This is a genomic window from Dyella terrae (assembly GCF_022394535.1).
Taxonomy (GTDB): domain Bacteria; phylum Pseudomonadota; class Gammaproteobacteria; order Xanthomonadales; family Rhodanobacteraceae; genus Dyella.
On the sequence record NZ_CP089414.1, the window covers coordinates 344,116 to 401,786 of the forward strand.

Consider the following 57,671-nt stretch of genomic DNA (forward strand, 5'->3'; position numbering starts at 1 on the left):
CAGTGTTCGACGCCAAGTGCGCGTAGCGGCCGGCGCCAGTGTGCAGGTTACATTCCTAACTGCGCTGGCCAACTCGCGTGCTGACGTGCTCGCTTTGATCCGCTCGTTGGGCGATCGCGTGACGGATGACGACATACTCGCCGGTGCGGCGGCATATGCAAGAAATGAGCAGGTTCGCCTGGGAATCGACGCATACCTGGCCGAGCGTTTCGATGGCATCACAGCAGCATTGCTGCATGCCACCTCTGCGTTCAGATCGACCACAGCGTTGCTTGAACGAGGCGTTGGTGGAGCGCCGGTGCTGTGGAGTTGCGGCATCTCCGGTGACCGGCCGATCATCCTGCTGCGGATCACCCACAGCTCCGATATGACATGTGTCGAGGAGCTGCTTCTCGCTCAGCGCTATTGGCACGCGAAGCAGCTGGGTATTGACCTTGTGGTGCTGGAGGCTGGTGATAGGGATGGCGCCGCATTGCATGTGATGTTGAGCGAACGGGTTGGTGCGCAGAACGATTGGCTCAAGGGTCACAGTGCGCACATCAGGGCGCAGGCATTTGTGCTTCGTCATGATGACACTTCCGAAGCGGTACGGAACGGCCTCGCTACTGCGGCACGTATCGTGGTGGACGCCGCGACCGGTCTCCCGGATTCGGTTACGCAGCGGCGCTCTACTATCGGTGAGATGCCCGCGCGGTTCGTGCAACGGGCTTCCGGCGCCCCTTCTGCCTCCCGGCCAGTCGCTGCGATACCCGCGGGTGAGTTCGACAATGGCCTGGGTTGTTTCAGCAGTGCCGGTCGTAGTTACACCGTCACCCTTCAGGGGGGGTCGGAGCACGCCAAGCCCCTGGGTCAATGTCATTGCCAATGCGGAGTTTGGATTTCTTGTCTCGGCCGAAGGCGGTGGCTATACCTGGTCGAGCAACAGCCAACAAAATCCACTGACGCCCTGGCCAAACGATCCGGTCAGCGATGTTCCTTCCGAGGTGTTGTATCTGCGCGACAAGGATAGTGGTCAGTTGTGGAGCGCCACCGCAGCTCCCATCCGCGTCGCCAATGCGACCTACCTGATTGAGCACGGCAAGGGTTATAGTCGTTTCAGCCATACTGCGCATGGCATCGAGATTGATCTCCTGCAGTTCGTGCCGACGCACGATCCGATCAAGCTCTCTCGACTTCGCCTCCGCAATGGTTCGAGTCGCAAAAGACGCTTGTCGATTACTGCATACGTAGCATGGGCACTGGGTGCCAACGGCACCGTGCCGGCCCCCTTCGTGTCAACCTCGCGTGATGCAGTGACCGGGGCGCTCTTCGCCTGCAATCGTTGGCGCACCGAATTTAGCGACAGAGTGGCCTTCATGGATTTCGGCGGCCTGCAGCAATCCATGACCGGCAGCCGCCTGGAGTTTCTTGGTCGGCTTGGCGCGGTCGATAGTCCTCTCGCCCTGATTGGCAACTCACCACTGTCTGGGCGGTTGGGCGCCGGACTGGATCCCTGCGGGGCGCTGCAGTGCGCTATTGAGCTGGTACCCGGCGAGCAGATTGACCTGCGGCTCATGCTTGGCGAGGCCTTGGAGATCACGGAGGCGCGGTTGCTGGTGCAGAAATACCGGGTGATCGACCTCGATGCTGTTTTAGATGACGTTCGATCGCAATGGTGTGACTTGCTCGACACCGTACAGGTCACCACGCCAGATCGCGCAATGGACATTCTCCTTAACGACTGGCTGCTCTATCAGGCGCTTGGGTGCCGTATGTGGGCGCGCACGGCTTACTACCAGGCGAGCGGTGCCTATGGATTCCGCGACCAACTGCAGGATGCGATGTCCCTGTGTGTGGCTCGTCCAGATCTAGCGCGCGAGCACCTGCTAAGGGCTACAGCGCGACAGTTCGTGCAGGGCGATGTGCAGCACTGGTGGCTTCCGCCATCGGGTCAGGGCATCCGCACACGGATCAGTGATGACCGAATCTGGCTTGCCTACGTCGCCGCCCACTATGTGACGACGACGGGCGATCACTCGGTTCTGGACGAGATCGTGCCATTTCTCGACGGGCCGCTCATCAAGGACGGCGACACCGATGCGTTCTACCAGCCGAGCATCGACAGCGAGCGTGGCAGTGTATACGACCACGCTGCGCGTGCAATCGATTCCGGCATGACACTGGGCGCGCATGGGTTTCCCCTGATGGGCACGGGGGACTGGAACGATGGTATGAATAACGTCGGTGCGGAAGGGCGCGGCGAAAGCACCTGGCTGGCCTGGTTCCTGCTCTCGACGATCCGGGACTTCCTGCCGTATGCCCGCGTCCGTGGCGAGCAGTTGCGAGTAGATCGCTGGCAGGCATATGCCGCGAGCTTACAGAGCGCGCTTAATGGCGCGGCTGGCTGGGATGGTGAATGGTACCGGCGGGGTTACTACGACGATGGCACGCCCCTAGGTTCGAACGGGAGTGAAGAGTGCAAGATCGATGTCATCGTGCAGTCGTGGAGCCTGATGTCTGGAGCGGCGGATCCGGTCCATGCGGTGCAGGCGATGAACGCTGTCGATAAATACTTGATACGGGACGATGAGCAGATTGCGCTGCTTTTTACGCCGCCGTTTGACCACACGCCATTGAACCCCGGCTATATCAAAGGTTATCCGCCCGGGATGCGTGAGAACGGTGGTCAATACACTCATGGCGCCACCTGGTCGATCTTCGCTTACACGATGCTCGGGCAGGGTGATCGAGCGGCAAAATTGTTCGACATACTCAACCCCATCCGCCGCACCGAAACGGCGGATGCAGTTGCCCGCTATCGAGTTGAGCCGTATGTCGCCTGCGCCGATGCTCTATTCAGAGAGTCCCCATATCGGTCGTGGCGGCTGGACATGGTATACCGGCTCGGCGGGCTGGCTCTATCGCGCTGGACTGGAGGCTATCCTAGGCTTTCAGCGACTTGGCGGGCACCTGCGAATCAATCCTTGCATTCCCAAGTCCTGGCCGCGCTTCGACATTATCTATCGCCATCGTGGTGGTCAGCACGGCCTCACGCGGTACGTGATTGCGATCGAGAATCCAGACCGCGTCAACTATGGCGTAGCTTTGATTGAGCTAGATGGCGAGACAATCGGCACGAATCAGATCCCACTTGTCGATGACGGATGCGAACACCATGTTTACGTCAGGCTTGGGTAAGTTATTAGGGCGTATGACCAACTAGCTTTAGTTGCGGGCTTTTGCATCATTGCCCTGTGGTTTTCGAGCCCGACGATATTAAAATTAGACGGCAAAGCGGAAAGTGTCGTTATACTGGCGTTCGGCCGAGCGAGCGTTGATCCGGTCCACGCCGATCGTTCGTACGGGCTATAAGATTAGGTGATTCGCTCAAGTTATCGCGGATAAGACTGATCGACCAGTTGCGGCAGGTCCGGTGGAGGGGCACCAAGGATTAGTCCAAGAACAAACAGATCCACTTTTAAGTGATTATTTAGAGGCAATAGACCTGCCTAGCTTTGAAGAGAAACGCTCACATTACTTACACAAAGGAGGCGCGTCGCCGCCCTTTGTATATTCGCCAAGACGGTTACTCACCGCGCCACCTTGTATGGTTGGAAATGGATACCTCGCGGCATTTCCTGTCGCATTTAGCGCGTCATTATCAGCGCGCGTCGCCGGCCTTCCTTTTCTACTGCTCGGTCGGCATCGCATTCGCTAGCATAAACGTCAGTGGCACCCTCAGCCATGGAATGCATCCCCGCGTTCTCCTTTAAGTCAGGCCGACGATTGTAGATCCACCATCTGCCATACCACTCATCGCTATCTTGAGAGATGCGCAGTGTAAGAGTGGATACCCAGAAATCGCCTGCGAAGAAGAGCGACGACATTCACTAATCCTCAAACCTAACCAAATATGAGCGGAAGTATGTGCTACACCATCAACGTGATATGCGTTGATGGTGTAGATGCTAGCGAGTTGATGCTTGTGTCGGTGGCGTACTGCGACGGTCTGAATGACAGCCGGGAAAAACACCGCCGAATCACGGCATCTGTAGCTAGCGTCCTACTTTTCGGGTAGCCCGGATCTCATCACTTGACTTGCGAAAGCGTGACCTCTCCAACATCGATGCCAAGATCGATACCTTCGCCGGTGCCTGATAAGGCAAGCGAGACCTCGCCCTTCGTTAGCACCTGTGCTTCGCTCGCTCTACCGGCCCCGGCATGGACTTCTGCGTCACCGTAGTGACCGAGGATCTCTGACATTGAGCGCACATCGGTGAAGCGGCCCGTTCCGTCGTCAATGTGAGATTTGCCCGCCGTCAGGCCGCCACCTCTCGCGACAATTTTGACATGCATGGATTGCCCGTTCTGACAGGTAATGAGGCCATGTCCTTCTGACTGCTTGTAGATAATTGACCAAGTTGAAAGAGAGAACTGCATCTTGCAGCCCAGGTCGGCGGGATGCTCGGCCTGAACCGTGCCTGGGTGCACAGTCATGGCTGCGATGATCACGATTGAGCTCAATGCGAGAAGATTGCGTTTCATGGTGTATGTCCTATGGCCGCCTTGTCACGACTACGGCGCACATTAAGTGGTGACAGAGACGTTCTGTGTCTTTGTAGACCGATCCACTTCCGTGGAGCGCCGGTCACCGAATGTACTTGTGCTCCCAAACGACGGCTCATGAGGGGAGGGCTGCGCCTGGAATGGCAAGCACATAGCCTCATCATCGGCCACATCATGCCGGCTGTATGTGCGATGCGACACACACTATTTCGGCACTCGGGCCGGCTTATGTGGTTGAGTCGGATGTCCGCGTCCCAGCAATGGCGGTAACTAAGATGGGGAGCCAGAATCGATGTGTGATAGCGCACCGAGTGAGTGAGAAGAGGCGAGTACATTGGTACGCGATCAGTCAGGTGGCCCAGGCGAAACGTGGCTACCGGGCTCATTCGATCACAGATGTGCTCCACCATGGCCCGATCGGGGGTACCTTTGATCAGCCTCCCGGTCAACACAAAGGCAGCTCCCGGTGTTTGCCGCCGCGATGATGCCGCTTGATCACTTTAGGGAGTGTCATCATGTTGTACTACGCGCTCATCTTTCTCGTTATCGCATTAGTTGCTGGGTTTCTTGGTTTCGCAGGTATCGCCGGCGCAACCTATGGCATAGCTAAGATCTTGTTCTTCGTATTCCTTGTTCTATGCGTGGTGTCGTTCCTCATGGGTAGACGGAATCGCACCTGAAGGCTAGCGTGATCGGCTTCGATGGGCACCCAGCCTTTGATGTGAACGCATGTCCATAAACCTCTGGCCTTGCTTTGTCCCAGGCGTGCTATGCACGAGGTGGGCTGGTTGTTCTCTAGCAGTGCTTGCGATGGGCGTTGCGCTGACGGATTGTTCGTCTTTGAGTAAAGACTTCATCAAACAGCCCACCAGCGCATTGCCAGCGATATCCGACACTCCTTCGGCGCGCTATATCGGCGTGGAATTAGCTCAGCATCCTGGTCAATCAGGTTTCCGGCTCCTCACCAAGAGTTCCAATGCTTTGATGAGCCGCATTGCCATCATCGATCAAGCTAGGCATTCGATCGATATGCAGTACTACATTTTCAAGAACGATGCGACAGGACGACTGGTAGCGCAGCATGTCCTGGCAGCTGCTGATCGTGGTGTTCGCGTCCGCATGCTTCTTGATGCCATGGATTTGACGAACGAGGACCGAATGCTTGGTGCATTGGACGCACACCCAAGCATCCAGGTGAGGCTGTTCAATCCTTTTCGTACCCGTGCACCGTCCACACCTTCAAAGATCAGACAGTTCATCGTGGAAGGTCGCCGGCTTAACCGACGGATGCACAACAAGTCCCTCGTCGTGGACGGCACGGTCGCCATCATTGGTGGGCGAAACATTGGCAATGACTACTTTGATGCGAGCGACGAAACCAACTTTCGTGATGTCGACCTCATTGCGATCGGGCCGGTAGTACAGCAGGCATCGCATTCGTTCGACGCCTACTGGAACTGCGATGCAGCCTATCCGGTGAGGGCGTTCCGAGAAGCGCATGATACGCAAGATGACTTGGCAAAGCTGAGGGTTGCCCTCGCTCAGGGACGCTAGGTCATTCGCGCGGTCTGACTATGCCGAAGCGGTCTCGGAGGCTTTCCCCGAAGGACCCACATCCGACAGGCGTGGCGATTGGTTCTGGGGGGGCGCCGAACTGGTTTCCGATAGCCCGGACAAGATCAACATGCATGGGGACATGCCGACATTCCGTATTGGCCCGAAGCTAAAAGCAATGATCGCGGGTGCGCGCGAGGAGGCGCTGCTGATATCGCCCTATTTTGTGCCAGGCAGAGATGGCTCGCAGTTTCTTGTCGGTATTGCCGAGCGCGGCATTCGGGTAAAGGTGCTTACCAATTCTCTCGCGTCGAACGATGAGCCTGCCGCGTACTCTGGTTATGCCCGTTATCGTACTCGGTTACTGGAGGGCGGGGTGGCGCTTTACGAATTACGCCCGAATCAGGGCGTGGCGCAACGGATAACAGCACGCGGACAATCGTCCGGCATAAGTCTTCATGCAAAGGCCATGGTAGTGGATGGCGAGCACGTGTTCATCGGCTCCCTCAACATGGATCAGCGCTCCAAGCTGCTTAATACCGAAATGGGGCTCATCGTCGACTCTGTCCCTCTGGCGAGCGCCGTCGAACAGTTCTTCGATACGGCCACCCTCCCGGAAAACGCATTTCACGTCGTTCTTCGCCAAGTGCCGGAAGGAGTTGGTTACCCCTGGCAGATGCGGTGGCTCTATAGTGACAAAGGTGTTGGACTTGATGCAGACAGCGAGCCAGGCGCGACCAGGGGGCGTCGAGTCGAGGTACTTGTGCTGCAGATGCTCCCCTTGGATAGCATGCTTTGAGGTTTAGAGAGGGGCATCGATAGTCCCGCTGGAGCGAATAATCAGGTTCGTGGATGATGGCAGCAGGCGGTCATACTCTTTCTTGACCACGGCGTAGCATTCGCAGGTCCGCTTCTCGAGCCCAGCGCGATCCAGCACGGTGATATGTCCTCGCTGGTAGCGAATCAATCCTGCCTGCTGCAGGTTACCAGCTGCCTCAGTAACACCTTCGCGGCGGACCCCTAGCATGTTGGCGATTAGCTCCTGTGTCATCACCAATTCCTTGGAGTGCAGGCGATCGAGGCTCAGTAGCAGCCAGCGGCACAGCTGCTGATCCAACGAGTGGTGGCGATTGCACACCGCTGTCTGTGACATTTGAGTGATCAGGGCCTGGGTATATCGCAGCAGCAGATGAAGTGCGGGGCCTGCGCGGTTGAACTCCTGCAGCATAAGGTCTGCCTTCAATCGAAACCCTTGGCCGGCGCTTTGCACCAGTGCCCGGCTTGGCGTGGACTCGCCGCCCATAAACAGTGAGATGCCGACGATGCCCTCGTTACCGACCACGGCGATCTCGGCCGAGGCACCGTCCTCCATCACATAGAGCAATGAGACGATTGAAGTCGTCGGAAAATACACATGGCTCAGTCGGCTACCGGACTCGTAGAGCACTTTGCCGAGTGGCATATCGACGGACTCAAGGTGTGGCGCCCATCGAGCCCACTCGGCCCCTGGTAATGCCGCAAGCAGCTGGTTCTGTCGCGGGTCGGGAGCAGCAGTCATACCTGTCCTCGTTGCGCTCTTTCACAGATTTTAGCACCGAAATGCTCCGTTTCGTGGAAGATTAGGTGTGGCGTGGCAAGCCTCGTAAGCGGGTCCGGTTTGGGTGGCGACGCTATCTCCTCGAGTGTTCGCCGGCGTACAGAGCGAGTATTGGCCAGGGTGTAGTTTGCCTATCGTCAGTGATGTCGCAATCCGGCGACAGGAGTTCATCATGGACAAGAATCGAATCCAGGGCACCAAGCACGAGGTCAAGGGCGCACTGAAAGAAGTTGCTGGCAAGATGACCGGGAATCACGTGAAAGAGGCGGCCGGCCGCCTCGAGAAGGACGCTGGAAAGCTTCAGAGGGACGTAGGCAAGGTGCGTGACGAGCATAAAAAGCACTGACTAACGCGTGAAGGTCGGGAAGTATTTGCCTCGCATCTCCGCTCCCGGCGTAGGCAAGTGCACCAAAGCCTCCGACATAGAAGCCGGAGCCTTCCTGTATAGACACTATGGAAGGTCTCCGGTGCACGACCTTGTTCATGCTGGCATAGCAATGCGCTGTAGTTACCAGTGAGGCGGTGTCTCCTCCGACACCCCATGGCGAGTAGCAAACAGTGAGTAGCAGTTAGCTTCGTTCCGACAAGAAAGCCTGAATCGAATGGTTCTTGAGCTACCGTTGTTTGCGCCACACATTCAGAAGGCACCGCATGAGCCGAACGCGAGAGCAATTGACAAATGAGTTCAAAGCTTTAGATCTGGAGCTGCTCGCGCTTGAGGCCAGCGGTGAGCAAGAGGAAGTGTTATGGCTAGCGTTCGAGCGCCTAGCCAAAATGCCGAATCACGCCGTTAGTTCACGGGATCGATTGTGGTGGTGGGGACAACTCTACGCAATTATGGACCGGCATGCGCCGAGGTGTTTGCGCGCCCCTATCTAGCTCGCGACTATCTGAGGTCCCGCCGACGGCTCCGCGCTCGACCGGCATCGAATCAAAAGATTTGCCTCTGTGCGCGGCCGCGTCACTTATCGTGCCTGGACCCAAACAAGCTCAATGTCGTCTTGTACGGCCTCATTGACCTCCCCTGTAGTGGCGCCATTGAGTTCGTTGATGCGACCATGCCGCATGCCGAAGAAGACTCCGCTGCGGCGAAAAATGGCAGTCCACCTGACACGATCCGAGTTTGCATACTCGTAATCACCTTCATACGTGAAGCCGTTGGTAGTTTTGCCCGAAATGCTGGTCATGATGATTGCCCCTGGGGTGACTTGGTGCCTTCGTTTCTGTTCGTGATGGCCTGAACAGTTTTAGGGTTTGAGCAACTGAATGCCTTGGCCTATCGCCGCTCCAAGCGCTCGTGTTGGAGTACCGTCGTCGTCCATGCGAACTCCGTTCACTTCTTGCTGATCTCTTTCTGACACGCGCGAATCGCCCACAGGGCTATTCGCAGCTCTTGCCCTTGTTGATGCGGCGGGTACGTCGTGGTCGGGAAACCGGTGGTAGCGATCCTTGTTGCATGCCGCATCCGGAGCAGGGCAGAAGTGCGGCCTGTGCGGATAGAAATAGAGCGTGTTCATCTGATTGGTGGTGCACATGGCATTGCCTCGAGTATCTACCCGTATCCCTCAGGTCATGATCAGGCGCGACCCTGTGGCCCTGACCCGTTTGGAGAGAGCTCAGTGGACATTCGAGTCTGTCCATGGCGGGAAGGTGAAGAAGTGACCTCACTTCAAGTAACTAGCTCAGTGGGCACTCGAAGGTCCGAGAAGATAATCGCTTCTTGCAGCGTCCGGGCAATGTCGGCGCACCTTTTCGCATCCCCGGACACGATGTGCGCCGGGTATCCGTTCGCCCATAGCGCAGCTGTCCATTGCAGCCCGTTGCTTCTCCTAATCATATCCACACGGGCCTCGAAAGGCTCGCCACGTGTGTCTTTCACTGTTAGAAGCATGGAGTACATAGCGCCCACCTCCCGCTGTTGGCGAATGTCATGCGCCGCCTACACGTTAGGCGCGCAGAAACGAATATCGCGACCGGCGCTAACGTCGTCCATCTTGCGCATACCTGCGCGCGTGATCCGCACGTAGTAATTGATGATTCCCGCAACCGAGGCGCCGTCGAAACTCAATGCAGGCTCAAGAAGATTTCTAGCCACCAGTCTGCGCGCGTTGACCATGGGCACTACCTTCAGCTGGCCCCAACCAAGCCAGAAGAGGTGATTGATATCGTCTTGTTCAAGCACATCGCGAATGCGCATGGCACCTCCTCGGAATTAGAGAAAGCCATGGTGCGCCTTGGATCGTTCGACATCTGTACGTTGCGCAACATAGTCGTGGGTAGAGCTACATAGGCCGCCGATGGACAATAGGGGCTATCTTCGCCTGCACCACCAGTTCGCAATCACTGGTATGAAGATCACGATGAACACAACGACTAGCAACGCGACTCTAGGCCGCATCCCCCAGCCAGATCACGATTGCAATGTCGTTCGTCGTCTTTGTTTCCTACAGTGGCGGCTCCTACAGCGCCGACTCGGCGCGGTACAGCCGATCCAACAGCCCATCCAGCAGGTTGCCTAGATCGCTCAGGCAGATCCTTCCGCCTCAGGCCGCCTGGCGGCCAGTCGAGCGGTTACAGACCCGGCGTGGGCGAAGGGGCGTGTCAGCTCCTCGGGGCGATGTCATTAAACTCGGATCCTTCCAGGGAAGTCGGTATTGTTGTTCAACAACATCAACGCGCGCTTCGTTGCCGCGATCTTGAAGTACTTGGGCGCTGTGTTCGCCGAAGCCTTGCATGTGGCCCATGGCCGAGCCCCATCCGCGTGCCTCATCTGGGTCCGAACCATACGTGCTCGATGTCGTCACTCACAGCTCGATCTGTTTCAACCACAGTAGTGGTGCCGACGCCGAAGACTTTTCCGTTACGACGGCCGCTGTAGACGCCGTTCGTCCGAAAAGTAGCAGCCCAAACAACGCTGTTGGATGCAGCACGGGTGTACATCCCTGTGAAGCTCACTCCATCACTGAACTTGCCGGCTACGTCGAACATGGAATGAACCTCGAGGATGGCGCGTCCATCAACGCTACTCCTGTCGCCAGCGCCGAATGTGAAGGTCACATCGGCGTTACCTAATTCCTTCGCCAAATCACAAGAGTTGCAGGACAGCCAAGGGTTGGAACTTCACAACCCTGGACCCCACGATTTCTCGATGGCCCTCATGACCTGCTCCAGCGTTCGGTGAGCATTGGTCTTCGGGCCGATTCGAATCTCACCGGAGCGGTTTCCTATGAACTTCCCACGGTTACTAAACACGGCCTTCCAAAACACTCGTCCAGGGATGCCAGAGACGTACTTGCCCGTGAATACCAGGCCATCGTCATCTACGCCGGAAACCGAAATGACGCTCATCGCTGCGCCTCCAGGAGCACTTGAGGACTCACCGTACTACTCTCGATATACGCTCACGTAAATGCTTCGGCGCAGAGCGTCTCAATATTCAATCCACGGAGGCATCCCATGGCTAATGCATCAGTGCGTGCCGACCAATGGCTCCTCGATGTCTGCCATAACGGCCCAAAAAAGGTCTGCCTGGGTCAGCGTTTCAACTTGAGAAAAATACCCACGGCGTACGCCCCAATAGACGTCGACCAAGCGGAACGTCGCCATCCATTCAACGCTACCCGTGACATCCGGATCGTACGTAGCCGTGTAGTTGAAACCGTTACTTCTGATTCCGGTGATATCGGACATCCTTACAACCCTCATCTGATACCTTGAATCCAAGCAACGAGCTCTGTGGGTACTCTTAGGTCTGAAAAGATGATGCCTCTTGCAGTGTCCGAGGTATTTCAGCGCGCCTCTCGCATCGCCGGACACGATATGCGAAAGGTATCCGTTCGCCCAAAACGCTACCGCTCATTGCAAGCCAGTAACGCCCTTTATCAATGCCACTCTGGCCTCAAGGGACTCGCTGCGCATCCTTCATAGACATGCCCATTGACACCATAGCCCGATCGCGCTCGATTCTGCTGGTGGCTATGCTGCGTTATGGTTCATCCCGCATCTGTGCGGTGCGCAACATACGCGTTACCAACGTCACGGAGGCAGCCCATGGTAAATCTGCAAAGCGCCCTGCAGCCAGCGCGATGGTCTCATTGCCAGCTAATCACCTTGTCTCGAATGGCATTCTCGACCAGCCTCTTGCAGACATCCATTACTGAATCGGTGCTTAGCGCATAGGAGTTGAGGGGGCTCGTAAATCGATGGCGTGACCCGCCATCGCAGGTAACCTCAGCGCTAAAGCTCCTATCCGCCACCACAAGTACGTAGTAGAAGCGGTGGCCCGCATGCACGAACGCATGGCCGGTCGTTGCCATGGCAGAACTCCCAGTCAAAGGCAGATCCAGCATAGTTCAGAAGAAGGGAGGCAGCGTGATGTCAGTTCTGCATGGCTAGCGCTCTGCGCCGCCCTTCCATCTTGGCATCCCGGTCAGCATCGCGCTCGTCGGGGAAGGTCCCCGTGGTTCCCTCTTCCAGAGGAAAAACCTCGGCGTTCTTCTCCAGATCGGGACGGCGGTCATAAATGAACCACCGTCCATACCACTCATCACTATCCCGCGAAACGGGAAGCGTCACGGTGGACACCCACAGATGACCAACTGGTATGGGCAACGACATGCGTGAACTCCCCATCCTGATGAATGCGCACATGGTCATGTGCGAGCCACGATCACGCAAGTCATAGGCAAGCAGCTTCGGCACTCACGATGTCCTTGGCCATACCAAGGGCGCGGATTCCGGTCAGGCTGAACATTAATTCCGGTAAGCGCTGACCACCCTGCTGCTGATCACTGATGCCGACGAGCGCTTGCGGCTATAGTCTGGGAAGGTCCGCTTCCGCCACACAGCGGACCTTCCTGGGCTACTAAGGTGAGGCCAAGCTAGGCGCCGTGGCCCGGCGCTTGCGAATTGATCCCTCGAGTACCGGCATCTGGCGAAGCGCGTCAGAAGCGTCGCGTTGACCATGCCGTTTCAGCGCATCCTATCGCTCGCCGCATTTGTCTTTTCGGCCATTTCACATCAGCTCACCGCCGTTGTGAGTAGCCAGCCTCTGGGGTGGCGCAGATACTCATCACACGCTCCGCATGCGACCGTTGCCGTGTTGCCTGACGCTATGAAATGCTGTGGCGCAGCACGACAGGCTATGCCCAAACGAGGACTCACATGGACGATGAAGGACTGATCCGCGGTGAGGAGGTAAATCTGAAGCAGTCGGTCAATCTTGGGTATAAATTTAGGTATAAATTTCCTTTTTCCTGTGTCTTTATGCAATAAAGACAATGGCATATATAGATTTAATGGTCTCCCCTTGGCACCATATGTACGTTTCAGGACGTCCCATACAGTCCAGAAACAGTAAAGAAAACCGCTGCTTGGCGGGTTTTTTTATGGCTGATTGTCCAGGATCGTCCCATGTCGTCGCTTGAAAGCGCGCTCATTCTGGGGGTATATCTGGGGGTACCCGACTCAACGAAATGGGGTGGAACGCGGACGCCATCGAGCGTCAGCTGGCGCATGCCGAATCCAACAAGTCCGCGAAGCCTAGGGGAGAACAGCAGCCCACGCCTAGAGGTTGTGGGCGTGGGACGTGCTTAATCGCAAAGTGTGATGAAGTGCCACGATGAAATTTCTCAACATCATAGCGGGCGCTTGCCCCTCACTTCGCCCAATAGAATATTTCTATACTGGGGACCAACTCCCACCATCACCAATAATGCGGCCCGCAGATGTTCCTTGGCCCGGTGGGCATGTTGGAATGGGAGTAGATTTCACGTAGCGGTCGAAGCTTGGCAACACTCTAGAGACCGCGCCGATCTGCTTCGTGATAAACGCGCATAAGCCAAGAAGTGAATGACCGCCAGAAGCCTGGAGGCTGCCGTCACTCGTTACAAAGGCACCTCTTCTGATGGAAAGGGCGGCATCAATCAGGGGACTTTCGTGGCCCTGGTTTGCCTTAAGTAGCTTGCGTGCCAAATCATCAATATCACCGTATCCATCATATCCAACCACGACAAAGGGGATATCCTTGAGGTGCTTATTATCCTGCGTGGTGTCGTGTGTCTGGAGGTAGGCAATGTCACGCTTTAGCTGCTTGACTTGATTGGCTTTTGTGATCACTTCCCCCCATTGAGCTGCCAGGTTGGATTTCACTTCGATAACAGCCGCGACCGATTCCGCAAGGTAGAGACGCTGATCTCCCAACGCAAAGCTAGGCCCGAAGCCGAACTCGATGGCAATGTCGACCTGACCCGAATCGTTCCCATGTGAGTCAATGATCTGGCCGCTGCTCATTCGCTGGTTGGCGGGAAAGAATTCAGACCAAAAATATCGAACGAAGTGTTCGCGCGCGGCGCCTTTGACTGCGTTGGCATCCAAACTTCCAGAGAAGTGAACAGCATTGAGCAACGCCTGTAGTCCAAGGAGCCGTTGCTGCAGCAGCATGTTGTGATTTTGTGCCATTGCTTTCTCTTCAATATTGAGTGATTCGCTTGCCGTAGAGCCACAATGGCTTGTGTGCTTCACAGGCCTGGCTGATGTCCGCCGTCTGGTCTTCCGGGATGATCGCGATTAAGCGCCCCTTGTCATCGCTGTATATTTTCGTGAAAGACAATCCTTCAATGTGGCTCATTCCTGCCGGCGGGCCACTTGCGGCCGACAGTGACGGCATAAGCAGAAGGCCAAGCAGTAGCGTTCCAGCGATCATGCGCTTCATTGCTCACCACTATTGTCATTCTTGTGATGACCGCGGTTGATGATGATATCGCCACGAAGGGGGCCTAGTAGGCATATCAAGGGTTTTGATTGGTCTCCCTGGCGATTGCCTTTAGGATTGCGTGAACGCCTCATTGGCGCCACTTGGCACAGTGTCTTCGAACAAAATGCCAGTTTCTTACACCGATGAATCAAAGAATCTAGCCGTTACGAGCAGATCCGCCCTCGACGCGGGAGATCATCCAATGATCCATGGTGCAAAGGCCTTTGGGTGACTCACCAACATCGGGGATCTCGATGGTGTAATGGATCTCAATCTTGATCCCGTACTTCTCTACCTGCATGACAAAGGCGTCCTCTCCTGAATAGCCTTTGTTAGTCACATAATAATAATAGCCCTCCCTGGCGGCAGAGAGATTGGAGGGCGTGCCTGGGTCCAGTATCAGCTCTCCGTTCTTTGGCGGCACCAAAACCCTGGTCTTGGCTTCGTTCAACGGATACTTATCGGTAGCGAATTCCTTGAGTGGTGAATCGCTTCTCCCTTGGTACTCCGACATATAAGCGCCCGCATCGTACGTGGGACGCACGGATGTGCCGGGCGTGTCTGTCCCTATAACGCGGAAATCAGCAACCTTGCATACCCCTGCCGCATACTGGCCGGCATGCGCATTCGGAACACTCGTGGCCAGCACGAGTGCACAGGAAGCTAGGTCGGTAGTCCATTTGCGGCGGCGCAGCGGCATTGCATGATTCTCCTTTGCATGTGAACCCGAATTCGCCGGCATGACCCTGCAAGTGATGGGTACATACCCGTACCGACGGATCTTGATGTATCGAAACATACTTCTGTTGGACGGAAGTCGAGCTAGGAAAAGCAACAACGGTCGCATGATATTTCTTGCTTCATATACTTCAATCAAGTTCAATCTTGGAACGAGATTCACCAAACGCAACAGCGGCGCGATCAAGAGATCCTTGGTCGCGCCGCTGCCGCCCCATCTCACAACCTTACAATCAAACCGCTCTGCTTGCCCAAGTCAGCCACCCCAAGCAGCGGCTCGTCCAGCAGCGTGTTCCACCATTCACTGCTCGCGACATCTGTTGCGCCGACATCGGCATGGCTGCCGCTCCAGTTCAGCTGTGGCAAGAGATGTTTTTCGTTGGCGTTCTCGTGCTGGCCTCGCTTGACGATGATGTAGCCACCATCCTGATCATCATTGTCATCGCTTGCTCCCGCTGAGACCAAGATGGTGCAACTGTTCCAGCCGTCTCCGCAGCCGTCATCATCGTCCCGGCGAACATCCAGCGTGACCACGGCGGTGGTGCTGTAGGTGCCATCCGTGACGGTATAGGTGAACGTATCAACGCCAGTGAAGTGGCGGTTTGGTGTGTAGATGTAGACGCCATTGTCCTTGCGGGTCAGCTGGCCGTGGCCCGGCGCATTGATACTGATTGCATGCGTCGCCTCGGTGCTTTCGTTCGGATCGTCCACCAAGCAACGCAGATCGATTCGGACGCTACCATCTTCGTCCACACGGAACTGGGCGTTCTGGGCCGTCGGCACCGGTACGACCTTGATGTGGATCGTGGCGATGTTCGAGCTGGCTTCGCTGTCAGTGACGTAGTAGCTGAAACTGTCGTCGCCGTACCACTCGTCCTGCGGCACATAGGTAAAGCTGCCGTCGTCGTTTCGGTGCAGGCAGCCATGGCAGGGACCGTTGACGATATGTGCCGTGAGTGCCTGGCCATCCGGATCGCTGGTATCGGCCAGGATGTCGATGCGCGAAGGCGTTTCCGAAGGCACGTTGACGTTGGCATTGTTGGCGACAGGCGGACGCTTCGGCGGCAGCACGGTGACGGTGACCGTCGCTGGTCTGGAATCGAGTTCGCCATCGCTTAGCACGTAGGTAAAGGTGTCGGTGCCGATGAAGCCGGCGTTTGCGACATAGATCCAGCGACCATCATCGTCCTGCTCCAGCTTGCCATGTTGCGGCTGGGTGGCGATCTTGGCGTACAGCCCGTCATCGCCGCAGTTGCCGTCATCATTGTCGGGCACCAGAGGAACGGTGACGCACTTGCCGGTGCGCACGCTGACGCCTTCATCCTTCGCCACGGGGCGCGGATCGACATCGATGTATACCGCCGCCATGTTCGAGTCGTACTGCGTGTCGTTGGAGACGAAGACAAAGCTATCGTTACCGATGAATCCCGCATTCGGCGTGTAGTTGTACGTACCGTCCGTGTTCAGCGACAAGTTGCCGTGGCGCGGGCCACGCACGATGCGCAAGGTCAGCGGGTCACCATCCGGATCCCAGGTGTCCTTCATGAGGTCGATCTGCTGCGACTCGTTTTCCGCCACGTAGAGTTGCTGCCCGCACGCCTCTGGCGGGCGATTGCGCGGCTTGACGTCGATGGTGGCGGTGGCGGTGTCGGAGTTGGCCTGGCCATCACTAGCGACGAAACTGAAGCTGTCGCTGCCCACGTAGCACGGGTTCGGACGATAGGTATAGGTTCCGTCCGCATTGAGGATCAGGTCGCCGTGCTGTGGCGCGCTGACGATGCGGAAACTGAGCGTGGTGCCGGGCAGCGTCGTGGTGTCGTCCGACAGGCTCAGCGTGCGCGTCCAGTTGTTGTGCAGCCAGAAGCTGAAGTTGCTGACCGTCGGCGGTACCACGGCGACATTCAGGCTGACCGTGGCGGCGTTGGAATCCAGCTGGCCGTCGTTTGCCACGTAGGTGAAGCTGTCGCTGCCGTAGTACAGGTTGGTCGGCTTGTAGCTGAACGTGCCATCTGCATTCTGCGTCACGGTGCCGTGCTGCGGGCCCGTGATGATGCGATAGCTCAGCGGGTCGCCGTCTACGTCGTTGGTCGAGGTGCGGAAATCAACGCCGACGCTACCGTCCTCAAGCAGGTTCAGCGACTGAGCCGCGGCGGTCGGTGCGTGGTTCACGTGCGCGACGGACAGGCTCACGGTGGATACGTTGGAGTCCAGCTGCCCATCGTTGGCGACGTAGGTAAAGCTGTCGTTGCCGTAGAACAGATAGCCCGGCGTATAGGTGAAGCTGCCGTCGGCGTTCCGGGTCAGGGTGCCATGTTGCGGGCCGTTGACGATGCGGAAAGTCAGTGGATCACCGTCGACATCGTTGGAGGATGTCGACAGGTTGACCTGGACGTTGCCATCCTCAAGCAGGTTCAGCGACTCGCCGGTGGTGGTGGGCGCATGGTTCACGTGCGTGACGGACAGGCTCACGGTGGATACATTGGAGTCCAGCTGTCCATCATTGGCGACGTAGCTGAAGCTGTCGCTACCGTAGAATAGGTAGCCCGGCGTATAGGTGAACGTGCCGTCGGCATTCTGGGTCAGCGTGCCATGCTGCGGACCGCTGACGATGCGGAAAGTCAGCGGATCGCCGTCGGCATCATTGGCAGATGTCGACAGGTTCACCTGGAGGTTGCCATCCTCGAGCAGGTTCAGCGTCTCGCCCGTCGTGGTCGGTGCATGGTTGACGTGAGCGATACTCAGGTTAATCGTTGCCGTATTGGACTGCGAGGCACCGTTGTCGAGCAGGTAGGTGAAGCTGTCATTGCCATAGAACGGATAACCCGGCGTATAGGTAAACGTACCGTCGGGGTTGAGGGTGACCGTGCCATGGGCAGGTCCCGTCACCAGCTTCGGCGTGGCACCGAAGACATCCGTATCGTTGGCGAGCACATTGCCGGATACCGTGCCATCCTCCAGCCCGCTGAACGAAGCATCGTTCGCATGCGGCACCGCGAAGGTAGCGACATCGCTGACCGTGACATGGCTTCCCGATGACTCGAAGCCAATCAGGTCGAAGGACAGGTTCACCGCCGTACCGGTGGGCACGTTGCGCAGGTCGAGGATGTACGTGCGGCTGCCATCGGCGTTATTGACGACTGTGATGCCTTGCGCCAGGTGTGAGCTGCCATCGCCCTGCAGGTTGAACAGGGCATCGGTCTGGCTCAGGTCGAGCGCACCGGCCAACGAAGCGCCGGTGGAGGCGTTGAGCAGAGCGACCTGGAACGCATCTTCAGGACGATCCCCAAGGTCTTGCAGCGCGACGTTGCTGAGCGTGAAGCGCAGGAAGCGATCGTTGCTGCCAAGTGTGAAGGCTTGACTAAGACGCGTCTGGCTGCTTGAGCCTTCGCTGAGTGTGGCGCCGTTCTGATCAATCTGCACTGGTCCTTGCATCGACCAGCCAACGCTGTTGCCAAAGCTCCCGTTGGTCAAAGAGGGGTTCGTGACCAGCAAATCCTGTGATTTAAGTCGCGCGCTGTTCAGATCCGGATCCGTCGCGCCTCCGTGGGTGCTAATGGCGTCGATTGTCGCGGGGGTACCCGTCGAAGGAAGGTCGCTTGAGGCCTCCGCAGTGCTGGTGACGACACCGCTACCGTTCAATTGAGCGACAAGCTTGGCCATAAGGGCGAGTTCTGACGGCGACGGAAGTCGGCGCTCGCCTAGCTGAAGTTCAGGCCCCATGAAGTCGCTGTTGTCGGAGCTGTGTTCGAAGCCCAGGGCGTGACCGTACTCGTGCAGAAGCACAGACAGTAAGTCCATTTCACCAGATGCGGCTGTGCCTGGCTTGGCCATCCAGACGTCCGGATCAGAGGTGGGAAGGAAATAGGCCGAAGTATCCGCGAGGTTTTCATCAGTGAACCAGCCATGGCCAGCAGCACTGGTATCCAGAGTAATGGTCGTCGCCGTTCCGTTCGTACTTTCCTGCCCAACTGCCGCCCCGCCAAGATCGCCAAACTGGACTTGGGTGCTGGGCAGTGAAATCCCCGCCTCGACCAGCTTGATCGATGGTGGAGCAACAGTGTCAAGCGCCGCCTGGCCACTTACAGCACCATCGACATCAGCCAACAAATGAGCGTCGTTGCCACCGATGGCTACCGGCGCCAGGCTCACGGTAAAGCCGAACTTCTGTTGATAACCAGCTGCTCCTTCTGCGGACAAGCCAAGCGATGCCATGACCGCACGAATGTCTTCAAATGGGTTGCCACCTGTAAGCTCGCTAGTGACATTCTGAGTGTAATTGTTCCAGCGATCAGGCCATGCAGCGTCTCCTATCTTCTTGCTGATGTTGTTGAAATTGGCTTGGTCGGATTGTGGTGCAGGATTTGTCCACGTAAGGGCATCTGCCGACGCGTTGATGTTGTTTATCTGCCAGAACCAGCTACCTGCCAGTGCAGACAACATGCGCCCGTTCGCGGAATTTTCCGAGATCAACTCGGGATTTGCCAGCAAGGTTTGCGCCACGGTCTTGCCGCTGGCAGGAGTCACCAGGCTCGGGTAGTTCGCCTGAATATAATCAGCAAATTTAGCGTAGGTCGCCTCATGGGTAAGTTGGAGCACGCCTCGGCCTACCCATAGGTGGGCCGTATGTTGCGCGTACGTGCCGTCTCCCTGAAGACCGTTGCCAACATCTTCGGAGTAGATCCAGTCATAGAAGACGTTGTATCGCTCTTCTTGAACTGAGTTTCCATTGACCTGTTCCGTAATCTGACCTGTCCATTCCCCGGCCGTGGTCAGATAGATGTTGCCCTGGCCCGGAGCATAGACCACCTTGTGGTGTTCTTTGCCGTCCGGGGTCGTCCAGAACTGGACCTGAAAGTCGTCCCAGGTGACGTTGTCGAGGTTGTGCGATTTGAGTTCGTTGCTTACGAAGTCTTTGACGTTCAAAAAGCGAGCTTTGATCTCAGCGATGATCTTGTCATGGGCGCTCAGATTGGATTCGTTGCCTGGCGTGTTCAGGTTGTACGTGGTACTTCCGTTGTTGTTGAACGGTTTGACGAACAGATTCAGAACGGTAAGGAGCTGGTAACGGGAGCTGACATCCTCCTTCATGGCCTGCAGGCCACCGGTTTCCACTTTGGCTTCAGCCAGGAATGCCGCGATCCGCTCAGGCGTGGTTATGTTGGCGGTCGTCGATGGCGTCGTTATGTTGGCCGCTGTCAATGCCGCTTGCAGCGGCGCAACCCACTGCGAATAGTCCACATTGGCCGACGAGCCCATGAGGCTTGCTAAGGAATCGCCGGTGAGCGCAGCTCCAACGGGCGTGGCCGTGCCTCCCGCCAGGATGTTGTTGCTGATCATCTCGTTGTTTTGGGTGCCACCACCAAACAGGGCCTGCTTGGCACCAGCGTTCTGCAGCTGGATCTGATTCCAGTATCCATCTAGCTGCGTGGCCGAGTAGACAGCCAGGAAATCATTAAAGGCCAGGTTCTGTTGATTCGCACCCTGTGAGTTGTTGGCCGGGGCTTGCGTGTTGTCGTTCGTGGGATCGGAGAGCAGGCCGGCCAGTTGGTTGGCATTGGCGAGACTCCATGTCTTGTTGTCATACGCACCCTGATTGGGGATGGAGCTACTGCCTGACGTCCCGGCAGTAGGCAGCAAGCCAAGGACAATGTCGCCGCCATCAACACCCGCCTGGTTGTTGGCACTCACATATTGGGTGTTGATGCCAAGGTTGAGACGGTTGCCAAGGTCATTGGTGCCGGAGAACAGCAGGGTGTCCTTGTACGTGCCGTCCGTCTTTTTGTTGTTCTGTTGACTGACCAGCATCAGGTCGTGGACCCAGCTGGTGCCTTGCATCGAGACATTTTGGCCAGGCGGCACAGCCCAGCCGGTCAGTGCTGTGTTCGCGCCGATGGCGTAGGTCATCCAATGTGGGGCGTTATAGGCGTTGAGCCAACTCAGCCAGTCATTGTTGCTGTTCTGACCGACCGATATGGGAGTAGGTGGCACTGCCGGTGTGGCCGGGTGCTTCTTGCTTTTCGCGGTTGCCGGCCTGGATCCATTGTCATCTTTGGTTTTGCCGTCGACGATCTCGCCGAACTGGCGGAGATCGGCAGCCAGTTTTGAATCAAATGTGCCATTGACGGTAATTTCCCCAGCTCCGTTGATTGTGCTGGGATCGGCATTACCGTAGCCCAGGTAACGCAAACGCTGCTGTATGCGATAGACGTCCAGCACGTCGTTTGTTTGTCCTGTGCCCACGCTGCCTCTGAGCTGGAACGAGCTATAGCCAGGATCAGCCAAGGGCCTGTCGCCCATAAGGGCACTGGCTGCTTGCGCATAGTCCTTGGCACTCACGTCTGCCTTGCACTTATTTGGAATGTTGCTGGTAGCCGCGTTCACGCCATCCAGGTAGGTGAACTCAAACTCAGGCACGGATTTCTGATCCAGTGTTTGTCCGGATCGGAGCTTGGCTTCGTCGGCCTCGCTGATCTGAGGCACGAAGTACAAAATGCCCGAGTTTGCGAAGCTATCGTTCATCGTAGACATGGAGGGATCGCCACTGGTCATGTCGAATCCGCGCGAAAGCGGCGTATTCGGGTCGCCAGCCACCGTCAGCAGCTTCATGCCCATGGAGGACGCCAGCTGCTGAGCTTCACCGGCGGACAGCGTGAAGCCCGTCAGCTGCTGCATGCGCGCGTAGATGGTATTTCGATCATTGACTGAAAGCTGAGCCCAGGCGGCGCCGTAGGCCGTCTGACTGATCTTTCCATCCTTCAGCAGAAGCTGTCTCGCAACGAGTTCGCGTAGATCCACGCCGACGACATCGCCCATATTGCCGACGACCGAAACGGTCATGATGTCATTGTCGAAGTACGACCCAATCGGCGCCGCTGTTTGGTCGCTGATCAGTTGCTCTGCGTTGCTTGGCAAGCTGATGTGGTTGCTCAGGTCCGCGTTATTGGCTAAGGCGGCGCTGATCAGCGCATCCACATTCCACGCATGGGCCTGACTTGGCTGCTGCGTCATGTCGAACGGTGTCTGATACCGTCCGGCCAACTGTCCGATCAACACCTTGCCGTCCGGAGAGAGGGCAAGGTTTTCGATGCCGTAACCGGACAACGGGAGGGTGGCTTCCAGATACTGGGGAGTGCCCAGCAGGCCGAACGGATCCTTGATAATGCCCAGCTTGCCGCCGACATTGACCTTCTTCGCATCGGCCGAGCCACCGATCGCGGTAGGCGGAGCGCCAGGCAACAGGAACTCATAGTCCGGAGGCGTGAACATGGCCTCGTAGTAAGGGTCGAGATAATTGAGGTTGTCGTCGGACACGATGGCGTATTCCACGCCACCCACGGTTACCAGTACGGCACTTTGCGCGCGCTGGATATTGAGTCGATCGACGTTGATATCCTGGTTCGGCTGCGACAGGTCAAGGCTCTTCATCACAGCGGAGACGACGTTGCCCTTGCTGTCCCGAGTGAGAGTGAGCGTAGCAAGACCTCTGTCGTAGTCGTGGACGTCGGAAACCAGATAGCGGTTCGGGTCCTGGGTCGCGGAGATGGTGAGTGGCGTCTTGCCACTGATGCCGTCATCCGGCAGCTGCGCAATCACTGGAGCGGCGATCGTGCCGGTAGTCATGTCGAGCGTGGAAAGGTCGAAAACAAGTACGTTGCCGCGCTGGGTTGTGTTACCCAGGGCGAGCGTACTGGCCTCGACAGGCAGGCTGACGATCAGCGTATGGTCGTCCGGGCCGATGGTCATACCACCGATGCCGTTTGCTGCCTTGGCGACATCGCTACTTTGAATCGCGACGAACTGGCCGAAATTGCTGCTCCCCGGCGCGATGTTCATCGCCAGCAACTGACCGTGGGGGCCACTCTCACCAATCATCAGGAGATCGCCGACGGTTGCAAGACTGGTGATGTCCTGACCATCAGGCAGTGTGATCGTATTGATCAGCTTTACGGTGAGCGGATCAATCTCATAGATCACGCCGCGACCACCGACGAAGATGCGCGTGTTGTCGGCGGTAAACACCACTGGCTGCACTTTGCTGCCGTACTGATATGTGCCGCCCAGGTCGTTGGAGCTGCCAAGGATGTCCGCCAGGGCCACGCTGCCTACGGTCTGGTCCTCGCGCAGCAGCGTGAGGCCCGTCCGAGTCAGTACGGCAGCCATGTCCGGCAGCGGCTTCAGCGGCACTTGATTACCGGTGAATTCGAGCGGCTGGTCGCCATTGCTCATTTCACCAGAACCGGTGAATTCACCCATAGAAATTTGCCGCACCAACTCCCATTTCACGGTGCCGATGGCGACCTGGGCAGGCGGAGTCACCGTGATGGTGCTTCCATCGGCTAGTGCGCCATCGACAGTCTGCACATCCACGGTCGAGCCATCGGCCTGGACCATGCGGACAACGATCTTGCCGGTGAACTGACCAGGATTGGCATTGCCAACAGTGAGCTGGATGTTGCCATCGTCAGTGATGGATGCGTTCTGGATGGTGGGCACCACCACGTTGCCCCAAGGCGTCGCCGTGGGCGGCAGGACGCTCGCAAGGGACGTTTCAAGCTGCTGGGTGTCGAGGTTCTGGCCGGCGGAATAGCTGGGCAGTGTGAAGTTGGCAAACTGAGGCACGCCGAAGTGGTAGCTGCCAGCCGAGAGACTGGTGGCTTCGGTAGCAAGTATCGACAACACATCCGAGGCGATGGTGGCGCCACTCAAGCCGCCACTCACGCTGATGCCCAGGCCGCCGAGCGTCATCCAGTCACCTGCATCGAGCCCGAAGCTGTAGGGCGGCACGCTGCCCGGAACCACTTTGCAAACCAGATACTGGCCTGAACTATCGAGACCGGCCCATGGCGGACTGGCCGTGCGCGCGATGCCATCCGTCCCGACATAGCCGTTGTCGACGAGCCACCAAGTGTTCTGAACGCCGTTGGGTGTCATCACGGTGCCGCGACGCAAGAAGATCACTTCGTCGCCCGCGTTTGCCGTGCCTTGCAGCGGTATGGCCAACTGCAAGCGCGACGTGCTGACCGTACTGCCCATGTCCAGGCTGAATGCCCCGACAGAAGTGAGTGCAGCCCCCGTGGGTGCGGTCATGCCAGTGACGCTCGCCAGTTGCGCCAGATCGATGCGCTGGATCGCAACCTGCGTGTCCTGCGGCAAAGTGCCCGCGCCGATCATCACCGTTTCGCCGGTGCCCGCGCTGATCACTGCGCCCTGTCCCTGGTTGACCTCGATGCCCTGCACGGCATTCGTGGCGGGATCGGTGGTCTCCACCTGCGGGGCTGTGACGTTCAGCGTGATATCGCTCTGGCCGATCGCCTGCATCCCGAGAGTGCCGCTGGCATTTACCTGGCCTTGCAGGCGCAGGACGCTGATGGTGACGCTGCCGGACTTGACGGCAGTGATCACACCGTTAGCGTCGACCGTAGCGATGCTGGCGTCACTGGAGACGTAGCGAACCGTGGTGGGGTACGCGGCGTTGATCGCACTGGCCTGGCCGGTGGTATCAACCACTTCAATCTGGCGCGTGCTTCCCGGCGCGAGACTGAGTGAGCCGGGATAGACGGCCGTCTGTACCGGCGGTGGTGGCGCGCTGCCATCGACCGGGACGACGTTGAGCGCTTGGACGGCGCGCACGGTCTCGCCCGTCGCGTCGGTGTGGCTAACGTCAAGCAGCGCAGGGCCGGCGCCATGGCAGAGCAGTTCGCTTTGCGTCGGATCAAGGCTGACCGATGCCGCGCCAACCATGCCGATGCCGCTCAGGTCATCGAGGGAGATAGTGAGGTAGCCCGGCTCAGCGATGACGCCTTGCTCATCCGCAAAGTCCAGAATGGCCTGGATGGGCGCGGCCTGGCCCGGGCTGAGATTGCCTACCGGCTGCAGATGAATGGCCGTCAGCTTCGCTGCGCTCACATTGACGTTGAGCGTAATCGGCGCGCTGGCCGCATAGCCATCATCCGCCAGTACTGTGACGGTGGCTGCACCGCTATAGCCGGCGGTCGGCGTAAAGATTACCGACTTGCCGTCGCTGCTCAGCGTGGCCGTGCCATTTGTGACACCGGTGATGCGCCAGTAGATCGCGTCACCGTTGTAATCGGTGGCCACTTGATCTAGCGGAATCGTGGTGCTCAGGCCTACGTGCGTCAGTGTGGTCGGCAGGTTGGCTGTTGCCTGCGGCGGCAGGGCGGCCTGGAAGCCGTAGTTGGCATAGAGGATTTCGCGATCGGTCTGATCGACTACGCCATCGCCGTTGATATCGCCGGCCAGATTCTTGCTGGCGATATCCTGGTCGAGTGTCGCGGCATCGTTGCCGTCGACCTTGCCGTCATGGCTGAGATCACCAGCAATGGACACACTGATGCTGGCCGTGCCGGTGCCGCTGATATGCAGCAGCTTCATGCCGGCATCAGTGACGCGCACAAGGATCGTGTGCACGCCGTTGTAGACCGTGTCGCCAAGCACGTCGCCGCCTACCACCTGTAGCGTGGTGCCGGGATCGCTGAAGCTGGCACTGATCGCGACGATCAGTGCGCCACTGCTGCCAGGTACCTTGATAGTCGAGGCAAGCTCGCTGTCGCGGACGGTGAAGGCGAGGCTGGTGGTTTGGTTGGCTTGCAGCGAGCCGCTCCACTGATTGGCCGTGCTGTTGCCCATCCAGTTGGCGGAAGTGCCGAGGTTGGCGGTGATCGTGTCGGTCAGCAGCGCGCCCTGGCCATCGTAGCCATAAGGCGTACCCATGCCGCTGCTGTCGAGCGCGCGGGCGAGCACCAGATGGCCCTGGCTGTCGTAGGCGTACACCATGCTGCGCGCGTTGCCGTTGGCATCGAGCGGGCCGCCGATGCGCACGATGTTGCCACTGGTGTTGCGCAGGATGTCGATGCGGTCGCTCGCGCTGCCGCCAACCAGTGCAATGCCGGCATCGGAAACGAGCCACTGCTTGCCATCAGTGAACATAACGCCGGTGATCTTGCCGGTGGCGTCGAGGTTGTACTGCGTGCCATCGGGCGCGGTGAGCACATAGCCATCGGGCACCCACGGCAACCCGGTGGTTTCATCGTACAGATGGCCACCCTGGCGCTGCAGCGCCGTGCCGTTGGTGGCTTGTAGCTGCCAACCCTGACTGCTGCCGAAGTCGGCGTTGTAGCTCAGCGGTGCGTTGGCGCTGCCCAGCATGGCCACGCCGTCCGCACCCAGAGTGAAGCTCAGATTCTGCAGCGCCGCATTGGCGTCACCAAGATTGGCGGGGATCGACAACCACACGCGTGAATCCACGGTCCAGGGCGCGATCGCACCGGAAGTGGTGGACGCCGGCTGATCGGTGGTGAGTCCCGCGTCGAAGCCCGCGATGCTCCAGTTGCCAAACGCAAGGCCGCTGCCACCGACAAAGCTGCGGTTGACCGTGAACGCATGACCGCCAAGCAGGTAGGTGACGTCGGCCACGCTGTTCTGGCCGAAGTTCTTCTGCGCGGAGTTGATGACCACGCGCGCATCCACTTCGGAGGTGCGGCCCTGCAAATCCCATGCAGTAAGACGCAGCTGATAGACACCATTCGCGAACGCTGTCGGATCAAGCGAGGCGAGGTTGACCGCCTGGCTGATGTTGCCGGCGTTGTAGCTCTGCTGGCCCAAATTCTGCCAGGTGCTGCTACCGACCGGGGCGACCTGCAGGCTGTAGCCCATCAGCTGCAGCTCCTGCAGGTTGGCCTGCAGCGAGGTCAGCGCATCGATCTCAACCGGCTTGCTGCTCAAGGTCGCACCAGCAAGCACGCCGCTCCACGTAACCACAGGGGCGAGCGCGGCGGGGTCCTTGATCAGAAGGTAGCTGTCCTGCGTGGCGCTGAAGCCATCGGCATCGGTGGCGACGACGCGCACGTCGATCGTACCCGGCTGCGTGGCCTGCAGATGGACGCGTCCGCTGCTGTCCAGCGTCACGGTCTGCCACTGGTTCGAACCCAGGCCGGTACCGCGCACCTGCACGGCCACGCTGGCGATCGGGCTGAAGCTGCTCGTACGCACGGTCACCATGATGTCCTGGCCGGGCAGGGCAGGCGTGCTTGGCACGCTGTCGATCAGCACCTGTGGCGCATTGGCTGCCGCGTCGGCCACCACACGTACGGTGAAGCTGTGCTGCACGACATTGCCGTGACCGTCATCGACATTCGCCATGATCACGAAGTCGCCCACCTGGCCGGGACCGGGCGTCCAGTTCAGGCGCTGGTTCGCTGCATCGTAGGTCGCGCCCTGCGGCAGATTGGTGAAGCTCACCGTGAGCCCCTGAGTCAGCGCACCGCCATCCGGGTCGCTGGCATAGATGCCCTGGTGCGTGTCGGTACCACCCAGCTGGATCGGCAGACTCAGGGACTGGCCGACCACCACGGCATGGCTGCTGGCATCGAGCGTCGGCGCGCGATACACGCCGATGACGCGGACCTGCACCGTTTGCGTGCTGGTGAGCGTGCCGTCCGTCACCTGGAAGTGGAAGGTGAAATCGCTGGTGTTCGCGATGGCCTTGTTCACCGTGCCATAGGCCGGCGTCCATTCGAACGTACCGGTGCCTGGGTCGAAGGCCACGCCGAGAGGCGTGTTGGCGTCGTAGACCAGGCTCAGGTGCACCGGCTTGCCGCTGGCATCCACGCTGTGCAGTCCGAACGACAACGTGTTGCCTTCGTCCACCAACTGCATGGGCAGCGGCACGATCTGCGGCGCTTGCGCCACGGCGGCCACTTGCACTTGGATCGTGCGTGTAAAGCTCATCGCACCGTCGCTGCCGGTCACCGTGAAGGTGTAGATGCCCTTGTTGTTGGTGCCGCCGGTGGCGGCGAACAGGTCCGGCGTCCAGTTCAACGTGGCCTGGTTGCCGTTGCCTGCTGCCGGTACGCTTAGCGTCATGCCTTGCGGTAGGCCGGTTGCCGTCCAGTTGATCAGATGGCCAGCCGAATCGTTGGCGTAAAGGTTCAACGCCAGCGGGTTGCCTTCATTGGTGTTGAGCATCACCGGCGTGGCGGCATCGCCCGTGTCATTCACGGCCGTGCCATTGAGCTGCAGACCAAGCAGTTGCGGCGGCGTATCGCTCGTCACCACCACCACGTGAATGGTGTGCGTCACCACGTTCGGCACCGGATTGGCCGGGTTGACGTAGCCCTGGTTCTGCGGCGGCAAGCCGCTGTCGGTGACGGTGATGGTGATGTCGTGCGGACCGATGTCGGCGGCCGTCGGCGTCCAGTTCAGCAGTGCCTGGCCGTACTGCGTGCCCAGCGTCAGCGTGGCGCCGGCTGGCAGGCCGCTGCTGCTCAGGTGCAGGCCATCCTGGTCCATGTCGCTGATGGAGAACGGCAGGCTCAGCGGCTGGCCGATCACCGCCACGATCTGTTGCGGCAGGTTGAATACCGGCGGCTCGGTCAAGCTGGTGGCCGTGACTACGAAACGCTGTGCGGCAGCCACGCCGGTCACCGTGTTCTGCGCCACCACCGTGAGCGTGTAGTCGCCGCGGTCGTTGTCGCCCGGTGCCAGATGGATGGTGCCGGTGATATGGCCATCTGCGGTCGGCGCGTTCTGCGCGAAGGTTGCGAAGCGTGGCAAGCCGTCGATGGTCACCTGTAGGTTGTCACCTGCACCCGCCGCAATGCTCACCGGAATATCCAGCGTGCCACCCTTGGCGATGGTGGCGTCGGCGATCGGCGCAATGGTGGGCGGCAGGTTTACCTGCACCACGGTGATCGGGATGGTCACCGTGCTCGTCATCGGCGTGCCATCAGCGTTCTTGCTGGCGACCACGGTGACTTTGTAGAGGCCCGCCTGGTTGTAGCCGGGCGTCCAGTTGATCTGCAACGTGTCGGGATCGAAGGTGGCGCCCTGCGGCAGGCCGGTCACCGTGTAGGTCACGGTCGCCGGCACCGCGCCGCCGTTCTCATCGACAGGCGGCGCGTTCGGCGCAAGACGTTCTTCGGGTGCAAATAGCGGATTGTTAGGGTCGAAGGCGAACACGCTGATGCTCAGCGGCTGGCCTTCCAGCGTGGTCCATGGCTGGCCCAGGTTGCTGTCGAACTGCAATGCGCCGTTCGCATGCAGCACGTTGAACGCAACCGTCTGCTGCACGCTGGTCTGCTGCGTGCTGCCATCGGGATTGGTGTACGTGGCAGTAAGCGTCACCGCCACGTTGACCGCGCCCAGCACATCGTAGTCCGGCGTCCAGCTCAGCCAGCCGGTGCCGCTGTTGAGCGTCATGTCGGCCGGCAGGTAGGCCGCGCTGTAGCTCAGCTTCACCGCGGTGCCGTCGGCACGCTTCAGGCCGCCCGGCACGGTTCCGGAAAGCTGCAGGCCAAGCGTGTCGCCCTCGCGTACCGTCTGCGGCTGCACCGGTGCGAGCACCGGCTGCGCCCACACGGTATTGACCACGATATCGAAGCTTTCGCTGGTGGTGATCTTGCCGTCGGTGACGCTGACCGTGACGTTCCGATACGTGCCGGCCTGATCATAAGTCGGCGTCCAGTTGAGCGTACCCGTACGGGCATCGAACGAGGCGCCGGGCGGCAGGTTGCTCATGCTGAAGGTAAGCGGATCGCCGTCGGCATCGGAGGCGATGATCGGCAGTGACCAGGCCTGGCCTTCATTGATCGTGACGTCTTCTTGTGGAGCCAGCACCGGGTCGTTGTTGCCATTGCTCACCGGTATATGCAGCGTGCGCAGCGAGACGCCGCCATGGCCATCCTGCACGCGCAGAACGATCAGTGTGTCGGCTTCGGCGGATGCGTTCGGCGTCCAGCTCAACGTGGCTGTGCCGTGGTAGTACCCATTGTCATCGGTGGTGTAACCGGGCGTAGGCGTTAGCGTCAGCCCCTTTGGTGCCTGCACGACTTGCCAGTAAAACGCCGTACTGGTCTGGTCGACCGCGTCCAGCTGTGCCGTCCATGCCTGGCCTATGGTCGCGGGAGTGGCGAATGTGTTGCCGCTATAGTCAATCGCGACATCGGAACCGTCGACGGCGGATGCATCACTGCCATCAGTGCTTCCGTCGGTGCTGCCGTCATCGGCGGGCGCCGGAGGAATGATGCCGATGCTGGGAGGAAGGGCGGCTGTCGGCACCGCATAGATGCCATGGCCCAGGTTGAACTTGGCCAGGTTCGCGAGGCCGCCGATACCCAGCTGGCTGGCTGGCACAACGGTAATGGTCTGGTTCGCGAGCGTGGCACCCACGGCAAGCTTGCCGTTGCTCAGCGCGCTGGTGAGATCCAGCGCCCACAGGTCGGATTGATCACCCGTCCCCTGGGTCGCGCCGGCGATGGTGTAGCCGAAGTAAGCACCCGGATCGAGCAGCAGCATCAACGGGCCATGCAGATCCTCGGTACCGATGTTGGTCACGCTGACGTCATAGCTCACCGCGCCCGTGCTGTCGTCAGCGCGGGTATTGGTGAACTGCAGTTTCACCGCGCTGCTCATGTCCAGCAGCGCCGTGAAGCTGGTGATGCTGTCCTGCCCGATGCGCAACTGCGCGGCGCTGCGCAGGTTGCCGCTGACCGTCAATTGATAGTGACCGGCCGGCAGGCCGCTGACGTCGAGATACGCAGTATGCGTGGCGGCATCCCAACGTACCGATGTCGGCGAGATCGCCTGCGCACCGGTATCGCTGGATTGCAGCACGTAGTTGGACGGATCGAGCACCGACGAACCATCAGTCAGCGCCGATTGCGGATCGCTGCCCAGCCACATGTCCTGGTCGAACTGGACTGCGATCTGGTTGAGCGGCAGTGGTACCAGCGCACCATCCGGTACGCTGGTGGCGATCACCTTCGGCGCGTGCGCCGGTGCGATCTCGTCGACGCTGCCGGTCTGCGCCACCAGGATGCGGCCGTCCGCCGTGGTGATCACGCCTTCGCCCTGCGTGCCGCCGCTGGCGACCTGCAGCACGCGACGCGATTGCAGCTCGATCATCCACACGGCCGAGCCGTGCGTGCTGTCGGTGACGCCGTTGATCTGGACGTGCTGCGGCAGGCCGCCCGTGGCGATCAGCAAGCCATCGAGCAGGGAGCCCGCCTGGCCGAACGCGATGTGGTCGACCACACCGTTGATGCTGTATTCCAGCTCCGCGCGACCCAGCGTGGGGCCGCTCATCGGGAAGCTGATGATATTCGTCGTGCCATTGGGATCGGCCGCGGTGATCTCGCTGCCGCTCCACTGCACGCCCCACAGTCGTCCATCCGGCCCGAAGGCCAGCGACGACACACGGGTGTTGCTGAAGTGCTGCCACTGCTGGGTCGGGTCGGTAACGTTAGGGTGGAACACCTCGATGCCACTGCCATCGGAGACATAGATGTCGCCGGTGCCCGGCTGGATCGCCAGGGCATGCGTCAGCGGCTGACCGCTGGGTCCCTGCATGTGACGTAGCACGGTGCCGCTGTTGGCATCGACCTGCAGCAACTCATTGCCGGTCATCACCCACAGTTGACCCAGCGAGTCCACCGCCATGTCGAGCACCGGTTGATCCAGCGTGAACAGCGGCGTCGTGCTGTGGCCGCCATCCTTGCTGTAGCGGTACACCGCATTGCGTTCCGTGCCTGCGCTGACCAGCAGCGATCCATCGGGCAACTGGACCAGCGCCATCGCGCCGATGTCGCCTTCGCTGGTGGTGAAGCCATCAGCGATGCTGCGCGTACTGAAGGGCGCCAGCACGCTGGTGAGATCGCCCGGGTTGTTGCTCGCCACATTGCCCGGCAGCAACTGTGTCGCCTGCTGGAACAGAGGATTGCTGTTGTAGGTGCGGTCCTGCGGGGCTTGTGGCGTCTGCGTGGTCTGGTCCAGCGTCGGGGTGACGCCCAATCCATCCAGCACGGCCTGCCGCGCGCCGTCATCCGGCAGCACTGCATTGGTGACATTGGCCGCTTCACGGTTGCCGGCGTTGTCGGTGGCGACGGCCAGGAACTCGTACGTGTTGCCGGCGACACCAGTGAACACGGCCTCCGTGGTGCCCGGATCGACCTGGCGCTGCCAGATCTGGAAGTCGCCGCCATTGGTGGCGACATACACGGTCACGAAGCGAATGCCGCTGGCGTCGCTCTGCGCGTTCCACTTCACGTCATAGGTGGGCGCACCCTGGGTGTTGTTGCCCAGTGAGGTGACCGTCACCGCCGTGGTCGGCGCCTTGGCATCGAGCGTGGTGGCGACGGGTGTGCTGTCGATCGGCGGAGCGCCATCGAAGAAGATGCGCGCCTGCGTGGTGATCTTCGCACCCGTGGTAGCGCTGCCCAGCGCGGCGACGGTGAAGCTGACAAAGCCACCTTGCGCGGCGCTCTGACCGCTCACTGGCGCGAGCAGGGCATTGGTGACGTTCTGCATCACCTCACCGGTGTTCGGGTCGATCGCCTGGATCAGCCAGGTGGCGATATCCGAAGCCACGTCGATGCCCGCGCTCACGCGCAGGATGTAGCCCTTGCTCGCCGTGAAATCGAAATCGGCCTGGAAGTTCGCACGGTCGGCAGGGACATGGATATTGATGTCGCCGATCTTGAGATCGCCCAGACGCAGCGAGCGCGGATCGAGGCTGGGATCGAGCTGCGTGACGATGCGGATCTGACCCACGCCTGTGGCGCCGGGATTGCTGAAGGCAAAGCTGTAGGGCAGGGGCGTCGCGGCGGGCACGTAGACCGAGCCATCACTGGCCACCGAGGTACCTTGCGGACCTTGCACGCTGATGGCCGCCTGCGTGGCGCCCTTCTGTTGCGCCACCAGTTGCAGGTACTGCGCAAGATTCAGGCTCTTGCCCGGCAGCGGGTTGAACTGCTGGTCAAGCAGGCCTTCTGAACGCAGGTATTCCAGCTCAGACTGGTTGCCGACGAAGACGCGGAAGTTCTCGAATTGCAGCGTCACGCCAGCGTTCTGGTTGAAACTCGACGGATCGGCAAGTTTAGGCACCGGCACTTCCACGCTATCGCCCTGCTGGTCGGTGCGTGTTTCGTAATGATCGATGCCGTCCTGTGCGGCATTGGGGTCACCAGCGTAGGAAGCGGTGTTGCCATACCACTGCTGTACCTTGCTGAAGAAGCCGGCAATGTCAGCCTGTGTGCGATAACTGTCGCCGCCCTTCGACAACAGGATGCTGGCCGCCAGGGTGGCATTGAGGCTGACCACCTGCGGATCGGTACTGATCGGCGGCGCCTGGTCGGCGGGTTGCAGCATGCCGGCCTGTTCCAGCGCGGCCAGATAGCCGGCTACCCACTGCGACGCATCCGCGGCGAGCACACTCAGCGCGGTGGGGGCGCTCTGGTCGGCCAGGATCGCGCTGCGCAGTTTCAGCGCGTACGTGGTCTGTTCGGCGATGAATTCGTCGCGTGTCAGCGCCGTGGCGGCACCGACGATGTTCATTTGGAACGATTCGGACAGTGCCTCCTGATCGTCGAGTGCACGCAGTTTCGGATTGTTGAATCGCGCGGTGAGACCCTGTTGGATTTTGTCCAGGTCGCTCACGCCATTGTCGAGCAGACCTTCCGCCTGCCAGTCCGGATGCGTGGCATACAGCGCCTGGCGCAGGGCGTTGAAGTCGCCGTTGAGCCATGCGGTGAGACCCGGGTAGGTCTGCAACTGGAAGGTCATGCTGACCGTGCCCTGGTCGGCCACGTCGAACGCGTAGCCCGGGGCGAGGTTGTAGCCGAAGGTGTTCTCCGTGCCGTCCAGTGAGGCCCACGGAATATCCGTGCGCGTCTGCGTGCCGGGCGTTTGACCGTAATTCTGCGTATTGGCCGGCGCGCCATCGACATTGCCGAACGGCGAGCCGCCGACATTCGAGGCGAACACCGCGTACGGCAGGTTCAGGCTGTCCAGCAAGTCCTTGTTGTAGCCCATTTCCGCCGCGCCGAAGTCGAAGCGCACGTACGGCGTATCGACATTGGTGAGGCTCTGCAGCGAGACACTGTAGGTGCCTTCGCTGCCCGGATCGAGCGTACGCGGTCCGCCGATGCCGATGGTGACATCGTCCTCGATGCCGCGCTGCACGAGGTAGCGATCCGCCTCGGTGACGCTTTGTCCATTCGGGTTGGTGACGGTGACGTCGTACAGCCCCAGCGGGAAGTTGCGCGTATCGAAGATGGCGCGGATATGTGTGGCGTCGAGCACCTGCCAACGGGACGGTTCGGCTTCGAACACGCCGGGGCGCGACAGCTTCACGATGGCGCCAGCCTGGAAGGCGGAGCCATAGATATCCAGCGTCACCCAGCGATGATCGTCATCGCTCACGCCGCCACTGTCGGGCGTAACCTGGGTAATGGACAACGGCAGCAGATCGGCACGCAGCGTCGTTGGCACGTTGGTGCCACTGCGGGAGCGCACCAGAATGTAGTAATCACCCGCCTGCGTGCTGGGGATCACCACCTGCTGATCGGCGGAGGACGCATTGCTGTAGGCGGCGTCGTAGGCAAACGTAGTGGGTACATCGCCGTAACGGATATACAGCTCGTTGTCGCCGCTGCTTTCCAGCGCATCGAGCATCACGCGTAGGGTTTGTCCCGCGGCAACGCTGACCTTGTACAACTGCACGTCGCCATTGGAGAGCGTGGTCTGCAGCGGGCTGGCGATGTTGAGCGTCGGCACCTGCGTCTGAATGGCGGCTGCGGATGCCGTCATCGTCTCCGGCGAGCCGGTTTCCTCATAGATGTCCGGCCGCACGATGATGCGCCAGCTGCCGTCCTTCAGCGGCGGCAGTTGCGCAGTCAGTGTTCCCGTATAGCCCGCATTGCTGACTACGTCCCCGCTGTGCACCACCTTGCCGAGCAGGATGTCGCCCACACTCCAGGTGTTGTCCTGCGACAGGTAGATCGCATCGGTCCAGCTGCCGGTAGCCGGATTCACCGAGTTGTTAGTGACGTTGTAGGTGACCGTGACCTGGTCGCCCACCGTTGCCGTCGGCGGCACCGTCACGGTGCCGACTACGAGGTCGGCCGGCGGCGGCGCGTTGATCAGCATCGGCTGCGCGGCGGCGGTTTCGTTGTTCTTGTCCTGACGGAACTCCAGCACATGACCATCGGGGCCACTGCCGAACACATTGGCCGGATCGGTCACCACGAACACGTAGTAGGGACCATCCAGGTCCTTCGGTGCGGTGACGGTGAACTGTCCATCGTAGCCCGCACCCGCGGCGAGGCCGCCGGTATGGCTTATGTAGCCTAGGTAGCGATCGTGCTGCAGGTCCAGCGTGCGGTCGCGTGACACGTACACCATGTCGTACCACTGACTCTGGTCGCCCGGCGTGGCACCGCCGTTGTTGTCGACGTGGTAGTTCACGGTAAAGCTCTGACCAGCCGTCACCGCCTGTGGTGCGGTGACCGTGGCCACCTGCAGATACGGCGGCGTCACTTGCACCACGTTGATCGGAATCGACGAGATGCGGCCTGCGCCGGTGCTCTCATACACGGGCACGGCACCCTGGCCGCTGCCCGTCACCACATCCAGGCCTTCGCGAATGGCGCTGGGCGTGCTGTACAGCCAGTCCTTCACCGTCGTGGTGTCGGTTTTCACCAGTACGTAGTACTTACCGCCGATCGATTGTGGAATATGGAAACTGGCGGTTTCGGTGTACGACTGGCCCGGCTGCAGATAGGCCGGCTTGCCGTCAGGGCCGATGATCGACACGGCCTGAACGCGGGCGGGGTTGTTGTAGAGCGAACCCTCGATCAGCGGATAGTCACCGGACTCCAGCGAGCCGTCCGTAGACAGGTACACACCATCGTTCCAACTGGTGGCGCGCGTGGCGCGCGTGCCGGTGTTGGTGACGGTCCAGGTGAGCGTCACCAGGTCGCCCGAGTCCGGCGTAGCGTTGGAGATGCTGACATTCTGGATCTGCAGGTCAGGCTCGCGGTACGTGATGTTCAGCGAGCCGCTGCCGATACGTCCGGCTGTATTGCCACCTTCGTACGCGTGGTAGGCGTAGTAGTTCAGTTCATTACTGTTGGTGCCGCCGCTCATGTCGTCGGTGTGCGGCGCTGTCTTGGGCGCGGGGCCGTTCAGTCCACCGTTGCTGGAGTAATCGCTATCGGCGATCACGTAGATGTAGTAGGTGCCATCGGTACCCGGCGGCAACTGCACGTTGGCTGTCGCGGTATAGCTGCCGCCCGCGGCGAGACCGCTGGTGTTGTAGTGAGCAAACGCACCCAGGGCCGTGGCGCGGGAGGGAATGAACGTGGGGTCGGTGCTGATGTACACCGAATCCACCCAGCCGGTGCTGCCCGGCCACACTGTCTGACCGTTGTTGGTTACCGTCCAGCTGATCTGCGTAGTCTCGCCGGAGTAGTTCTGCGGCTGGCACTGCACGGCGGTGACCTGCAGGTTCGCCGGATGCGCGACCACCGTGCTGGCCACGGCCTTGCTGCGCATGACCTGGGCTTCGGGCGCATGCGTCCAGGCATCGCCGTCAGTCCGCACGATCACGTAGAGGCCGGTGATGTCCGGCGCTGAGTTGTACGGTCTGGTTGACGGTGTAGCTCTGGCCATTGTTGAGCGTGCTGCTCTGGTTGTAGTCGCCCAGCTTCCAGATGTTCCTGGCTTTGGTGAGGTCCGGGTTGTCAGCGACATAGACACTGTCGATCCAATTGCCGGTGAAGGCATCGCCCTGGTTCTGAACGGTGTAGCTGAAGCTGAAGTTGCCGCCGGCATCGGTGCTCGTCGGCGCCGTCACTTGAGTCACTTCCAGGTCGGGCGGAGTAACGCCCAGCACACTGATCGCGCGTCCCTTGTAGTTGTCGTTGTTGATCTGGGTGGCGTCGTCCGTATTGGTGTTGGACGCCAGCTCGTTCTGCAGGATGGTGCCGTAGCTGTTGGTCCAGACGGTGATGTAGTACTGGCCGCTCAACGTGCCGTCGGGGATGGTGACCTGCATGTTGCCCAGGTAGCTGTCGCCGACATTGAGATTGCCGGTATGCGTGCTGGAACTCAGCAGCACATCGCCCTTGTTGGCGCCCGGCCGCTTTGGATCCTTCGCCAGCCAGACCGTATCGGTCCAGCTGTTGACATCCGCCGTCAGGCCGCTGGTGGGCGCGCTGCCCAGGTTGGTCACCTGGTAGCTGACATTGATGCTGGCGCCATGCACGGCCTGGTCAGGCGCCGTCACGTTGCTGGTGACCAGATCCGCGAACGGCACCGAGTCGATGTAGAAATGCGCGGCCTTGCTGTTGTTCGACTGGTTGGGGATGGTGTCGACGACGCGGTTGCCGTTCGCCACCACGATCAGGTAGTAGTCGCCGCTGAAGGTGATCGGCACATGGATGCTGCCGGTGACATTGCTGTAGCTCTCGGTGCTGCCCAGCGCGCTGGTGTTGGCGAACGTGCCGACCAGCTGCGCGGTGGCATCGAGTTGGCCGCTCGCTGACAGGTACACCTGGTCCTGCCACTGGCCGGTCGCTGGCACGCTGCCGGTGTTCTGGATGGTGTACTGGATGCCGACATCGGTGCCGGCCTTGACGTGGTCGGGCAGGGTAACGCTGCTCACGATCAGGTCGGGACGCGGTTGCAGGCTGACCGTGCAGGCGGTGCTGCTGAGCAGCGTGGCATCGGCGCGAACGGCGGGGTCCTCGTAAATGCCACCGTCGGAGTTGGCAATGACCTCCAGGCGATAGGCGCCCTGGAGGTGCAGCGGCAGGAGCACCTGCTTGTCGTGCGTATAGCTGATGCCCGGTGCCAGCACCTGGTCGTAGGTGAAGCTGCCCAGGTCGATCGGCGGGCTGCTGCCATCAACGGAAACAAGCTTCAGCGAATCGGTCCATGGGCCCACGGCATCGGCCTGGCCCTGGTTGATCACAGTCCAGGTCGCATCGACCAACTGGCCTTCCATGGCGGTCGGCGGCAAGCTGGCCGATTCCACCTTCAGGTCGGGCGAGGGCGACAGCGTCACTGGCACCGCGATGTGTGCCACGTTGTCCTGACCGTAGATGAATTCATACGGCATGCCGGAAGCAGCCGTGCGCACATTGACGTAATACGTGCCCTGCAAGCCGTTCGGCAACATCACGTTGATGCTGCGCGCGTAAGTGCTACCCGCCGACAACTGGCCGAGATGATCGGCGTTGCCGAGCTGCGCCACCACGTTGTTGCCCGCCGCATCGCTGCTCAGCCATACCTGGTCAGACCACTGCGTGCTGTCGGTGATGCCGATGCCGTTGTTGATCACCGACCAGTTCACCGCCAGCGACTGGCCACTGCTGGCGCTGCCCTGCGTGGTAAGCGACTGCACCTGCAGGTCGGCATAGGGCTTGGGCATCACGTCGATGGTGTGCGAAGCCTGGGCCGTGTTGACCGCAGTGAGGCTGTTCTGGAAGACCTGACCGAGTGCATCGCTGATGACGAACAGCTTGTAGCGGCCGCTCGTGCCCGGCGGCAGCATCACGTGCAGCTGTCCGGTATAGCTGGCGCCCTGGGCCAGTGCGCCATCATGCTCGACCGTGCCGAGCACTAGGTCGTCGCTGTTGCCCGGCGCATCGTGGGTGGTCAACACCACGCGATCCACCCACTCGGTGCTGTTGCCGGCGCCGGTGCCGGCATTGGTCACCGTCCAGCTCACGTCCATCGACGCGGGGTCATCAATCAGTTGCGTCGGCGCCGTTACGGCGCTCACCGCAAGGTCAGCATACGGGGCCAGCGAGACCATCGTGCTCGACTGCGCACTGTTCTGGTCGTAGGCGTGCTCATTGAGCACGTGATTGGCATCGGCAACTACCAGTACGTCGTATTCGCCGCTCGCGGCGAGCGGCAGCTGGTAATCATACGAGCCGGTGTAGCTCGCGCCGGCCGCGAGCGGGCCGGTCTGGGGTACATCGGCCAGCTTGGTGGTCTGTCCGTTGTGGACCAGATACACGCTGTCGATCCAGTTGCCGGTGGCGACGGCGCCGTTGTTGGTCACCGTCCATTGCACGTGCAGATCATTGCCCGACATCAGCGTGGCAGGGCCAGTCACGGCACCGACCGCCAGGTATGGCCTGGCCACCGTCACGGTATTGCCGCGACCGACGTCGTGATCGGTGCCGCCACGTTCGTAGATGGTGCCGTCGGCATTGGCACGCACCACGAACGTATACGTCCCTTCCGCAAAGCCAGGCGGCAGCGTGAACGTCACGCTGCGGTTGACGCTGGCATTGGCTGCAATGCCATCGGTGTAGAGCTGGTTGGCGACTTCGATCAGCTGTCCATTGCCTGGATCCAGGTAGATGCGATCACGCCAGGCACCGGTCGTTGCCGCGTTGCCGGTGTTGTTGGCGGTATAGCTCACAGTGACCGCATCGCCCGGCCGCATCGTGGCCGGGCCTGCGACATTGGTGACGGTAAGATTCGGCACCGGCGCCAGCGCGATATGCATCACGCTGCTGGCCAACAGATTGTCGGCGGTATGGCCGTTCTCCACGACCATGCCGTCGCTGTTGCTGTAGACCAGGATGTAGTAGTCGCCGGTCAGGTCGCGCGGCAGGCTCAGCGTCGCATTGCCAGTGTAGCTGCCGCCATTGGTGAGCACGCCGGTGTGCGTGATGGCGCCGGCCAGCACAATATCGTCCGCCGAGGGCGTCGGACTCTTGGCCAGCACGATGCGATCGTTCCACAACGGCGAACTGGTGGGCGCATTACCAGTATTGCTCACCGTCCAGCTGACGTTGATGCTGTCGCCACTGTTCACGCTGGTGGGCGCGTTGACCGCTGTGATGCTCAGGTCGGAGTAGGCCGCCGCCACCGCGATCGGGTGGGTGCTGCTCGTGCTGTCGGCGCGTGTATCCGGTTCCAGCACCTCGTCGCCCGAGTCACTGACGACGTAGATGTAATAGTGCCCGTCATTGAGCATGGGCAGATTCAGCGCCGCGGTCTGCATATACGACTGACCGACCGAAAGCGCGCCGTTATGGCGCACCGTGCCGATCACGATGTCGTTGCTTCCCGGCGTGGCGCTGGTGCCGAGCATGATCGTGTCGTTCCATGCGTCACTGGTGGACGCCTGGCCGCTATTGGTGACTGTCCAGCTCACCGTCACGGGCTGCCCGCCGATACCGGTCACGGGCACGCTGACGTTGCTTATCTTCAGGTCCGCATACGGCGTGGTTGCCGATACCACAGACGTCGTCGCTGTGCCGTTCTGAATACTGGTTTCGAACAGCTGCTGCACGCCGGCTGCGTTGCTGTCGGCCGTCACCGTGATACCAAGGCTGCCGGCGCCGACGAGGCCATCCGGCAGGCGGAAGGTGAAGCTGCGTAGGCGATGGTCACCCGCCACGATCGAGCCATTGGCCTGGCCATTGGTGATGGCCGTGGGGTCGTACACCAGACTGGTGTTGAGCAGCATCGTGCCGTTGTCGGCGCGCGTCACCTGGATGCGATCATTGAACGCAGCGCCGGTCGCGCTGCTGCCCATGTTCCAGTCTTCCCAGGTGATGGTGACCAGTCCACCAGCTTGGATGGTGGTGCTGGTGACCTGCAGGTTCTTTACCTGCAGCGCGGGGCCGACCGCCTGATCGATCTCAGCCGTGTTGTCGGTCTTGACCGGGCTGGCTTCCGCAATCTCGTTGAGGCTGTCGGCAATCAGCTTGATGGAGAAATTGCCCGAGGCATCGACGCCGTTCGGCCAGGTAAAGCTCGTGGTGCGCGAGCGGGTGCCGCCCACGGCGAGGGTGCCTTGCGTATCGCGCAGCGTTACCGTCGCCACCACGGCGCCCGTGCTCAGGTTGGTCACCTGCAGCAACTCGCTCCATGGTTGCGTGACGTCCGTCGTGCCGTCGTTGATCGTCGTCCAGGAGGCATTGACGGTCTGCCCCGGCTGGAAGTTCGCGGCTGGCTGCAGCGTGAAGTTCTGCACCTGCAGGTCGGGATAGGGCGCGAGGGCCACGCTGATCTGGGTGCTCGCGGCGGTAGCGCTGGTTTCCTTGAAGATGTTGTCGGAATCAGCGATGACCGTGACGCTGAGCGTGCCGGCGGACAGGTTGCCATCGGGCAGGCGAATCTGCTGCTGGCGATTGCGCGCGTCGTTGAGGTTCAGAACGCCGTTGCCGGAGACGCTGGCGTCATACGGCACGGTGACATCGGCAACGATCGCGCCAGTCGCCGTGTTGCGCACGATGATGCGATCGTTCCAGTTGCCGCTGGTGGGCAGTGTGCCTTGGTTGGTGTCCACCCATTGCACGTTGATGGTCTGACCGGTCTGCAGGCCTGTGTTCGGCGAAACAGTGACCGAGGTGACTGCCAGCGCCGGCGACGGGCTGGCGACCAGCGAGTTCAGGACCACGGTGGGCGGGTTCTGCACCTGGATCAGGTTGAACGCCAGATTCGGGATCGCGCTGTTGTTCGGGCTCGGGTTATTGATCACCAAGGTGTAGCGGCCGCCAGCGGCCAGCGTACCGAGGTTGAACGGATAGCCACCGGCTACGTAGTAGGTGGGCGAGCCCCGGTAAGCCTCATAGGCCATGCTGGCCATGTTCATCACGGCGCGGCCTTCTGGATCGAACAGGGTCCAGTTGGGTGCCACGCTGTAGTTGTTGGTGCCGGTGCTGCTTCCTGCGAGCACGTCGAGGAAGTACTGCGCGCCGGCCTGCGCATCGAAAGTGTAGACCTGTATGCCGCGCGGGTCGGTGGTATTGGCGGCGACAGGCGTGCCCGCCGTTATCGGCGTGGCCGTGCTTTGGTCGAGTACTGCGAAGCTATAGGGCTGCGCATCCGCGCTGTTGTTGACGATCGTCAGCACATAGTCGCCAGCAGCCAGCAGACCGGACGTGCTGTTGTTGGGGGACAGCACGACCTGTCCGCTGGCATTCACCAGGGACCAGTAGTTGCTGCCATTCGTGCTCAGGTCATGGAAGGCCAGGATGCCGGGTTGATCCAGATGCACCGTGTAGTGCGTGGCGATCTGATGCGTCGGCAGGATCCCGCTGACCACCGTATTGAGCGGCAGCGGCGGCGCGCTGGTGTCGACGTAGAAGTTGTAGCTGCTGTTGCTATAGACGCTTTCGAGCAGCACGTAGTAGCTGCCCGCATCCAGCGGGAGATAGCCGGAGTTGTCGTAGATCCACTTGAATGCCAGCGTCTTGCCGGACGCCGATATCAGGCGAAGCCTCGTGTAGTAGCTGCTGCCCGACATGTTGAAAGAAAAATTGCCGGCTTGCGTCAGGTTCAGCTGGTACGCCACGACACTTGGGTTATTCACCGTGCCGCTGGTCATCGTATCCGTCGACAGGACCGGCGCGCTGGTGATGTCGCTGACTGTCAGGTTGACATTGCGCGTAGAGGTATTGCCGTTGGCATCACTGATCTTGAAGGTGTACGTGCCAGCACTGGGAAGAACGATCCCCATGTTGTTCGCGGCGCCGCTATCGTTCTCAGCCCTGGGCGTGCCCGAGTAGATCAACGCACCTTGTGCGTCGAAGACCTGCACGTTCACATTGGGGTTGTAATCGCTCGTGCTCACCCACAGCATCGAGCGTTGCAGCACCGCCACGCTGTAGCTGGTGCTGCCGTTCTGCAGCGTGGCGGCGAAGGACTGCCCAAGCGTCAGCGATGGCAATTGACTGCTGACGGTGACGGTAAAGTTGTAGGCCACTGTGGTGGCGCTGCCATTGCCCTGCGTATCACGCACCAGGTAATAGGTGCCGGTGCGCGGCAGGTTGGTGATCGACCCCGCGCTTTGTAACTGCTGCACCAGGTTGCCAAACGCGTCGTAGACCGACCAGTTGAAGTTGCTGTCGCTGCTGGCGAGCGTCGCCATGTCGCCGGCATTGGCATTGAACTGATAGATCTCGGCGCTGCCTATCGTATCGCTACCGCTGATCGCCGTGCCGGAGGTCAGCGCGGTTGCCGTGCTGAGATCAAGCAGGCGGAACTTCACGCCGTAGAAGCCGCTCGGCGAACTGGCGATGTTGAATTGATAGTCGCCGGCCGGCAGTGCGATAACTGCATTCTGCTGCGTGGTGTGCAGGCTGCCGCTGGCGATCACCTGGCCATGGCTGGTGATGGTCCAGGGGAAGTTGTCGTAATAAAGCTGACCGATGTCGACCAGCAGATGCGTTGCGGCCGGGACGTTGAAGTCATAACTCTGCGGAGAGCTTGGCGAGAGCCAGGTACCGAGAGCCAGGGTGCTGGTGGTGAGTGCAAACTGTGCTGCCACCGGTGTGGCGCTGGCCGCACTGTTGACGTGCCATGCCCACAGATACCGACCGCTGGCGGATAAGACAATGTCCTGCGCAGTAGCCATGTCGCCACTGGCGATGGCGTTGCCCGTCGGGCTGTATATGGTCCAACTGCCGGTGAGACCGCCCATGCTCGTGGGCGAATAGTGCAGGGTGCTGCCTGCTGTATTGTCGAAGCTGTAGAGCCGGGTGCTGCCCGGCGTGAGGGTATCGGTGATCGGCGTATTGATGCCTACCATCGTGGCGCTGGCGGCGTCCGCAAGCAGGAACGACAAGTGGCCGCCCGTATTGGCGTCGGGTCGCACACTGAACTGGTACGTGCCCGCCTGGAGCTCGATCACTTGCGGTGACGTGCTGCTGGCGTCCCAGTCGCCGGTAGACCACTGGTTCGGACCATTGAGAAGCCAGCCAAACGAGGCGTCCGCGCTCTGGCTGCCAAGCACGATGCGAGTCGGCGCAGTTATCGTGAAGCTGTAGGTCTGGGTTGTAGCGTTACTGCTGGCAGTGATGGATTGCGTGCTGCCCAGGGTGATCGGCGTGACGTTCTGCGGCGGTGTGGTGTTGAACTGGAAACCGTAGCTGACGTTGCCGCCGCTGAGGTCGGTGCTGCCCGGGTCGAGATTCCACACGACGTAGTAGGTGCCGTCAGCGGGCAACGGCGCAAGCGCATCGGTAGCGTTGGCGGCGTCGTCCCAAACGTAAGCGCCGTTGGCGTCATAGATCGTCCAGTGCGCCTTGCCGTCTTCACCATCCTGAGGCGCGTAGTACAACTGCTCGTTGGCCGAACCTTGCAGGCGATAGACCGCCAGCCCCGCGCTATTGAAGGTCAGGCTGCCTGCTGCATTGAGTGTGACTTGCGGTGCAGTGCCGTCGAGTGCCTGGCACAGAAGGCTGTATGTCGCATTGGTACCGCCACTGTTCGTCACGACGATCGTGTAGTTGCCGGGACCCAGGTGAATGGGGTCGCTGCCATTGGACAAGGTTGTTTCGCTGAGATCAGGCCCACTCAGGACAAACGAGAGCCCTGGCAAGGTGGGTACGCCGATGCTAACGAAGGAATCGCTGCTTACGGACAGGCTGTAGACGCTCGCGCCCATGGCTGCAATCGAACCGCTAGCGATCTGTCCCAGTGAAAGCGCGGTCGCCGTCGCGATATGCAGCGTGGGCCCGGTGTTGGTGGTGGTGCTGGCCACCATGCTCATGGCGGCGGAGCTACCACTGCTACCGCCCTGGTTGATGACCACGTACCAAGTGCTGTCCGCGTCGGCATGCAATTTCTGCAGGCTGTCGCTATAGCCTGTATAGGCCACGGAAAGATCCTGACGGTAGACCGTGTACTGGAAACGTGCCGGGCTGCTGAAGTAGTAATCCTGCTCTGCGGAAACCGGGAGGGCATACATGCCCGGGGTCGCCGGTACGTCTGCGTTACCCGATGCCAGCACCACAGCCTGGGCTTGGGTGAGCAAGGTGAAGTCGACATTGGCTGCCGATGGAGCAGCGTCTTCCGGGCTCGCGCTCACTTGCAGGGTGTAGGAGCCGGCGGCCAGGCGCACGATGCCAGACGAAGTCTGGTTCTGCGAGAAACTGCCAGTCAGCAGGGAGCCGCTGGCATCGTAAAGCTGCCATTGCGCTGCACCGGTGCTTGCCAGTCCGCTGAGGGAAACCAGGGATGTCTGGCTCAGGTTGAAGGTGTAGAGCGCCGGCGTGCCTTGCGCAACGGACTGCGTCACCTCCTGTCCGGGAACCAGCGTCGACGTAGTGGGCGCAGGCAGATCGGTATGGCTGGCCAGCGTCGCACTGAGCGTAACGCTCAAGCCCGGGTCGGCGTAGCTCACGAGCACGGCATAGTTGCCGCTCTCGGTCAGTTGCAGGGTCGCGGTACTGGTGGCCTGGCGCGCCTGGCCGCTGAGCACCACGTGATTGTTCGGATCGATCACCCACCAGTTGCCATAGTCGGTGGAGTTGGCGGTCTTGGAATCCCTCATGTAGATCGAGAGATCGAGCGTATCGCCGGCATTCGCGGCGACATGCATGGTGCTGAGATCGTCCTCCGAAATAAACGACACCGTGGCCGGAGAGGTCACGGACAGCGTGGCGCCCGCATCCATATCGATCAGGCGGAAATCGGTGGCAACGGCCGAACTGTTGTTCTCGCTGCCGTCGAAACGCAGCGTATAAGTGCCGGCCTGCAGCTGGATCGGCACGATGTTATCCGGCGAGCTGACGCCGTAGGGAATCTGGCCGATCGCGTATTGCACGCCCTGTGCATCGACGATGCTGTAGTTGACATTGGCGGTGGACACATCCGGCGCCACTACGATGAAGCGGCCCGACGACGTGAGCGTGAACGTATAGTTCGCGCGGTAGGCCGTTGTCGGGTCGAGCGCGAGCGACTGGGTGCTCCCCAGGGTGAGTGCGGTGGTGGGAATGGCCACCGGATTGAGCGTGGTGGAGTAGGCAAGGGCGCCGGTGCTGGCCGGGCTGCGATATACCACCAGGCGATAGTCGCCACTCTGCAACAACTGCGAAACGTCGCCGCCCTGGTTGCTGCTGGTGACGACATTGCCCTGCCTGTTGTACACCGTCCAGCCGATACCTGTGCCAGCGGTGGCTGCCGCACCAAAACTCAGTGGCGTTACGCCGTCGCTGGTGAAGCTGTAGACGGAAACATTCTGTCCCGCATTCCATTGCGCGGGCACCGCAGTGCCGACCGGCAATGCCGGGGCGTTGGCGAAATCCAGTACGGCGAACTGGTAGTGCAGGCCTGTGGCACTGCCGCTGATGACAATGTCGTTATCACCCGGAGTGAGGGTGTAGAGCCCGCCATTGCCGATGGACGTCGAGGATTGGACGTCCTGCAGCATATAGGCGCTGACGCCGCTGTCGCTGCCCGTGTCGTACAGCAACACCTGGCCGCCGGTGGGCAGGCTGAGGTGATAACTGGTTTGCGGGTTATTGCTGTCCAGCGTGCCGCTGATTTCCTGACCAGGGACGCACGCGGGTGGCGTGAAGGGCGTTGCCGTGACGGTATAGGCCACATCGGCCGCCGTGGCTCCGGCGGCAGGCTGTCCTTCGATGACAAGGGTGTACTGGCCCGTGGAAAGCGCGGCCACATCCACGTCGGCACCGGTCTGGCCTGATGCGATCTGCGAGCCGTTCGAGTTGTTCAACAGCGCCCATTGCAAGGCCGGCGGCGTACCCGTGCCGAAGCTCAGGTGGATGGCCGAAGCCTGGGTGAGATTGATGCCGTAAGCGGCCGCGCTTTTTCCGCCGGCCAGCGTGCCGCTTGTTGTTGCCGTTAGTTGCGGCGCGGCGCTGAGGTTCAGCAGCTGAAGTATGTAGTTGGCTGCTGCACCGTTGCCACTGACCCACAATTGGTAATCGCCTGCGGCATACCGCTGCGGCTGCGAATCGGTGCCGAGCGTATTCCATGAAGGCGCGCTACCGACCGGCACAATGCTCCAGCGCAGCCCCTGATCGGAGCCCGCATCGTGCAGCTGCATCAGCGCGGACGTGGCGAGGTCGAAGCTATACACATTCAGTGGTGCACTGGCGGTCAGTGCTCCCGTGATCGGTGCCGAATCGCTGGCCACGGGCAGCGACTGAGGCGCGGCACTGAGCGTGTAGTTGGTGCTGGCCGCGGCGGAGGCGCGGCTGATCAGCAGCATGTAGTTGCCATCGGTAAGCAACGGCGTATTGATGGGGCTGCCAGCCACCCCGCTTGCCAGTTGATTGCCTTGCGTGTCGTACAGTGTCCAGCTGTCTGCGCCGCTGAGACTGATGCTCAAGGCGGCGGGATTGTCCTGGCTGTAGCGAAAGACAGCCGCTTGTTGGCCGATGGCCAGCGTGCCACTGGCGGTAGCGTTGCTGAGCGTGGGCGCTTGCGCACTGTCGATCGTCTCCAGCGCATAGCTGGCGTTATTGGCGGTGGCAGCGATGGTGAGGTTGTAGTCGCCAGCGGCGAGCATCAGGCTCTGGTAGTACGCGGCGTTCTGGTCCTGCCACGGTGCAGCAGTCGCCGCGCCGACGGCGGTGAGCTGCCAGTGAATGCCGCTGGAGCCAAGATCACGCAGCAACTGCGCGAAGGGCAGTTGCTGCGCGTAGCCGACGGTAAGGCGATAGGTCGTGCTGTCGCCGATGGCAGCCAGGTTGCCATTGAGCGATGCGCCCAGGCCAAGCCCGCTCGATGCGGTGGCCGATGTGGTGCTTTGCGTAGCCGTGAGCGTGTAGCTGGCGGCGTTGCCGCCAGCGATCACAACGTAGCGCGTCATGCCGCTGGCAACGCCATTGGCAATGCTGGTGAGCGCCAGCGCGTTCGTGCCGGATGCAATGAGGTTGCAGGCGCCATCGTAGACGAGGATCTGCGCGCCAGCATTGGCTGCGGCGGCGACCTGCAAGGACAGCACCGCCTGATCGGCGGTACTCGTTACGCTGTAGACCAGCGCATGGCCGTCAACGATATTCCCTTGGGTGGCTTGGCCGAGGGGCAGGGCGGTGGCGGTGGACAGGTCCACCACTCGCAGGCCATAGGCGCCCAGTGCGCTGCTGCTGTTGGCCAAAACCTGCAGCGTATAGACGTCCGGCGTGAGCACCACGGGTGAAATGGCGCCAAGCTGACCGGAGGCAACGATGTTGCCGTTGCTCGCGCGAAGAACCCATTGCTGGTTGAGGCCGGCAAGGCCATCGACAAACAGCTTGGTGGGTGTATTGAGCGCCAGGCGGTACGAATCGGGCACGCCCACCGTACTGGTGGTGCCATTGATATCCGTACCCGGGTTCACGGTCCCCTGCTGCGGTGTGGTCAGCTGGGCGTCGTAAGTGATGTCGGTTTCGGCCGTGTTGCCCACGGCGCCGGCAACGATCAGCTGATAGGCGCCATCGTGTGGCAACGCCAGCATGAAGCTGTCCGCGCCGGTAAGTGCCGTGGTGACCAGGATCTTGTTGCCGTTGGCGTCGACCAGCGTGACGCTGGCGTTGCCACCGGTCAGGCCGCCGACATGCAGGCTGAGGTAGTCGCCGGCATGGGCATTGACGGTGTACACCGTGCTGCTGTTGCCCGGCACCAGTTTGATCGATTGCGCGACGCCCGTAACGAAGGCGGGCGCGGCCCCCATGTCCAATAGGTTGAAGGCGAAGCTGCCGATGGCGTGAGCCACCGGAACGATGAGGAGGCGGTAGTTGCCGATGGCGTTCAATGCGATCGGATCGGCGGCGACGCTGCCTTGCGTTCCCCCGAGCGTGGTCGGATTGATGATGTTTCCGTCAGGACCGGTCAGCTGCCAGGTGATATCGGTGCGCGAGCTCAGGCTATCGAACAAGACGCGCGTGGGAGCACTGAGTGTGAAGTCGTATTCCTGGCGCTGGGCGATGTCCCCGATGCTTCCACTCACGGCCGTGCCGAGGGTCAGCGGCTGAGCGACGGTAACGACGTTTCGCAGGGTGAAATCCACCCCCATGCTGGCGCTGCTGGGCGAGTCCCAGGTCACCAGGTACTGCCCGGCGATCAGCTGGAAGGGATTGCTCGGCCCACCGGAGAGCCAGCTGCTGATGACGTTCTGTCCCTGCAGGTTGCGGATGTGCCACTCCGCGTTGGAGCCGGCGTAGAGAGCGTCCATGCTGTAGTTGCCATCAGCCGGAACGTTGAGCACAAAGCTCTGCCCCTGGCCGCTGCTGGTGAAAGCGGCATGGGTCGTCTGGTCGGCGGCAAGCACCGGCATGGTCGACGTATCGGTGAGGCTGAAATCGAAATTGCCGGTCGACAGATCGCTGTACGCCACCGTCAGCACATACGTGCCGGTGGGGAGCGACATGAGGTTGGTGCCGTTGTTGAAGCCCAGCAGCGACACTTCCGTACCGCGTGACCCGGTGAGGCTCCACTGCAGGTTGTAGCCGTACTGGCCGGGATTCATCAGTACCGTGGTCGGTGCATTCAGCGTGAAGCTGTATTGCACGCTTTGACCGGGCTGGGCGATGCTGCCGGTGGTATCTGCACCCAGGCTGAGCGCTGACGCCGTGGTGGTGCGATGGCCGAGCGTGAAGCCGATGGTCGCAGCAGCGCTTGAATAGTAGTAGTGATTAAAGACGAGCGTGTATTCACCCGTGCTGGTGATCGGGATGTCCGTTGTGTTGTTGCCGGTGTAGCCGCTGCTGACGGTCGTGCCGTCACTGCGCAGCAGCGACCAGTACACGCCGTAGCCGGTTTGGCTGGCCTGGTAGTAGTAGTGATCGCCGGCGTTGGCGGTAAAACGGTAGATGCTCGCCTGATCGCCCGCCACCGTGGTCTGCACAGGCGTATCGAGTGTGAGTGCCTGCGCGGAATCGCGATTGCGCAACCGGAACGAGAAGCTGGTGGGCGTGTCAGCAGTATTCCCCAGCACCAACGTGTATTGCCCCGCCGCCAGGAACTGCGACTGGGTTGCACTGAAGCTGTTCCAGCCGTAGCTGGTCCCGTTGCTGGAACGGATCAGCCATTGCAGATTGGTGGGGCGTTGGCCGTTCGCGTTGAACAATGCGTCCAACGTAAGCGTCTGCGGTTGGCCCAACGTAAAGGTGTACGTGGCCAGGCTCTGGCGTCCGGTCAGGCTGCCGCTGAGCGTGTCGTTGAAGCTCAGCGGTGTGGTGGTGACATCCTGTTGGCTGATCGTGACAGTGTCGGTGCGCGACGCCGTGCCGTCGTACTTGTAGCCGACGTCGAGCAGGGTGTAGATGCCGTCGGCCGGGATGCTGTAGATATTGCCTGGCGTGTCGCCCTGCTGCGCGGGCAGTGCATGGCCGTAAGCGTCAATCAGTTCCCAGGTGTTGTAGTAGTTGAAACTGCCGTTGAGCACCAGTTTGGTGCCGCCGCTGGCCTGAATGCGGCAACCGGCAGTGGCGCTGGCCGGGGTGCGGGTCAGCGAGGTGGCCTGACCCAAGGTCGCCATGGGCAAGGTGGACGTGTCCACTACGCGGAACGCATACGAGCCGCCGCCGGAATAGCTCCAGGAATACTGCGCGCCCTGCAGGGTCAGCGCGTAATCGCCGGCAGGCAGGTCAAGGATGGATGCGCTGCCGAACACATTGCCCTGATTGATTTCGATGCCACGCGGCCCCGTGAGTGTCCACACCGTGCTGCTGTTGCTCGGGGAGGTGGCATCGAACAGCAGCTGCGTGGCACTGCCGAGCGTGAAACGGTAAGTCTTGGTCGCGTCCCATGTCGCCAGGCTGCCTGCGGTGGCACTGCCCAGGCTAAGCGTGTCGCCCGTCGGCAGCGGCGTCGGCGCCACATTGCCGGTGGTGTCCAGTTCCACCTGATAATTGAGCGGCGTGGTGTTGCCTGCCGCACCTTCGATCAACAACGTGTAGCTGCCGCCCAGGGTAAGGCCGATGGCGTTGCTGTCACTGGCCAGGTTGTTGGCGCCGGCCACGTCGCGCCCATAGGCATCGACAATGCGCCAAGTGGCGCTGCCGCCGGTGACGCTGATGCTATGCAACTTCACGTTGTCGCCGGCTACGGCGGTGAAGTGATAGGCCGTGGCGGCGTTGCCCGGATTGAGCGTGCCGCTCACCGGCGTGCCCTGTGTGAGCGTGGCAGCTGCGGCCAGATCGTTCAAGGTAAAGGCGTAGGCGCCTGTGGCATTGCCGGTACCTTGGACGGTCAGCGTGTAATCGCCGGCCGGCACGGTCACCACGCTGTAGGCACTGCTGCCATCGCTCTGGCCCAGCGGGCGACGTTGCACCAGCTGTCCGTTGGGGCCGCTGAGCGACCACAGGATGTCGTTGCGCGTGCTCTGCGTGTCGAATGCCAGCTGTGTCGCCGCGGCGAGATGGAAGCTGTAGACCGTGGACTGGCCGGGCAGGGCGACGTTGCCAGAAACACTGGCGCCCAGCGTCAATACCGCCGCCAGATCCGGCACGCTGTCCAACTGGAAGCCATAGCTCACCGCGGCCGTGGCAGCGTTGCCGCTACTGCCCTGCATGACCAGCCAATAGTCGCCAGCAACGGTGGCGGTGAACGGGTCGCCGTTGTTTCCCAGCGTGCCGTTGCTTACCTGCACACCATAGGGATCGAGTAGTCGCCAGCCGACGCTACCGCTGGTGGGCGCCTGGCCGTTCAGATACAGCTTCTGCCCTTGGCTCAGCGAGACCTTGTAGAGGTGCGAGCCATAAGGATTGTCGAGACTGTCCGTGACGGCCGTGTTGGTGCTGAGCGCCTGCGTGGATGCCGCCGTGAGCAGGCGGAAGGCATAGCTTCCGGTAGTGCTGTTGTCGTAGTTGATCGAAAGGGTGTAATTGCCGGCGCCGAGCTCGAGCGCATTCGGCTGCTCCTGATACGAGTGGCGGCTCTGTACGATCTGCCCGTTGGGCCCAAGCAACGACCAGTCGAAGTTGGCGTTGCTCAGTCGATCGAACAGTACCGATGTCGTGGCGCCGAGGTTGAAATTGTAATTGGCGGTCTGGCCCGATTGGGTGATGGCGCCAGTAGTGGACTGATCCAGCGTCAACGCGCTCTGCGTATCGTTGACCGGATTGAGCGTGAACGAGTAGTTGACGGGCGCGGTGTTGGTCTGAGCACCTTCCACCAGCAGCAGGTACTCACCGCTGCGTTGCACGGCAAACGGACCGTTGTTGGAGCTGAGATCGTTGACGGAACCTTCCTGGCGCCCGTAGGGGTCGATCAGACGCCAGTTGACGTTCGCATAGCTGCCATTCGTCGAGTTGACGCCACCAGCGTTGAAGAAGAACTTCTGCCCTGCCGTCGCGTCGAAGCTGTAAACGCTGATCTCGTTGCCTTGCGTCAGCGTGTCATTGATCTGGGTGCCTGGCGTAAGGCTGGCCGCCGCGCTGGCGTCGACGATGCGCATCGCATACGCACCCGTGGCGTCACCGGATGCGTTGATGGTCATGGTGTACGTGCCGGCAGTCAGGTCGAGGAATGGCTGACTGTCGTCGGAGAAGTTATGGCTGGCCACCTGTCCATTGGGGCCGCTGAGCGTCCAGCTGATATCGCTGCGATTGGTCAGGCTGTCGAAAACGACGTGCTTGTCGTTCTGCACCGTGAACTGATAGTGGTTCTGCTGCCCCGGCTGGCTGAGCGAGCCGGTAATGGAAAGTGCGGCGGGATTGACATCGCCCGACAGCAGCACGCGTGGCTCGAGCGCTTCGAAGCGAATGGCTGGGGTGCGATGCTCTGCGCCGTCCTGGTTGGCCTTCTGCGCGTTATCAATGCCGCCGTTTTCCATACGGGTTCCCTGTTTGTTTGTCGCAGCCCTTGCAGACTGCCGAAGAATGTCTTGGCGGCTTGTCGCGTTACCTGCGCAAGCCGGAGTGGCGCGTCGAACACCGCGCTACGAAATGGGTCGTCCTGCTACTTCGGGTGCAGCGTCGCCTTGCACTTGACGCCGGCAGGCAGGTCAAGCTTGGGATTGGGCAAATCCATGAAGACCACGAACGTGCCGCTCGCCGCATCGACGATGCGGTCGATACTGCTGATCGTGGCGGTATACGTCGTGCTGGAATCGAGTTCCGAAACCACCGTAGCTGTCATGCCGGAACGCGGCGTGCCAAAGGCGCGCAAGGGCATGACGACCCTGACGCGCAACGGATTCAACTGGGCAACCTTCAGTACGCCGTGCTTGCTGGCGCCAGGCTCGACGATCTCGCCTGGCCACATCATCTGATCCACCACCACGCCATCGAACGGACTGCGAATGGTGCGCAGATTCAGCTGGCTCGCCTCATGCAGATAGTCCAAGCGAGCGACCTCGCGGTTCTCCTTCGCCTCGGTCAGTTCGGCCTGCGCTTGCTTCAGCTCCGACTCGGCGTCGTCGCTTTCCTGCTTGGCCATGAGTTTCGCTTCGGACATCTCATGGCGACGATCGAACTTGCGCTGCGAGAACTCGATCTTGCTTTGCGCAAGCTCGGTGGGGCCATTCAATTGAGACTTGTAGCGTGCAAGATCCGCGGCGGTCTGTTCCGCGTGCGATTCCAGCGTCGCCAATACTTCGTTGCGCGCGACCTTGTCGCCGCGCTTCACCGTGACGCGTTCGAGCAATCCGCTGACCGGCGTGCCGAGTTCCACCGTCTGTGCGGGCTCGATCAGGCAGTCATACGAATCTGTTGCGCTCGACGGCGCGGGAGTGAAGATTGCCATGGCCCCCAGAACGACTGGGGCGATAGCTTTCAACGCCTTGCTCCGCTTCCTGCATTGCTCAAGAACTAACCCAAAGATGGGTTTCACGAGCACTCTCTCCCTGTAGCGCTGCCATAGCACCGGTGACCCGGCACCCCCTGTCATGACGGCAACAAATTACCGCGTGTTAATGCGGACAGCAATAAGAAGTTCTATTGCAGTCTTGTGATTTTGCGACGCCGCGTTGTTACATGAAGGGTTGTCGTAAGCGTTGGCCTGTCTAGCGCAACGATTATGTTTAACTTCATGATTTAACGATATTTTTTTGGAGAAAAATAATCATTAATCCATCGGCGACAGCATCAAATAAACGCGCATCGAAAGGCATTGACTGTGCAGTCAGGTCCGATTTGTCCAACCTAATTCGTAAGATATTGTTGCTTATTTATCGAAGTAATTGCGGCATATCCTTGAATCCATTCAAGGCATACGAATGCAATGTAATTTCTTGCGAGTGCTGTTCGTGTTATTCCCAATCCGTGGATATCCTCCGGTTCCCGTTGCGGGCAGAGGATGGCGTGACCTCACTTCCGGGTCTTGCCTACGAATCCAAGCGCTCGTCGCCATTGCTCGTCGCGTTTCATCGTATCGAGCCGCTGCTTGCGAAAGTGACGCTCCGCGCGATCCTGCATCCACGTCACGACTCGTCGAAACCCGGGTGGCTGCTTGCCGATCATGGCGCGCAACAACCAGCGCATGCCTGGCGGCGCAAAGCTGCGGAACAATTCATCGTCAAAGCTGACGATGGCTTCGGTGGTTCCCGGGTCGCCTTGCCGCGCGCAGCGACCAAATAGTTGACGGTCCACGCGCGCCGACTCATGGAATTCGGTGAGGATCACATGCAGGCCACCGGCCTCGCGCACCGCGTCGGCGAGCTTGATGTCGGTGCCTCGGCCAGCCATGTTGGTGGCCACCATGATCCGTCCTGCCTGGCCTGCCTGCGCCACCGTCTCCGCCTCGGTCTTGTCCTGGCGGGCATTGAGGACGATATGGGCGACCTCCGCGCGGTCCAGTTCGGCGCTCAATCGCTCGGAGGCTTCTACAGAGCGCGTACCGATTAATACGGCACGGCCTTGGGCAGCCACTTCACTGGCGCGCCTGGCAACGTGGATCCAGCGTTGGTCTGTATCCCTGCACAAACGATCGGGCAGGCGTCTGCGCTTGCTGGGTTTGTGGGTGGGGACGCGGGTGACCGACAAGTCATAGCTGCGCTTGATCTCCGCGGCAACCTCCTGGGCGGTACCGGTCATTCCGCACAGGTGCAAGTAGCGACCGAAGAAGCGCTGGTAGGTGATCTGCGCGAGCGTGCGACGTTGGCCGGTGATTTCGCAGCCCTCTTTGGACTCGATCATCTGATGCAGTCCACGTTCCCATGTACGGTCTGGCATGACACGGCCAGTGGACTCATCGACGATCTGCACCTTGTCCTCGGCCAGGATGTAGTGCTGGTCACGCTGAAAGCAGTACGTTGCCGAGAGTGCTTTCTGCGCGAACTCGTCACGCCATAGCGTGGAGCGCCATAGCCCGCCGTGTTCGTGGGTAAGCTCTCGCACGCGTTGTCGACCCGCTGCGGTCAGCCAGATATCGCGGCGCGGGCCCAGCACAAAATCCACTCCGCGCTCAAGCGTTCGCGCCAGATCGATCGCTTGCGCATAGATGGCCGGATCGAGATCGTCCGGCAGGCTTTCGGAAATGATAAGTGGGGTACTGGCCTCGTCGATCAGCACGCTGTCCGCTTCGTCGATGATGGCAACGTGCAAGCCGCGAAGGATCGGTGGCTCGGTACGACGACTGCCGGCCAACTCGCGCAATTGCTGGTGCGTGCGAGATGCCTCGCCGAGCGCGATGCAGTCCTTCAGGTAATCGAAAGTGAGTTCCTTGTTCGATACGTAGACGATGCCGCAGGCGTAGGCTTCGCGCCGCTTGGCGATATCCATGTCCTGCAGCACCACGCCGACACTAAGCCCAAGGAAGGCAAACAACGCCGTGTTGTGTTCTGCATCGCGCTCGGCAAGGTAGTCGTTAACAGTGACGACGTGGACGGACGCTCCCGTGATCGCAGCAGTAACGGCTGCGAGTGTGGCCGCAAGGGTCTTGCCTTCGCCGGTTGCCATTTCTGCCAGGCGCCCTCGCATCAGCGCGCGGCCGGCCAGAAGCTGCACATCGTGGTGTCGCATACCCAGTGTGCGACGCGACGCTTCGCGAATCTGCGCAAAGGCCTGCGCGAGCAGCGGGTCGGTGAATCCATTGCGGTGCATCTGTCGCGCGATTCCACACAGGCGCTCCCGCAACGCTGTGTCGCTGGCCGCTTGTGCCTCGTTCTCAAGAGCGGCGGCGGTCGCCAGGAACGCTTCCGTACGATCCATGCGTGGCCATCGGTCGAACCACGCACGCAGATACTCTTCCCACACCGAGCGCCTGGGGTCTCAGGCGTTCGAGATAGGGTCCATCACCTAGCGGGGTGTCGCGACCCGCCAGCAAGGCTCGGACATCACTGAGACACTGAAGTGACTCAGAAACACTTGCCGTAATCGTCGCCAGCCCTGCTTGGCCAGGCATTCCGAGCCATGCTCGAAGCGTATGTGCACGCGCTCGCCAAAAGCGGGTGCCACGCTCTCGGGCAGAGTGAGATCCACGATGAATACGCGCTGCAGGGTCTTCAAGCCGTTCGTGTCGCTCGGCAGGGTGGGTACCGTGCCGCCGGCGTTGAGGCCGAGGGCGGCGGTAGGTAGTTCCTCAACCCCGCCAGGGAAACTGCGCACGATTTGCGAGGCATAGGTCTGGTCCAGCGAATCGCTGAGCCGCAAACGCACACCCGTCAGGTGCCCATGCACCAGGTCGATATCGTCCTGTTGCACCACGACGCGCACAATCAACGCTTGCCGGTCCAGAACATAGCCAATCAGGTCGCCCTTCTTGTAATAGCGCCCCGGCATGTCCTGTGGCGTGGTGGCAACGAGACGGCCATCGTCGCCCGAGCTCCCTACCAGGCGTTCGGCGCGCTGCCGAGTCCGCTCCAGCACGTCGCCCGCTTCTTCCAACTGGCGACCGGATACGGCGGCCTTGACCGGATCGTTGAATTGATCTGCATCGTAGCGGGCCTTTGCCTGCGCATACTTGGCCCCGTTCACCGCCAAGTCCGCCTGTAGCTGCCGGTTGCTCAGGCGATACACCGGCTGCTCGGCATGAACGATTTGCCCGGGTGCCACCAGCCAGTCGGCGAAGAATCCATTTTCACGTGCGTGCAGCATCGACTGGTCAGGTAGCCACACTACGCCTAGTGCCGGCGTGTACAGCGGGATCGGCACGCAGCACAACAACACCAGCGCCGTACCAGCGGCCATGGCCGTGCGGCGCATCGCGCGACTACGGCAATGTTGCAGGGACGCGGCGCCACGCAGGTGCTGCCAGCCCTTGCGCAGAGGCATCCAGATCAGGCTGACCGCGCTCCAGCAGGCCATGGCGACGCCGAAGACAAAGAACTTTCCGGCGACCAGGAACATCACCGACACACTGACGAACGTGCGATAGCACCAAGCTAGCGGCGTATAGATGGACAACCACCATTGCTCGGCATGCGTTTCGTCCGGCTTGACGGCGTCGATGGAGCCAAAGGCGTAGCGATCCAGCAAATAGGTCCACCAAGCCTGTCCGCGTTGCGCCATGTTCGGAATTTCGATCAGGTCGCTGAGGATGTAGTAGCCGTCGTAGCGGAGCAGTGGATTGCCATTGACCAGCAGGGTGGAAACGCCGCCGATCATCATCACGTTGTAGGCCATGGCGCGTACCACGCCAGGTTCGGCCGCCAGCCACACGTACAGCGCTAGCGATGCCAGGAATACCTCCGTGAGGATGCCTGCCGCCGCCACCAGGGCACGGTGGTATTTGGAAGGGAAGGCCGCCGAGGAGGAGGCTTCGATGTAGGGGACTGGTGCGAAGATCAGGAACATCAGGCCCAGTTCGCGGGCAGTACCACCCCATCGCTTCACGGCAAACCCGTGCCCCAGTTCATGCAGCAGCTTCACTACCGGATATACCGCCAGCATCACCAGCAGGTTGCTGGATGACAGCAACCGATCGGAAAGGTTGTCGGTCAGCTCGTGCCAATGCTGCGCGGCAAGCACTGTTGCCGGGAGGACAACGGCCAGCCAGAGCAGGGCGCCGATCGGTCCGAAACACCAACGTAGATAGGGAGTA

The 57,671-nt window shown here is 60.6% G+C and carries 20 protein-coding genes and 1 pseudogene (2 of these 21 only partly in view); 6 read left to right on the plus strand and 15 right to left on the minus strand.

The window, feature by feature from the left end; all coding sequences use genetic code 11:
* A pseudogene (locus tag DYST_RS01505) lies at nucleotide 1 on the plus strand (GH36-type glycosyl hydrolase domain-containing protein); its annotated part reaches 644 nt to the left of the window's first position; the annotation flags it as partial.
* A gap of 54 nt (nucleotides 2–55) precedes the next feature.
* Here the strand turns inward: DYST_RS01505 and DYST_RS01510 are convergent.
* Complete coding sequence (locus DYST_RS01510) at nucleotides 56–568, minus strand: hypothetical protein (protein ID WP_239952197.1); 513 nt, start codon at nucleotides 566–568, stop codon at nucleotides 56–58.
* A 199-nt stretch (nucleotides 569–767) separates the two neighbouring features.
* On the opposite strand from DYST_RS01510, the gene DYST_RS01515 reads away from it, so the two are divergent.
* On the plus strand, nucleotides 768–3,092 hold the full coding sequence (locus DYST_RS01515) for a GH36-type glycosyl hydrolase domain-containing protein (RefSeq protein WP_239949525.1): 2,325 nt from the start codon (nucleotides 768–770) through the stop codon (nucleotides 3,090–3,092).
* 976 nt (nucleotides 3,093–4,068) lie between these two features.
* Here the strand turns inward: DYST_RS01515 and DYST_RS01520 are convergent.
* On the minus strand, nucleotides 4,069–4,524 hold the full coding sequence (locus DYST_RS01520; RefSeq protein ID WP_233176159.1) for a hypothetical protein: 456 nt from the start codon (nucleotides 4,522–4,524) through the stop codon (nucleotides 4,069–4,071).
* Between the two features lie 536 nt (nucleotides 4,525–5,060).
* Here DYST_RS01520 and DYST_RS01525 point away from each other — a divergent pair.
* The 3 genes from DYST_RS01525 (at nucleotide 5,061) to DYST_RS01535 (ending at nucleotide 6,898) form a co-directional block, all read left to right on the plus strand.
* Nucleotides 5,061–5,225 carry a DUF1328 domain-containing protein gene (locus tag DYST_RS01525; RefSeq protein WP_199045444.1) on the plus strand — a complete coding sequence of 55 codons (165 nt, stop codon included), beginning with the start codon at nucleotides 5,061–5,063 and terminating at the stop codon, nucleotides 5,223–5,225.
* 130 nt (nucleotides 5,226–5,355) lie between these two features.
* Nucleotides 5,356–6,099, plus strand: a complete 744-nt coding sequence (locus DYST_RS01530; protein ID WP_239949527.1) for a phospholipase D-like domain-containing protein — start codon at nucleotides 5,356–5,358, stop codon at nucleotides 6,097–6,099.
* Nucleotides 6,100–6,241: 142 nt separating this feature from the next.
* Entirely contained in the window at nucleotides 6,242–6,898 is a 657-nt protein-coding gene (locus tag DYST_RS01535) for a phospholipase D-like domain-containing protein (RefSeq protein WP_239949529.1), read from the plus strand.
* 3 nt (nucleotides 6,899–6,901) lie between these two features.
* Here the strand turns inward: DYST_RS01535 and DYST_RS01540 are convergent, their stop codons facing one another.
* The gene (locus DYST_RS01540) at nucleotides 6,902–7,657 is read right to left on the minus strand and encodes a Crp/Fnr family transcriptional regulator (RefSeq protein ID WP_199045442.1); all 756 of its coding nucleotides are present in this window, start codon (nucleotides 7,655–7,657) and stop codon (nucleotides 6,902–6,904) included.
* Between the two features lie 211 nt (nucleotides 7,658–7,868).
* Between DYST_RS01540 and DYST_RS01545 the strand changes: the two genes are divergently transcribed.
* The gene (locus DYST_RS01545; RefSeq protein ID WP_102304765.1) at nucleotides 7,869–8,042 is read left to right on the plus strand and encodes a CsbD family protein; all 174 of its coding nucleotides are present in this window, start codon (nucleotides 7,869–7,871) and stop codon (nucleotides 8,040–8,042) included.
* A 619-nt stretch (nucleotides 8,043–8,661) separates the two neighbouring features.
* Here DYST_RS01545 and DYST_RS01550 read toward each other — a convergent pair.
* The 12 genes from DYST_RS01550 to DYST_RS01605 all read right to left on the minus strand — a co-directional run.
* Nucleotides 8,662–8,883 carry a TonB-dependent receptor gene (locus DYST_RS01550; RefSeq protein ID WP_102304763.1) on the minus strand — a complete coding sequence of 74 codons (222 nt, stop codon included), beginning with the start codon at nucleotides 8,881–8,883 and terminating at the stop codon, nucleotides 8,662–8,664.
* Between the two features lie 752 nt (nucleotides 8,884–9,635).
* The gene (locus DYST_RS01555; protein ID WP_199045441.1) at nucleotides 9,636–9,893 is read right to left on the minus strand and encodes a hypothetical protein; all 258 of its coding nucleotides are present in this window, start codon (nucleotides 9,891–9,893) and stop codon (nucleotides 9,636–9,638) included.
* A gap of 1,271 nt (nucleotides 9,894–11,164) precedes the next feature.
* A complete protein-coding gene (locus DYST_RS01560) occupies nucleotides 11,165–11,386 on the minus strand; it encodes a hypothetical protein (RefSeq protein WP_199045439.1) in 222 nt (73 codons plus the stop codon).
* A 687-nt stretch (nucleotides 11,387–12,073) separates the two neighbouring features.
* Nucleotides 12,074–12,397, minus strand: a complete 324-nt coding sequence (locus DYST_RS01565; RefSeq protein WP_199045438.1) for a hypothetical protein — start codon at nucleotides 12,395–12,397, stop codon at nucleotides 12,074–12,076.
* A 978-nt stretch (nucleotides 12,398–13,375) separates the two neighbouring features.
* Entirely contained in the window at nucleotides 13,376–14,155 is a 780-nt protein-coding gene (locus tag DYST_RS01570) for a DUF6602 domain-containing protein (RefSeq protein WP_239949530.1), read from the minus strand.
* 10 nt (nucleotides 14,156–14,165) lie between these two features.
* Nucleotides 14,166–14,408, minus strand: a complete 243-nt coding sequence (locus DYST_RS01575) for a hypothetical protein (protein ID WP_239949532.1) — start codon at nucleotides 14,406–14,408, stop codon at nucleotides 14,166–14,168.
* 199 nt (nucleotides 14,409–14,607) lie between these two features.
* On the minus strand, nucleotides 14,608–15,150 hold the full coding sequence (locus DYST_RS01580) for a hypothetical protein (protein WP_239949534.1): 543 nt from the start codon (nucleotides 15,148–15,150) through the stop codon (nucleotides 14,608–14,610).
* A gap of 257 nt (nucleotides 15,151–15,407) precedes the next feature.
* Complete coding sequence (locus DYST_RS01585) at nucleotides 15,408–36,653, minus strand: Ig-like domain-containing protein (protein WP_239949536.1); 21,246 nt, start codon at nucleotides 36,651–36,653, stop codon at nucleotides 15,408–15,410.
* On the minus strand, nucleotides 36,574–52,524 hold the full coding sequence (locus DYST_RS01590) for a CARDB domain-containing protein (protein WP_239949537.1): 15,951 nt from the start codon (nucleotides 52,522–52,524) through the stop codon (nucleotides 36,574–36,576). The genes DYST_RS01585 and DYST_RS01590 overlap by 80 nt, the downstream gene beginning before the upstream one ends.
* Before the next feature lie 125 nt (nucleotides 52,525–52,649).
* Complete coding sequence (locus DYST_RS01595) at nucleotides 52,650–53,435, minus strand: efflux RND transporter periplasmic adaptor subunit (RefSeq protein WP_239949539.1); 786 nt, start codon at nucleotides 53,433–53,435, stop codon at nucleotides 52,650–52,652.
* A gap of 563 nt (nucleotides 53,436–53,998) precedes the next feature.
* A complete protein-coding gene (locus DYST_RS01600) occupies nucleotides 53,999–55,840 on the minus strand; it encodes a DEAD/DEAH box helicase (protein WP_239949541.1) in 1,842 nt (613 codons plus the stop codon).
* Between the two features lie 87 nt (nucleotides 55,841–55,927).
* Nucleotides 55,928–57,671: the 3' portion of a M50 family metallopeptidase gene (locus DYST_RS01605; RefSeq protein WP_239949544.1), read on the minus strand. 383 nt of this gene lie beyond the right edge of the window; the window shows 1,744 of its 2,127 coding nt (coding positions 384–2,127); the start codon falls outside the window, past its right edge; its stop codon occupies nucleotides 55,928–55,930.

Coding starts and splice junctions, on each gene's coding strand:
- DYST_RS01530 (WP_239949527.1), top strand. CDS start 5,356: ATGGGCGTTGCGCTGACGGATTGTTCGTCTTTGAGTAAAGACTTCATC.
- DYST_RS01585 (WP_239949536.1), bottom strand. CDS start 36,653: ATGGCCAGAGCTACACCGTCAACCAGACCGTACAACTCAGCGCCGGAC.
- DYST_RS01575 (WP_239949532.1), bottom strand. CDS start 14,408: ATGAAGCGCATGATCGCTGGAACGCTACTGCTTGGCCTTCTGCTTATG.
- DYST_RS01535 (WP_239949529.1), top strand. CDS start 6,242: ATGCCGACATTCCGTATTGGCCCGAAGCTAAAAGCAATGATCGCGGGT.
- DYST_RS01580 (WP_239949534.1), bottom strand. CDS start 15,150: ATGCCGCTGCGCCGCCGCAAATGGACTACCGACCTAGCTTCCTGTGCA.
- DYST_RS01560 (WP_199045439.1), bottom strand. CDS start 11,386: ATGTCCGATATCACCGGAATCAGAAGTAACGGTTTCAACTACACGGCT.
- DYST_RS01550 (WP_102304763.1), bottom strand. CDS start 8,883: ATGACCAGCATTTCGGGCAAAACTACCAACGGCTTCACGTATGAAGGT.
- DYST_RS01525 (WP_199045444.1), top strand. CDS start 5,061: ATGTTGTACTACGCGCTCATCTTTCTCGTTATCGCATTAGTTGCTGGG.
- DYST_RS01540 (WP_199045442.1), bottom strand. CDS start 7,657: ATGACTGCTGCTCCCGACCCGCGACAGAACCAGCTGCTTGCGGCATTA.
- DYST_RS01520 (WP_233176159.1), bottom strand. CDS start 4,524: ATGAAACGCAATCTTCTCGCATTGAGCTCAATCGTGATCATCGCAGCC.
- DYST_RS01545 (WP_102304765.1), top strand. CDS start 7,869: ATGGACAAGAATCGAATCCAGGGCACCAAGCACGAGGTCAAGGGCGCA.
- DYST_RS01590 (WP_239949537.1), bottom strand. CDS start 52,524: ATGGAAAACGGCGGCATTGATAACGCGCAGAAGGCCAACCAGGACGGC.
- DYST_RS01555 (WP_199045441.1), bottom strand. CDS start 9,893: ATGCGCATTCGCGATGTGCTTGAACAAGACGATATCAATCACCTCTTC.
- DYST_RS01595 (WP_239949539.1), bottom strand. CDS start 53,435: ATGGCAATCTTCACTCCCGCGCCGTCGAGCGCAACAGATTCGTATGAC.
- DYST_RS01510 (WP_239952197.1), bottom strand. CDS start 568: ATGACGAAGCACAAATGCCTGCGCCCTGATGTGCGCACTGTGACCCTT.
- DYST_RS01570 (WP_239949530.1), bottom strand. CDS start 14,155: ATGGCACAAAATCACAACATGCTGCTGCAGCAACGGCTCCTTGGACTA.
- DYST_RS01515 (WP_239949525.1), top strand. CDS start 768: ATGGCCTGGGTTGTTTCAGCAGTGCCGGTCGTAGTTACACCGTCACCC.
- DYST_RS01600 (WP_239949541.1), bottom strand. CDS start 55,840: ATGGATCGTACGGAAGCGTTCCTGGCGACCGCCGCCGCTCTTGAGAAC.